The organism is Anaerovorax odorimutans (assembly GCF_024459955.1).
Lineage (GTDB): Bacteria > Bacillota > Clostridia > Peptostreptococcales > Anaerovoracaceae > Hominibacterium > Hominibacterium odorimutans_A.
On the sequence record NZ_JANFXK010000003.1, the window covers coordinates 115,154 to 172,824 of the forward strand.

Genomic DNA, 57,671 nt, shown 5'->3' on the forward strand with positions numbered 1-57,671 from the left:
GGAGTCCCTGCTGTGGACCTTTACTTTCAGCGGTTTGTGTTTCTTTTTCTCCTGTTCCAGCAATTTGGGCCAGTTCATTATACGGCTGCTGTGCGGCAGGCAAAAGGGCGGCACGTTTTCCGCGCCCGGCGCCGGGTACTTTTCACACAGCGCTTTGACCTTGCCTGTGATATCCGATGGGTGGTAGCAATCCATCTGAATGACGGTATCGGCGATATGAAAGAAAGCTCCCGAGCTCCCTGCGACCAGAATCGTGGAGATGCCCGCCTGCTGCCGGAGCTGGCCCGCTCTTTCGATAAAAGGCGTGATCGGCTCCTTGCTGCGGCTGATGACCTCCTGCATAAAAGTATCCCTCACCATAAAATTTGTAGCGGAGGTGTCTTCATCGATGAGAAACAAACGGCTGCCCGCCTCAATGCTCTCTGCTATGCCCGCAGCCTGCGAGGTGCTGCCGCTGGCATCCAGCGTGGAAAATCGATGGGTATCCCTGCCATTGGGAAGATCATTGATGAAGAGGGAAATATCCACATCTTTGATAAATCGTCCATCCTCAGAACGAAGTTTTACGGCTGTCTCATCGGTGATGACATACTCTCTGCCGTCACCTGCGATATGGTCGTACACCCCCTGCTCCAGCGCATTGAGCAGCGTGGATTTTCCGTGATATCCGCCGCCTGCGATCAACGTAATTCCACAGGGAATTCCCATCCCGCTCATACTCCCTCTGTGGGGAAGCTCCATCGTTACCCGCAGTGTATCAGGAGAGGAAAACGGTACGGATTCTTTCATCGGCCGGTCCGATATACCGCTTTCACGGGGCAGAACCGCTCCATCGGCGACAAACGCCGCCAAATTTCGCTTTTTCAACTCTCCGCGGATCGCATGCTGATCGTCCGCAAGGAAGATCACCTGTTCCAGCTTGTTCCCATCCATGTTTCGATAAAAAAGTGCCTTTTCAATGCTTTCGGGAATGAAGGAAAAAAGCATCTTTTCCAGTGCTCCCGCGTTGATGCGTCTTCCGTTTGCGGGAAACCCTCCATGAAACCTTACAATAAGATAATCGTCCGTGATCTGACAGGCCGTGCGTTCGAGGACCGTTTGTCCGCACCTGGATGAAGCCAGAAGGCCGCTCTTGCCCGAACCTCCCGCTTTAAAACTGAATCGTTCCAACTGCGCGGCCAGTCTGCGGGTCAGATAGTCCTGCAGCGCGATACGGGTATGTTTTTTCTCCGTATAAACTTTGGGAATACCGGTATCCTTAAACGGTATCTTTGCGCTCAATGCCGACGGCGGCGCAAAAGGATCTCCCTGGACCCGGTCCAGGGAGAGAATGTAATCATCAAACCGATAGCTGCCCCGCAGCTCTTTATATAAAGAATAGCTTTTGCCATTGACAGCCGCAAGCTGTCTTTGCAGATCCGATGCCTGTTTCATGATCCTGCCTGCTTTCTGTTTTATTTTATCGGTTATATTATATCAGACAGGGTTGCCTGAATCAATCCCGCATGGTCCAGTTGGGCCAGTTCTATGACCCGGTCCATACGCAGTTCCGCTGCCTGCGCGAAACGCTCGCCGTACTCATGATCGGCCAGATAGCAGTGGGCCGCATGGCGATATCTGATGTTCTCGGTAACGGAGGCCATATCCGCAGCCGTATTTTCAATCAGTATCTGTTTTTTATCTTCCGTCATCACACGCCACAGATTGCCGCCTGCCCGGAAACAGTCGTCCGTGGGGTCATCCTTTGGATCATACCGCCACATTGCTCCTTCAAGCTCCAGCGGCGGCTCTGCTGTTTCCGGCTGCGCTGTCCAGTATCCGCTGCTGTTGGGCGCATAGGCCGGCGCGCCGCCATAGTTGCCATCGGTACGCATAGCTCCGTCCCGGTGATAATCGCTCACATCCCCTTTTGCCTGATTGACCGGGATCAGATTATGATTCACTCCAAGACGATAGCGCTGTGCGTCGCCATAGGCAAAGAGACGTCCCTGCAAAAAACGGTCAGGACTGAAACCAATGCCGGGCACGACATGCGCAGGCGTAAACGCGGACTGTTCCACTTCCGCGAAATAGTTTTCCGGATTGCGGTTAAGTTCCAACACACCCACTTCAATCAGAGGATACTCCTTATGACGCCATATTTTCGTGATGTCAAAAGGATTCTCGTAATGGTTCTTCGCCTGCTCTTCCGTCATAATCTGCACATACATGGTCCACTTGGGATAATTGCCCCGTTCAATGGCCTCAAAGAGGTCTTTTCCGTGATATTCGCGATCCATGCCATTGATTTTCGCAGCTTCCTCGTTGCTGAGGTTTTTAATGCCCTGCTGGGTTTTAAAGTGGAATTTACACCATACCCGCTCATTTTTCTCATTATAAAAAGAATAGGTATGCTCTCCGAAAAAGTGCATGTTCCGGAAAGACGCGGGAATCCCGCGGTCGCTCATGACTACTGTAATCTGATGAAAACATTCCGGCAGAAGCGTCCAGAAATCCCAGTTATTCTGAGCCGAACGCCGCCCTGTGCGCGGATCGCGCTTTACCGCACGGTTCAGGTCCGAAAAGTTATGAACGTCACGGATAAAAAACGTAGGCGTATTATTGCCCACCAGATCCCAGTTGCCCTCTTCCGTGTAAAACTTTACGGCAACGCCGCGGATATCCCGCTCACAGTCGGCAGCTCCCCGTTCACCGGCTACAGTGGAGAAGCGAATGAAGACTTCCGTCTCTGCATTGGGTTGAAGGACCTTTGCTTTTGTATACTGCGAAATATCATGGGTAACCGTAAATTTTCCGTATGCTCCCCAGCCCTTGGCATGCATCCTGCGCTCAGGAATGACCTCACGGTTAAAATGGGCCATCTTTTCCATCAGCCAGACATCCTGCATCATCACGGGGCCCCGCGGACCGGCTGTGATGGCGTTTTCGTTATCGGCAACCGGAGCGCCGACTTCATTGGTTAGTTTTTTGTATTCTTTCATCGTTCTGATTCCTTCCTTCTTCAGCCTTCGACATCATACTGAAGATTCATCCTCCTGGATTCCTCCGTTTGTCCGTTCGTTCTGCCATCCATGGAATATAAGTGATAACGGCAGTCTCAATAACAGCAAAGAGGGGAAGCAATCTGAATTCCGGCAGCAAAATGGTTTGAATACCTGCTGCCTGTTTCCATTTGTCGCTATTGGGAACTCTTATCAATTAGTATAGGGACTTGCACCGTTTTTGTCAATACGTTTGCTGAATATTTGTACAATTCCGACCAATTTGTGCAGCACGCTTTCAGTTTACAACTTACCCTCTATCAGTTATACTATCATCAAGAGTTACCAGAGATACGGTGGACGGTTCGCTCCCTGCAAGGGGAGGTGATACGATGGTTACATATGATGCTTTGATTGCTTTTGGCACGTGGGCACTCGTTGTAGTCGGAGTTATCGCCTTGTTTTCGAACAAGCGTTAGAATTATTTCCAAAAAATAATTAACCGTCCCAGCATCCAACTTTGACGGTTAATTATTAACTATTCAATGGGAGCGACCGTTCATCGGTAACTCTTTTCTTATCTGTATTATATGCCATGCGTGGATCGAAGTCAATATAGCGGTGTTTTGATTCGAAAAAAATAAAAATCGCTGAAACCTTACGATTTCAGCGATTTTCCCTTGGTGCGGCTGATGGGACTTGAACCCATACGGTCGCCCACACGGCCCTCAACCGTGCGCGTCTGCCTATTCCGCCACAGCCGCATGTTGCTTATTCAGCTCACTTTTACAATAATAAAGGAAATTTGCTTTTTTGTCAATTGGAATTTTAAAAAAATACGGCCGAAAGCTTCCTCAGGGGCAGCTCCGGCCGAAAATTCGCTTATTCGTTTAAAGGGAGACTTCCGCGTCTGCCGCAGCTTTGCCGGACAGATAGGTCAGGAAGAAATAGCTCCCGTAAATAATGCATGTCACAATCAGGGCGAAACAGATATTGTAAAGCACGGCCGCGGCGCCCATCGGCGGCAGCAGCAGGTAAAACCCAATTGTAATGACTGCGCCATGTATCAACGCCAGTATAAGCGGAAAGCCAAAATACACACCGATCTGCTGCAGGACGGATCTTCGGATGACAGCAGATCGAACACCCAGCTGCTTTAAGGATTTATAACGTTTCCGATTATCCTCAGCCTCTCCCATCTGCTGCAGGGCCAGCACTACGCAGGCGCATATCATGAAGGTGATGCCGAGATAGATCGCCATATAGGAAAGCATTAAGTTGGTGGAGGTAATTTCGATTATGACCATGTTTTTCGTTGAAGAGAGATAGGATTGATCTCTGGCATTCAAAAAGTCATCCGTCAGCATACGTTCCGCCTGCTCCTTGTCGCCCCTGTAATTGATATTCAGGTGTATGATGAGCGGCGTCAGGCCCTTTAACACTGAATCGGGCACCACCACTGCATTGTCCCCGCTATTGACATTCTTGACTGTATATCCCATATCAAACAATTTGTCCGATGCGGCGGTGAGCGTTTTTCCATTGACCAGAATCCCAGTATCCTCCTGAGAAAGAAAATCTTCCAATTTTCCTTTTCGTTCCCGATCCGTGGCGGACAGCACGTATTTGCCCGCAGGCAGTTTGATGGGTTTGAGCCCCTGCATGGTCCTTGCTTTGTTGTAATCGGACAGAGCCACGGCCTCCACTTCCCCGCCCTTTATCTTCAGACCTTCCGAGTCATATACAGCCAGCTGCCCGACGCTGCCGATCCGGTTCAGACGGACGCCTTTGCTTTCCAGTTCCTGAGCAAAATCCAAATTTTTAGAATGCTCCGCACCCACGCTGCCACTCATCACCTTGCTGAGGGTGGCATCGTAGGGCGTCAATTTTTCCAGATCCTGAGACGTGCTTTTTCCCATTCCCAGGCCAACCGTCATGCTGCTGACAGACAGAAACAGCAGGACACAGATGATCGACAGGGAAAGATTGGTTGTTTTCAGCTTACTGGCGATCTGCGCGGCGGAAAACAAATTGATTCCGCTGTAGTAGCTTTTCTTATTCTTTTTAACGATCCCCATCAGGATTCCCGACAAAGCCCAGAAGAAAAAGAAGGTTCCGATGGCAATTCCTATAATTCCGATTGCCACCAGTTTCATCTTTATCGCATCGGGCCGCAGGATCAGCAGATATCCCGCAATCATCAATACAATTCCGCAGGCAGCGATCACAAGGTTTTTCCCCCTGGACCGCTCCTGAAAGGACTCGTTCTTTTTCTCCGCGTACAGCAGGTCGATCAGCTTATACTTCTTTAAAGTCCGGTTGTTCACTTTATACATGACCACAAACAGCAGACCGAAGAAGCAGACAGCTCCCACAGCCGATAGAGGCGAGAACACAAAATGATAGGAAGCTCCCTCCGCTCCCAGCAGCCGCATGGATATCAGAGCCAGACCCTGGGAAAGAAAGATTCCCGCTGCCAGGCCGATGGCCAAAGAAATTACGCCGATAAAGAAAGTTTCCTTCTGAATCAGTTTGGATATCATCTTTTGCTCGATACCCAGGGTAATATAAAGGCCCAGCTCCTTTTTTCGTTTGCGCATCAAAAACCGATTGGCGTAGCTGACCAGGAATCCCATGATCACGCAGATAAACAGCGATACGGCCAGAATCATGCCGGAGGCAAAGGTCAGATAGCTTCCGGTATCCTTTACATTCATCATGGAAAACTGCGCATTGATGGAATTAAAGGTATAGAACAGAGCAACGCCTAAGGTCAGAGTCAGAAAATAGATCATGTAGTTTTTCAGATTGTTTTTCACGTTTTTCAGCGCGATCTGGTGAAACATCTTCATGGTTTGGGAATTGTTTTTCTTAGATGACATGGCTGTTGTCACCTCCCAGTACGGAAACCACTTCTATGATTTTTCTGAAAAAATCCTTCCTGGAATCAGCGCCCCGAACCAGCTCATGGAACAGCTTTCCGTCCTTCATGAAGAGGATGCGTTTGCAGTGGCTGGCAGTGAAAGCATCATGGGTAACCATCAGAATCGTGGCGTTCCGCTTTTCATTCATATCGCCCAGGTTCTGCAAAAGCATCTTTGCCGATTTTGAATCCAGCGCCCCGGTGGGCTCATCGGCCAGTATCAGAGACGGTTCCTTGACCATCGCTCTGGCACAGGCGATTCTCTGTTTCTGTCCGCCCGACAGCTCATAAGGAAATTTGGTCAGAATCTCGCCGATTCCCAGCTCAGCGGCAATCCGCCCCACCGACTGCTCGATCGTTTCCGGCGATCTTCCGATCACGGCCAGCGCCAAAGCGATATTATCATAAGCCGTAAGAGTATCCAGCAGATTAAAGTCCTGGAAAATAAACCCCAGATGATTTCTTCTGAAATCGGAAAGCTGATTTTGTTTCAGTTTTGTAATATCTTTGTCCTCGATAAAGATATGTCCCGAAGTCACTGTATCGATGGTAGAGATGCAGTTTAAAAGCGTTGTCTTTCCGCTTCCGGACGGACCCATAATGCCGATATATTCTCCCCGCCGCACGTTGAGGTCGATATCGTCCACCGCTTTTGTGACATTCTTTTTATTATAATAATATTTTTGTACGTTCTTTGCGTTTAAAACATAATTCATCGTTACTTCCTCCCTGTTTCTTTTCTATAGCATAGCAGGAGGAAAACGCGGTTTCCACCGATTTACCTGACAGAAATCTTACACTTTCGTAATATCAGGCTTTTTGAAATCCGATCATCACCTGGGTCCCCTTTCCCCTGACTGATTGAATACGAAGTTCCATTTCCATCTTATCGCATAGTTTTTTGCACAGATAAAGACCCATTCCGGTGGATGCGCCGTATTCTCTGCCGTTTTCCCCTGTAAACCCCTTTTCAAAGACCCTTTCCAGATCCTGTTCCGGTATCCCTGCCCCATTATCGGCAATTACAAGCCAAATACGCTCCCCCTTTTCTTTCGCAGTAAAGCTGACCACAGCATCTTTCCTGCTTCTGTATTTTATAGAATTGGAGATAATCTGCCTGAGAATAAAGCCGCACCATTTGCTATCGGCAAGAATTTGATAATCCAGATTTTCTACCGCCGGACGTACATTTGCTTCCAGCATTTCTCTCGCATGATCGGACAGCTCCTTCAGCACCAGTTCTTTTAACGATACCGCACTGATCAGATAATCCTTTTCCACCCCTTCACTTCGGGCATAGTAGAGAACCTGCTGCACATATGCTTCTATTTTTTTCAGTTCTTCTTCAATGCTGGCGGTTTCCTGTCCGGGATGATTGGCAATAAGCAGCTGAGCCGCGGCGATGGGAAGCTTTATTTCGTGTACCCAGGTTTCAATATACTGCCGGTATTCCCGGTTGCTCCGAATCTGCCCGGCCATCTGATCGTTAAAATTGTTTCGCAGCTCTTCCAAAAGACTGTGCATAACCAGGCCGTCCCAAAAGCGGGGCTCAGGCGGGATTTCCAGTAAAGAGGTCATTTTCGAAAAGGCGTGTATCGTATCCCTCATTTCCCGGTAATAGCGGACACGCTTTGCGTAATCGTAAAGCATGTCCCCGCATCCGGTAAGAAAAAATGTGATTTCCGTTATACAGATTACAGGCAGCGATACGCCGGCAGCACCCATAAAAGCACCGGCCATGGCGTAAACGCACATAAAGAAAAAGATCCGTATTCCCTTTTCTTTCAGATAGGTTTTAATATTCATTTTTCCACTCAACCATATATCCCTGGCCCCGTCTGGTCGTCAGAAAACCTTTCAGTCCTATGGATTCCAACTTGCGGCGAAGCCTGTTGATATTCACCGTCAGGGTTCCGTCCTCCACGAACTCAGCCTGCTCCCACAGCGTCCGGATCAGCTCATCCCTGGAAACAATCTGCTCTCTTTGTGTGATAAGCTTTTTTAGAATCTCCAATTCATTCTTTGTCAGGTCGATTTCCTTCCCTGCATAAGAAGCTTTGCTTTTGAGCAGCTGCAGACAGACTCCCTCATAGTTGAGAACCGTCTGCTCATTTCCGTCTCCGCTCCGTTTCAGTACGGCGGCGATTCTGGCCAGCAGCACATGAAGATTGTAGGGTTTGGAAATAAAATCATCGGCTCCCGTGTTCAGGCTCATGACTTCGTCCAGATCGGAGTCCCTGCTGGTCACCATGATGACAGGAACCGGCGATACTTTGCGCAGTTCCCGGCAAATATAAAACCCGTCGTGAACAGGCAGATTGATGTCCAGCAAAACCAGATCAGGTGCTTCTGAAAGAATATCCTCCACCACATGGGTGAAATCATCCTCCTGGATGCAGGAATATCCGTTTTTAGTCAATGCGGCAGCCAGCTCCCGGCGGAGCTTTGGTTCGTCTTCTACAAGGAACAGTTTTTCCATTATTCTCAGACCTTTCTTATATTATTTTTCTATTTTAGTGCCTTTTTATACTTTAGTCAATTTAAGAAGCCGCATTCCAAAGCAAAAGCCCTGCTTTTCAGAAAAACAGGGCTTTTGCGCCAAACCAGATTACCGGTACCAGAAGCGAAGGCAGCATGTTCAGTGCTTTCAGATCTTTGATCTTGAGAATCGACAGGCCGGAGCTGGCGATGAGAATGCCTCCGATGATGGAAACCTCGGTAAGAAGGTCCCCTGACAGAGATGAGGCCACACAGGTCGCCAGAAGGTAAATGCCCCCCTGCCACAGAAACAATACTCCCGCAGCGATAGCAATGCCGATGCCGTAGGTGGATGCCAGGACCATGGAGGTCACGAAATCCAAAGTGGCATTGGTAAAGAGAAAGGTATGGTCTCCGTGGAGGGCGCTTTCGATGGGACCCAGAATGGAAAGGGTTCCGATGCAGAAGAGCATGATTCCGGTGGAAAGCCCCTGGGCCAGATTAGAACCGGAGGAAGCAAAGCGGTCCGTCAGATTCTGAAACCGTTTATCCAGATCCACAATATATCCGAAGAGACTGCCTGCTGCCAGACTCAGAATAAAGAGCACCGGGAACTTGCTGTTGGGCATGTTTTGAACGAGAGTATTGATGCCCAGCGCCACGGCCGCCAAACCCATAGCATTGAGCAAGGCGTCCTGATACTGCTGCTTGATGCCCTTTTTTATCACACTGCCTATAACACTTCCTGCCAGAATCGTGCAGGTGTTCACGATTGTACCGATCATATCCGTTTCCTCCGCAATTATTTCTGGAGAAAGTATAAACCCTCCAGCTGGTGGAGGGTCAAATTGTTTTTCTGTTTATTTTTTAAGGCATATTTTTTCGCACCGGTATCTGGATTTCTGTCACGAATTGAGAAATGTCGCCGGTCAGCCCCGAATCAATAATAGTGATCTCTACCGAATCGCCTGCGATCCAATAACCCTTGGCGTCGATATAATCGGCGAGCTTTTCATAATAAAAAGCCGATTTCTTATGGGTATCTGAAAAAGCTACTGTCACATAATCACCCTGCGGCAGAATATCCGCGCTGCCTTCCGCTTCATCTCCTTCTTCAAAGATGAGAAAAATGCCCGAAAAAACGTCAAACTTTCTGCGCAAGAGATTGTCTTGAGACACAGTGAGCCCTACCTTTCCCAGAAAAATGATCGGCCCCAGGCTATTTTGCTGCTCCAGCTCCCGGATAGGATGCTCCAGATCATCGTCCGCCGTAATTTCTTTGCGGAGCAGCGCTGCCTTTCGCTCCGGCAGATAAACCTCACGAATTTCTTCCAGGATGGACGATGCCGCATACTCAAGGGTGCTGATCCGCTGTTCCAGCTTTCGCCGGACCCGTTCCATCTGCCGTATTTTTTCCCCCGTGGCCTCTTCCTGCTCTCTTAGCAGCTCCATCATGCGATCCGTACTTTTATGCTCGAAAAAACGCATGATGTTTTTCAGCGGCGTATCCAGAGCCCGCAGATACAAAATCGTGTTCAGCCTTTCAAACTGCTGGGTGGAATAGTACCGGTATCCGGTGCGTTTGTCCACCTCAGAAGGCTGCAGCAATCCGATCTGATCGTAATAACGCAGTGTGCGGATATTGATGCGAAACAGTTTTGCCACCTGTCCGATGGAAAAAAGGTCTTTCATGAGTCACCGTCCTTTATATCTGATCGATCATATGCTGCAGCTTATTCTCCAACGCTTGTCTGCTGCCGGAATTGTCGATAACCATATCGGCCCGGCGCTTTTTCTCATCATCATCCAGCTGACTGCTGATTCTGGCTCTGACTTCTTCCGGCGTCGTCCCGTCTCTCCGGCAGACTCTTTGGATGCGTATCTCCTGATCTGCCGTCAGCACCCAGACCTGGCTGCATTTTTTTTCCAAACCTGTTTCAAAAAGCAGCGGCGCATCGATGACAATCGCTCTGCAGGCTGACTCTGCGCTTAATTTCCGAAGTCTGTCGTCAATGACCCGGATGATCGTTCCATGCATGATCCGATCCAGCTCCTGCCTCTTGGTTTTATCGGTAAAGACAATCGCAGCCAGACCCTTCCGGTCCAGACTGCCATCCTTTTTTATGATTCCCTCTCCAAAAACCACTTCAAGCTTTTTCAGCAGAGGCTCTCCCGGCTCTACCACCGCCCTCGCGATCTTATCGGCGTCAATAATGGCAAAACCCCTTTCCGCTAAAAATGCGGAAGCCGTAGATTTCCCCGTTCCAATACCTCCTGTCAGTCCAATTATCTCCATAGCTCGCTTTGCTCCTGTTTTTCTATTTCAAATCATACCAGCTGTCGCCCTGATTGAGATCCACCACCAGCTTTGCTTTCAGCTTAATGGCATTTTCCATGTTTTCTGCCAGCAAGCGCTCAATAATATCCTGCTCTTCCTTGCAGGTTTCGATAATCAGTTCGTCGTGGACCTGCAGAATCAGTCTGGATTTCAATCCCTGTTCCTTGAGCTGCCGATACACTTTAATCATCGCCAGCTTGATAATATCCGCTGCGCTGCCCTGGATCGGGCTGTTCATCGCCAGTCTTTCGCCCACCTGGCGGACCATGTAGTTGGAAGCGCCAATCTCATTGATATAACGCTTTCTCCCCATAATTGTGCTTACATAGCCCTGCTCCTTGCAAAACTGTACCTGTTGGTCCATGAAGACCTTAACGGCTGCGTGCTTTTCAAAGTAAGCCTTGATATAAGCGTCCGCGTCTTTCCTCGTTATGTGAAGCTCCGAGGAAAGCCCGAAGGCGCTCATGCCATAGATTACACCGAAATTGACCGCCTTAGCCCTGCTCCGTTCTTCAATGGTAATCTGTTCTTTGGGGACTCCAAGCACATTGGCTGCTGTCGTTCTGTGGATATCCTCGCCCTGGTTAAAGGCGTCAATCAGAGCCGGATCATCGGCCATATGAGCCAGAACCCGCAGCTCGATCTGCGAATAGTCCGCTCCTACCAGAGTATGGTTCTCATCCTCCGGTACAAAAGCCTTTCTCAGCTGCCGCCCAAAAGCCTGGCGGATAGGAATATTCTGCAGATTGGGTTCCGTACAGCTGATACGTCCGGTCGCTGTCACCGTCTGGTTGAAATGAGCATGAATTTTATTGTTTTCGTCGATCAGAGGAAGCAGCCCTTCGATGTAGGTGCTGTTGAGCTTAGTCAGGGTACGATACTCTAAAATCAGGGGAACGATCTCATGCTCATCAATGATCTTTTCCAGAGTTTCCGCACTGGTGGAATAACCCCGCTTCGTCTTTTTCCCCGCCGTAAGACCCAATTTGTCAAAGAGGATCGGGCCCAGCTGCGCGGGGGAATTGATATTAAAGGATTCCCCGGCCAGGTCATAGATTTTCTGAGTAATGGTCTCCACCTGAGCGGTGATCACCTCCCCCAGATCCGTCAGTTCTTTGCGGTCCACAGTGAAGCCATCCCGCTCCATAGCTGCCATGACCTCGATCAGAGGCAGTTCCACCTCATAAAGCACCTTCTGCAGATCTTCGCTTTCGATTTTCTGTTCCAGCACCGGCATCAGACTGAGAACCGTGGCGCACCATTGGAGTCCATAGGTGCTGTAGACTTCCGTAGGATCACTGAATAGATCCACCTGACTGTTGTTTTCAAAGAACTCTTTTTCATCCTCCAGGCTCTCATGAAAATATTCATAGGCCAGAGTCTTTAGGTTATAGTTGCTGCGCCCGGACTCCAACACATATTGACCGATTGCCGTATCAAAGCCGGAACAGCAGGAAGTCAAGCCATAATTCATCAGCATATAGTAATCATTTTTCAAATCGTGCCCGATAAAGCAGGGTTCCTTCTCATTGAAAAGCGCCATCACCGCCGTTAAGGTTTCTTCCTTTTCACAGTTGATATAGTAATATTGTCGATCGGTTGACATAATTCCAATACCGTAAATTTTCGGTCTGGCAACGTGATTGTAGTCGCCCAAAACTTTAACCGCTATTTTTTCGGTAAGATTTATATCCGCAATCTGCTGCGGCTCTCGAATTACAGTTTTTTCAACGTCCTCCGTGTCGATGATCGTTTGCTGCGCCGCGTTTTTAACAGCGTTTTTATCCAGTTTTTTCAGAAAGCTGTTGAATTCCAGCTTTGTGTAGATCTGGATCAGCTGGTCGTAATCCGGCTCTTCCATCAGGAATTCACTGAAATCGATCTCAATGGGCACATTGGTGTTGATCGTTGCCAGCCGTTTGCTCATGACTGCCAGCTGTACGTTGCCCTCAATTTTCTCTTTCAGCTTAGGACTGGTTATCTTGTCCGTATTGGCAATCAGCTCCTCTACGCTTCCGTACTCCAGGATAAGCTTCTGAGCCGTTTTTTCTCCCACTCCGGGAAGTCCCGGAATATTGTCGGACTGGTCTCCCATCAGGCCCTTAAAATCAATGAACTGGGTTGGGGTAAATCCATATTTGTCGATCATGGCCTGTCTGTCGTAAATCTCAAACTGAGAGATTCCCCGTTTGGTTATGATGACCTTGGTCTTATCCGTGGCCAGCTGCAGTTCGTCCTTATCACCGGTGATAATCAGCGGTTCCAGTCCCTGCTCCTCCGCTTCTCTGGCAACTGTCCCGATGATATCGTCTGCTTCGAACCCTTCCATTTCCAACAGTTTGATGTTCATGGCCCGGAGCACGTCTTTTAAAAGCGGCATCTGCATCACCAGTTCCGGCGGCATCTTTTTTCTTCCGGCCTTATATTCTTTGTATTCCTTATGGCGGAAGGTAGGAGCCTTCAGGTCAAAGGCAACGGTGATATAGCCCGGCTCGTAATCCTTTTCAATCTTTGTAAGCATATTGAGAAAGCCGTAGATTCCCTGCGTATAGATACCATCCTTGGTAATCATAGGGCGCTGCATTGCGTAATACGCCCGGTTTATCAAACTGTTTCCGTCAATAATGACAATGGTTTTTTCCATGTTGTGCTCCTTTTATCTTGTCTTTATTTGTCTGGTCTTGCTGTAAGAGCCGTAAACCTTCTTACTGCCTGCCTTTTTGTAGGCGCGGACCTTCACATAATAAGTCTTGCCAGAGGCCAGTTTTTTAAAAGTCGTGGAGGTGGTGGATTTCTTCTTGATGTTGGCCGTTTTCTTCCCCTTCTTAAAGGATTTGTTCTGTGCGACCACAACCTGGTAGCCGCTGGCCTTGGAATCCTTTTTCCACTTTACGGAAAGGGTTCTGTATTTCCTGGATTTCGTGGAAGTAATGGTTGATTTTTTCGGCTTTACAGTTATCGTAACCTTCTTTGACGCGGATTTGTAAGTGGCGCTGGGTGCGGCGGAAATGGTGACAGTAGTTTTTCCCGGCCCTTTTATCGTCACTTTGCCCGATGAGCTGACTTTGACCACGCCGGTATTGCCGGACCTGTAATAAAGCTGTCCGTTCCCCTTTTTCCTCTTAGCATTCAGCTTGAAGGCTTTATTTCCATAGGTTTTGGTATATTTGCTCTTTGCCGATATTGTCTGAGGAGCGCTGCCGGTTCCTGCAGCAAAGGCCTTTGCCAGCGCGTTGCCCAGTTCATATCTGTCCCGCCCGTCAGACAGCGGTGCTACGTTAGTCACATCGTACCAGCCGTCGCCGTCATTGATAAAGCTCTGGCCTTTGCTGAAATCAATGGACGAAGCGATATAATAGTCATAATCCGCCGTTTCGTTGGGCAGGAAATAGTACCGCCTTCCGTTTTCAGTAAAGGAAGAAGATACGACAATAGAAAAGGTACATCCCTTGGGCACGCCGATAGAAGTGCCCAGATCCAGCGTGTGGTATCCTGCGTAAGGCACGGAGAAGGATTTGCTCACCTTCCTGACGCCGCTGGCCGGATTGGTGGAGGAAGGATTGATATAAATGGATACGTTCACCGTAGAATTGGCCGCGCAGGTATAGGTACCGACAGCCTTAATGAGTTCATCTTTTCTCGCTGTGTAGCGGTTGGCTGCGGAAATTTTTCCGCCCATGGCAAACTCTCCGTCCCCGGCACCAACACCGTCGTACTGATAGGCGGAGCTGTATTCATGGGAAGTTCCTCCAACGCTGTAGGCACGCGGTTCCGCTTCGAAGAAGGTTGGATTGCACAAGCTGGAATCGTAATAGGAGAGGTAGAAATATCCGTTGTCTCCCCAATTGCTGCCCCAGCTGTTCCTCACAAGCCAGGCGCCGTTTCCTTTCCAGCCGCTGAAATAGATGTTGTCATCCCAGCCTACGATAGCCACCTCATGGTTGGCGAGGGCTTTTCCGCCGTAATAGTAGCCGTATTTACCGTCAGCGTTTTTCTGCAGATTCTTATTGGGCACATAGTAAGAAACGTCCACCGCTCCTTTATTTACCAGATAGTTCTTGATAACCCGTTTTGCCGTCGCGTTGTTATTGGCCGGTTCCGGCAGGAAGTCGGCGTTGCGGAGTCGGATATCCGATACAGTCCTGAGGCCGGAAGAAAGACTTGTGGAATTTCCCACTCTGCTGTTATCCGCCGCTCCGTACCATCTTGCCAGTGTAGCCGCGGAAAACCATCGGTTGCCCCCTTCGCTGAAAGGGCTTTTGCTCTGGGTAAGGATATGAGTGTCCTTCCCGGCGTAGGCGCTCTTGGTGGAAGTGTTGGCGCCCTTATAGGTAAACCAGGTCAGATGGTTTTCGGACAGATCGATATTGGTTCCGGCAAGACCCCGCATGATGAGTCCGGATTCCATGGACGCGAGGGTACCGTAGGTCCAGCAGTTATCGTTTGATGCCTGGTCCCGAATTGCCGGCATTTTATTCACCAGCGAAAAGCTGGGATCCGATACGGAAGCCGCCCTGGCCGCTTTTTTAACCGCTGCCTGTCCCGGGTCCAAAAGCGAAGCGTCCTTTGTTCTGTAACGCAGTTCGCCGTCCACATCTTCAAGGCCTCCGATCTTCTCCACCCCTGAAAGAGACACCTTGGAACTCCCCTCTGCGAAGACTGCCGAGGCACCTGTCGTGCCAAACAAAGTCATCAGCATAACAAGCGTGATACATACCGATAAAATTCTTCTTTTCATAGCTTCTCCAATCCATTGTTCAATTAGTCAATATTGTATTTATTATACCAAAGATCCGGCCGCTATGCAGTATATTTCTTCAAAGGGTTGTTTTCCTGAAAAAGGTCAGCAAAAAACCGGGGAGCAGAGAAAATATTTCCTCCGCAGCCCCGGATCACAATGGATGCTTATTTATTTTGTCATCAATTCACAAACCGCATTGGAGAACGCCACCGGGTCCTCCACAGGCAGCCCTTCGATCATCAGAGCCTGGTCATACAGCAGCTTTGTATAAGTTCCTACTGCGTCTTTGTCTTCCTTGTAGGTTTTATTCAGAGTCTCCAGGATCGGATGCTTGGCATTGATTTCCAGTACCCGTTCAGCCTGCACCTTCTGGTCAACCGGCATGGAATTGAGCACCTTTTCCATGTCTATGGAAAGGCCGCCCTTGGCAGTCAGGCAGACCGGATGGCTCTTGAGTCTCTGAGTCAGACGGACCTCTGTAACCTTGTCTCCCAGACATTCTTTCATGTAGGACAGCATATCTTTGCTTTCCTCAGCCTGCTTTTCCGCCGCTTCTTTTTCTTCCTTGCTCTCCTCGATTTCCAGATCATCGCTGGAAACGGATTTGAATTCCTTCTCATCGAAGGCCCGCAGCATCTGCAGAGCAAATTCGTCAATATCCTCCGTCAGGTAGAGGATTTCGTAATCCTTATCCTTTAAGAGTTCCGTCTGCGGCAGCTTGTCGATCTTCTCCGTGGTTTCGCCGCATGCGTAGTAGATGTATTTCTGTTCCGGCTTCATTCTGGAAACGTATTCAGGCAGCGTAACCAGCGCTTTTTCCTTGGAGGAATGGAACATAACCAGATCCTGCAGGACTTCTTTATGGGCGCCGAACTGATCGTAAATTCCGTATTTCAGCTGAAGGCCGAAATTCTTAAAGAATTCCACGTACTTGTCTCTGTCCGTATTGAGCATCGTCAGAAGTTCGTTCTTGATCTTCTTTTCCAGACGGGAAGCGATGGCTTTCAGCTGACGGTCATGCTGGAGCATTTCTCTGGAAATATTCAGAGACAGGTCCTGAGAGTCCACAAGTCCTCTGACAAAGCTGAAATAATCCGGGAGCAGATCCGCGCACTTGTCCATGATCAGCACGCCGGAGGAATAAAGCTGCAGGCCCTTTTCAAAATCCTTCGTATAGTAATTATACGGCGTCTGCGAGGGAATGAACAGCAGAGCGTTGTAGCTGGTCACGCCTTCCACGTTGGTATGGATCACCTTTGCCGGGTCCGTAAAATCGTAGAATTTTTCTTTATAGAAGTTATTGTAGTCTTCATCTTTCAGCTCGCTTTTATTCTTCTTCCACAGCGGAACCATGCTGTTGAGGGTTTCCATTTCCGAATAGGTTTCGTACTCGTCCTCGCTGCCCTCTTTCAGCTTTTGTTTTTCTACCATCATCTGAATCGGGTAGCGGATGTAATCGGAATAGCGGCTGATCAGGTTCTTGATCTTGTAAGTATCCAGGTATTCGCTGTATTTTTCATCATCGGTGTCCGCCTTCAGTTCGAGGGTGATCACCGTACCGTTGCTCTCTTTTTCGCATTCTTTGATCGTATATCCGTCCGCGCCGCTGGATTCCCACTGATAGGCAGTCTCTTCGCCGAAAGCTTTGCTGACAACAGTCACCTTCTCGCTGACCATGAAGGCGGAATAAAAGCCGACGCCGAACTGGCCGATAATGTCGATATCGTCCTTGCCTTCGGTTTCCTGTTTGAAGTCCAGTGAACCGCTCTTGGCGATGGTTCCCAGATTCTTTTCCAGTTCATCCTTGGTCATACCCATGCCGTTGTCGATGATCTTCAAGGTGCGGTCATCCTTGTTCGGCTCGATAGTGATAGAAAAATCTTCTCTGGAAAGTCCTGTATTGCCCTCTGTCAGGCTGCGGTAATATAGTTTGTCAATGGCATCGCTGGCATTGGAGATAAGCTCTCTCAGGAAAATTTCTTTATGGGTGTAGATGGAATTGATCATCAGATCCAAAAGTCTTTTCGATTCTGCTTTAAACTGTTTCTTTGCCATAATACATTCTCCTTTAAATTTAAAAATGTTAGCACTCATTTCTATCGAGTGCTAACATTACTATACATCAACTATTTTCCGAAATCAAGGGGGTCTTGCCCAAATTTTTTATTTTTTTCCTGCACGGCCTATTCCCACATATAATTGTCGATCAGCCGGGTCTTACCCAGTTTGACCGCCGCGGCGATGAGCGCCGGTTTTTCCAGAACCGCGGCCGGCTGCAGGTTCTCCCCGTCCACCAACTCAATGTAATCGATCTGGGCCAGCGGTTCCGACCGGATCATGCGCATCATTTCATTCTTAATTGTTTCCGGGTCCTTTTCTCCCTGATGAAGCAGGGTTTCTGCCCGGGCAAGGGCCTTATGAAGAATGACGGACGCCTTTCGTTCCTCTTCGGAAAGGTAAGTGTTCCGCGAGCTTTTTGCCAGACCGTCGGCCTCCCTCACCGTGGGACAGCCCACCACTTCCAGATCAAAATCCAGATCCCGCACCATTTTTTTGATAACTGCCAGCTGTTGGGCATCCTTTTGTCCAAAATAGGCCCGGTCCGGCGCCGCAATATGGAAAAGCTTGCTGACTACCGTACAGACACCGCGAAAATGTCCCGGCCGTCCGCTGCCGCAGAGGCCTTCTGTGATCGTGTCCATATCCACATAGGAGTAGAATCGCGGCGGATACATTTCCTCCGGCGATGGATGAAAGATCAGGTCCGCGCCTGCCTGCTCACAGCTCTTTTTATCTCTCTGAAAATCCCTGGGGTAGGTCTCCAGGTCTTCATTTTTTCCAAACTGCATGGGATTGACGAAGATGCTGACCACAGTCCTGTCATTTTCCGCCGCTGACCGCCGGATCAGACTTTCATGTCCTTCGTGGAGAAATCCCATGGTTGGAACAAGGCCTATGGAGAGACCCTGTTTCCGCCATTCTTTTACCCTGTTCCGTACTTCCTGTTTTGTCGTTACTGTTTCCATCGTCTTCCCCTAATACAGCTTTGTGATTACTTCATCGTCAATTTTAAAGGTATGTTCCTTGGCCGGGAAAGTGCCTGCCTGCACTTCTTTTATATAATCCTCAAAGGCTCCCTTGACAAGCTCTCCCGCATTGGCAAACTTTTTAACAAATTTGGGAGTGAAGTCGCTGAACAGTCCCAGCATATCCTGATAAACCAGCACCTGACCGTCGCATCCTGCTCCGGCGCCGATACCGATGGTAGGAATGGAAAGCTCCTGAGATATTTTTGCCGCCAGTTTTTCCGGTACGCATTCCAGGACCACGGCAAAGGCTCCCGCCTTCTCTACGGCTCTGGCTTCATCCAGCAGTTTTTGCGCTGCTTCCTGGCTCTTTCCCTGTACTTTGAAACCGCCGAAGGCATTGATCGACTGCGGAGTAAGACCGATGTGCGCGACTACCGGGATGGAAGCGTTTACGATGGCCCGGATCTGTTCTGTCACTTCAAGCCCGCCTTCCAGCTTGACCGCCTGTGCATGGCCTTCCTTGATGAGACGCCCGGCGTTGACTACTGCGTCGTAGACAGAAGTCTGATAGGACATAAACGGCATATCAGCCACCACCAGCGCATTCTTCGCGCCCCGGCAGACAGCCGCCGTATGGTGGATCATATCCTCCATGGTCACTGACAGCGTATCTTCATATCCCAGGCACACCATGCCCACGGAGTCTCCCACCAGAATCGAGTTGACTCCGGCTTCGTCCATCAGCTTGGCAAAGGAATAATCGTAGGCGGTCAGCATGGTCAGTTTTGTCTTTTCTTCTTTTGCTTTCTTAAACGTAACAGTTGTGTTCTTCATTGGTCTTTTTCCTCCAGTATCGTTTTTAGTTTTGAATAATCTCTTGTCGGATTCTTTGTCTGTGCGATTGAAAGCAATCGCATGGATAAAAGCCTGTAAATCTCTTTGTCTTCGCCATTGAGCTGCGCAAGGTGGGCGGCAACGGTTTGGCAGTCACAGCGCTCCGCAGGTCCGGTCAGGGCTTTTGCCGTTCCCTTTTCACAGATATTTTTCACATTTCCCAGCATCAGCGGAGTCAGCATGGTAAATGCCGCTTCCTCGGAAAACCCGCAGTCCGCAAGGGCGTCTACTGCCATCTGCGCCAGTCCCACCGCCAGATTGCTGGCAGCTGAGGCTGCCATATGATATTTTTTCTTGCAGGAAGGGTCAATGACTGCCGTGGGATTGCCTTTATCATTCAGCATGGAGCTGACAGCCGCCACCGCCCTTTCATCGCCGTCCAGTGTGAAAAAAGCGCCGGTCAGATCGGCATCCTTGCTGCTGATGGCCAGCATGGGATGAGCCGCGCAGGCAAAAGCGCCCCGCTCCCCGGCTCCGCTGAACGTCTGAGATGAAAGAGAACCGCTCACATGGCAGAATATCTTTCCTCCCAGCCGCACCTTCTTTTGGTCCTCTAATTTTTTAATCGCTTCCCATATCTGTCCGATCACGCTGTCAGGAGTCGTCACAAAGATCATATCACTTTCTTTTACAACGTCTTCTAAGTTTAAAAAAACGGCCGATTTGGTATAATCAGCCGCCTGTCTTGAATGCTTCGGAGTTTTACTGTAAAAGCCGCAGATTTCTGTCTGCCGGCCCGCAAGATACCGGGAAAGGCTGCACCCAGCTTTTCCGGCTCCGATAAATCCTGTTTTCATGCTACCACCTCCTCATAAGGGTGTGATATCATCTTTCAAGTCCCATTCGCGCAATGGATATAGGCTTCGATTAAAATTTATTTAATTGTAGTTGGTACGTTTTCTGTCTGCCGGCGATACTCCGTTCCCGGTAAATTGGGGTAACGGGTATCAGGCAATTGCCTGCACTGCAATGATAAGGGCGATGACGACTCCCATGATCGCCTCGCCGCCTAAAAGTCCCGAAGCGATCACCAGGCCGGTTCCCTCTTTCTCGACTTTTGGCAAAGCTTTTGTCACGATCAGCCGCAGAACACCGCCGATCAGCGCCGTGGCGGACATGTAAAACGGAAGATATACGCCAAGTCCCAGGGTCATAACCGGGAAATTTATAAAATAAAGGATGACGGCAATCACCAGGCCGATCACAAAGGCCGGTACATGGGAAATCCCTCCCACCATGGCCGCTACCGCGCCTGCCTGGGCTGCCGGAAATTCCTGACTGCCGAATACTTCCGGTCCGTAAGCCTTGACGATGACCATCAGTACGCCTACGGAAACAACCGTGCCGATGATACCGCCGATACATTCTCCGATCCACTGGGCCTTGGGGTCCGTACCGAGAATGTATCCGGCTTTGAAATCGTTCATCACATCGCCTACCAGTCCGCAGGCTACGGCTACAATCGCCGCTACGAAAAAGGCCTCCGTCCCGCCCACTGACGAAACTGCTTTTGCCGCTAAAAGAACGATAATGCCGAATATCTCCATGGGGTTGATCCCCGATTGTCCTACGCACTGGGCCGACATGGCCGTAGCCACCCAGACACCCAAAATCGTTACTATGGAAGCGACAACTCCCATATCCAAAAGAATTGTGAATAAGAAGGCCAGAACCACCATGACGATAGGTGCCCACCTCATGGGGACGATGGCATCTCCGGCACTGTCTTTTTTAAACATGCCGCCGAAAATCTCTTTGGCCTTGGGCAGAATTCCTTTGACAATGATGCCGATCCCCGTACCGACCATCATGCCAATGCCAAGGGACGATTTAATCGTAAGGGCCTGAGCGTTATCCCAAAAGCCCAGCTCCGTTCCGCCTAAAAGCACTCCGAAATCGCCGATTACAGCTCCCAAAAACCAGACTCCGATAAACACCGGTCCTAAAAGATAGCCCACGGATATGAGCATGGGCGATATCCATATGCCACAGGTGGAACCGTAAAGCGCCATCTTTTTGCTCAGCAGCACTGCCGGTATTTTCTGCATCCAGTCTCTTATAAATGTAAAAATTGCCGCTGCTCCCATGGACACGAACAGCGTGATGGCTTTTTTGCCCCCGCGGTCACCGACCTTCAGAGTCTCTGCCGCGGCCTCTCCCATGGGATAAGGCAGTTTTTTCGTTTCAACGAAGTATTTGCGAATCAACGCTGTGAAGATCAGCCCCAGGGCCACTCCTCCAAAGGTGAGCAGCAAAAGCTTTAATGTACTGACCTGCGCCTGCGGATCCAAGATGAATATGCCCGGAAGCGTAAAGGCCAGACCGCCGGCGACCATCGCGCCCGCTGACATAATGGTATGGGTAACATTGATCTCTCTGAGATTGGTGTTGCCCAAAGCTTTTAATCCAAACATGGATACCAGCGCCACAAAGATAATCGGCCAGGGCAGTGAGCTGAGTTTCAGTGCTACGAACATAGAACTTGTGGTGATGATGACCGCTCCGATTGCTCCAATCGCCACACCCCTCACCGTCAGCTGATTTTTCATGATCCGTCTCCTTCTTGTATGTGAATTTTTAAGTCCTGCCGCCTGTCTCAAAAACAAAAGAATCCCGACATGCCGTCGAGATTATAATTCACACCCTATCTGCGATAGGGGGGTGCCCTGTTTCCGCCTCTGCCTTCCGCTCAATGGCGGCTTGACATCCGCTGACAAAAACTCCGGACTCCCGATGTCAATACGTAGGTTGAATTATAGTATCTCAACGAACACTTCAGGATTTATTACTATTGTATGCTTTTTCAGGTTAAATAAACATCAATGGCATTGCCAAATCCAGGTACGTTGTCTAAGATATAGCACTTTTTATTCCCTTTCTGGGATTGCCTTTATTATAGCAAATACCGCTCTGCTCTTCAAGGTCAATCGGATAATTGTAAGGAATAAGATTTAACGTAATTTATTATACGAGCATGTCTGTCCGATTGCAAGAGCTTTTCGAATTTTTTCTATATGGGGCTTTTCATAGATCTTGCCTTCGAAGACTAAAAAACCTTTTTACCATCCAAACAGCTTGGTATATTCTGATTTTGCGTTTGCAATATGGTATATATACACCGTATCTCCTACCTGCCGATATATTGCTACATACTTTTTACAAATCACCATCCGAAAGCCTTGATCATTCAGCCAGCTATCCGGCGTGAGGGAGCCGGATTCAGGGAACTCTTCAAGTCTTTCAATGGTATCCAATATGTTGTCCACAACTTGCAAGGCCGTTTCGGGATTAAATTCTAAGCAGTAGAAATCTTCAATCCGTTTTAACTCTTCCCACGCCGTAGGCAAAAGCTCAACTTTATACTTCATCGACCCTCCTCCGCAATTCCTTTCTTGCGTCGGAAACGCTTATGGTCGCTGCTCCGCTTATTCTTTCCTGTTCTGCCTGCAACACTTTTTCCCGCAGCTTTAATAGCTGTTCTCTTTGTTCGAAAGCGTCTATGCTCATTAGAACCATATCACCCTCCCCATTTTTCGTAATATAAATCGGCTCTTTACTTTCATGGGCCAAAGAAGAAATCTTGCTGTATTCATTCCGCAATGCGGTTGATGGTTTTATAATCATGTTTTATCCTCCTGCATATTTTCTATCATAATTATATCATTATCACTATATCAATGCTACTTATTTTTGCAGGATGCTATATCTTTTTACATTTTGTAAGGACCTGAGGAGTTTGATTTTCTGATAAATGCGTGCTGCGTTATAAAAAGTCTTCTTAAAGAGTTATTTTATAACTTTTTTCAACGCTTTCATGGCTTTTCAGAGGGCAAGGTCATGAAATTTTAGCACATCGCCGCAGTCAACGTCCGCAACGCTGTATTTTTGTTATAAAATCATCAAAAATTTGAGTTTTTATAACAGTATGAAGGATCTCCATTTTTTATATGAAAAAACCTCCCTGCCCGATAAGCTTTCTATCAGACAAAGAGGTGACCTGCACATTATCATTCAAAACCGTATGAACGCCACCGTTCATACGGCTTTAAATACTTTTCATTTTTCAAAGGTCCAAATGCATTGAAATTCTAAGTTTTTTAGTCTTCCAAATCAACGGTGCAGTTGTGGTAAACTTTCTGCACGTCGTCGTTGTCTTCCAGCATTTCGATCATCTTTTTCAGGTTTTTGATGTCGTGTTCCTCGGTCGGCGTCGCTTCCACGGAAGGCAGATACTCGACATCTGCGTCTACGAATTCATATCCCGCCGCTTTTAAGGCCTCACTGACATCGTTGAAATCATTGGGAGCAGTCAGAATTTCATAGCAGTCGTCGTATGTAACCATATCGTCCATACCTGCTTCCAGCGCCGCTTCCATGAGAGAATCTTCATCAATTTCGTCAGTCTTTTCAATCACGATCACGCCTTTTTGTTCAAACATGTAAGAAACGCATCCGGGCGCGCCCAGATTACCGCCGTGCTTATCGAAAGCATGCTTCATAGCTGCGGTCGTTCTGTTCTTATTATCTGTCAGAACATCTACGATCACAGCCACGCCTGCGGCGCCGTATCCTTCAAATCTGCCGTTTTCATAAGTTTCACCGGCCAGCTCGCCGGTGCCCTTCTTGATGGCTCTTTTGATATTATCATTAGGCATATTAATGCTTTTTGCTTTATCAATTGCATGCTTCAGCGCAACGTTGTAGTCCGGGTCACCGCCGTTCTTTGCCGCTACTGTAATCGCCCTTGCGTATTTCGTAAAAACCGCAGCGCGCTTTGAATCCTGTTTTTCTTTTCTTCCTGCAATTGTACCGTGTCTTCCCATCAAGACACCTCCTTCGTATATTATTAACTCATATAGTATACCTTAGAATCGTCCATTTTTCAATAGTCTTTTCCCAACTGACGCTCTGCCGCCGCCGGAATATACGGGTTCGTTTCCTTTCCGGTTACAAAGATGCCCGCATTGTTTTTATGCGGGCATACTGTTTTTCTCTAGTCCACGGCTTCCTTCAACTCTGTGAGTTCTTTGCCGGAATCTTCTTTTTCTGGTTTTTGCATGTTTTTATATGCGGTTGCCATCATCAGCTTGATTCGATTCAGCTGATTTACGTCGCTGGCGCCCGGGTCATAGTCAATGGCCGCAATGTTCGCCAGCGGATTGCGCTTGCGCATTGCTTTCATCATGCCCTTTCCGGTCACATGATTCGGCAGGCAGGCAAACGGCTGCATGCATACAATGTTTTCCACACCGCTGTCAATCAAGTCTACCATTTCCCCGGTCAGCAGCCAGCCTTCGCCGCACTGGTTACCCAGAGAAATGATTTCGCTGGCTTTGGTAGCAATGTCTTCGATATGCATCGGTTCATCAAAGCGTTTGCTGGCACGCAGCGCTTCTCTGGCGGGTTTGCGGAAAAACTCGATCGCCCGGATAGCAACGCTGTTGAAAAGCATCGCCTTATAGGTGCCGGCCAGGTGTTCAAAGTTAAATTTTTTGCTGTACATGCCGTAAAGGAAAAAGTCAATCAGATCCAGCACGACCGCTTCGCCGCCTTCCCGCTCAATGGTACCGACGATATCATTGTTGGCATTGGGATGATATTTAACCAGAATTTCCCCTACCACTCCCACCTTCGGTTTTTTGATATCCAACAGAGGCAAAGCATCAAAATCTTTAACAATCTCTTTGACAAAGACTTTAAATTTGCGCATGCTTCCGGTATAGATGTTTCTTCTGGCCAATCTGGACCACTTTTCAAATAAAGCATTGGCTGCTCCCGGCTCTTTTTCATATGGCCTGGTCGCGTACAGCACGCGCATGAACACGTCTCCGTAAACCATCGCCATCAGAATCCGCTTTACCAGCCCTGCGCTCAGCTTAAAACCGGGATTGGTCTCCAAACCTGCCATATTGACTGAAACCACCGGGATCTGTTCCATACCCAAGTCCTTTAAGGCTTTTCTCAGCAGCGCCACATAATTGCTGGCTCTGCATCCGCCTCCGGTCTGACTCATGAATACTGCCGTTCTGTTGAGATCTACCTTCCCTGATTTCAGGTAAGATATGATCTGTCCCAGAGTCACGATTGTCGGATAGCAGGCATCGTTATTGATGTATTTCAAACCTTCATCCACTGCGTTTTTATCTACTGTCGGAAGCAGCACTGCGTTATACCCTGCCTTTTTGAGAGCCGTCTCCATGAACTGGAAATGTATCGGCGACATCTCGGGTACCAGCAGCGTGTAATTCTTACGCATTTCCTTAGTAAAATATTCGCGCTTATATGGCTCACGGTTATCTATATGCTGAATCTTATTCTTGTCACGTTCTTCCATGGCCGCTTTCAGGGAACGAATTCGGATTCTGGCAGCTCCCAGATTGGAACCTTCGTCGATCTTCAGCACCGTATACAGCTTATTGTTTTTCTTGGTGATTTCTTCCACCTGGTCGGTCGTCACCGCATCCAGCCCGCATCCGAAGGAATTGAGCTGTACCAGCTCCACATCGTCGGTAGTTCCCACAAAGGTCGCGGCCCTATAGAGGCGGGAATGGTACATCCATTGATCCAGCACCCGGATCGGTCGGTTCAGCTTACCCAGATGGGCGATGGAATCCTCCGTCACCACTACCATGTCAAAGGAGCTGATGATCTGGTCGATACCGTGATTGATCTCAGGGTCCAGGTGATACGGACGTCCCGCAAGAACGACAGCCTTTTTCTTATGGTCTCTGGCGTATTTGAGTGAATACTCGCCTTTTTTCTTCAAGTCGTCGCGAAAACGTTTATCCTCCTGGCGACCACGCTTTACAGCGTATTCTACATGAGTTCTGGTCACGCCGCTGCGCCGGAGCACCTTGTACATTTCCCTCGCCAAAAACTCATCATTGTCGTAAGGGATAAACGGATGGGAGAAGGTCACGTCATTCGCTTCAAAAATATCATCCATATTGTTACCGATCACCTCAGGATAAGTGGCAACAATCGGGCAGTTATAGTGGTTCGGCGCTGTCGGATCTTCGATTCGCTCGTAATTGATGCTGGGATAAAAGATCCATTTTACACCCTGGTCCACCAGCCATTTAATGTGTCCGTGAACCAGCTTGGCCGGATAGCAGGCCGTGTCGGAAGAGATCGTCTCCATGCCGCCCTCATACAGTTCCTTGCTCGACGGCGGCGACAGCTGCACCCGGAATCCCAATTCCGTAAAGAATACAAACCAGAAAGGATAATTCTCATACATATTGAGTACCCTTGGAATACCAATGGTGCCTCTGGTGGAATCTTCTTCCGTCAGGGGCGTATAGTTGAACAGCCTTTTAAATTTGTATTTGTACAGATTTGGCAGCTGATTTTCTTCGTTGGTCTTACCCTCGCCCTTTTCACAGCGGTTTCCGGTAATAAACCGACTGCCGTCATTGAACTTGTTAATCGTCAGAAGACAATTATTTTCGCATCCCTTGCAGCGGGTATGGCTATTTTCTACCGTAAAGGAATCCATTTCGTCCGGCTTTAAAATCGAGGATTCCGTATCCTCAACATAGTTTTCCCTGGCAATGATAGCTGCGCCGTAAGCCCCCATGATTCCCGAGATATCCGGACGCACTACATCCTTACCAATGATCTTTTCGATACTGCGAAGCACAGCATCGCTGAGGAAGGTTCCTCCCTGTACCACGATCTTCTGCCCCGCTTCTTCGGGGTTACGCAGTTTAATAACCTTGTACAGGGCGTTTTTTATGACACTGTAAGAAAGGCCTGCGGAAATATCGCCAATGGTAGCGCCTTCTTTCTGCGCCTGTTTCACCTTAGAATTCATGAACACGGTGCAGCGGGTTCCCAGATCCACCGGCGCCTCGGCAAAGAGCGCTTCCCGCGCAAAGGTCTGCACGTCCATATTCACCGACTTGGCGTAAGTCTCAATGAAAGAACCGCAGCCTGAAGAACATGCTTCATTGAGCATGATATTGTAAATGGCGTTGTCCTTGATCTTCATGCACTTCATGTCCTGACCGCCGATATCGAGAATAAACTCCACGCCCGGAAGGAATTCCTCCGCGCCCTTATAATGAGCCATGGTCTCGATCTCACCCAGATCCGCCTTGAAAGCTGCCTTAATCAACCCTTCTCCATAGCCGGTCACCGTGGAATTTGCAAGGAACGCGTCCTTTGGCATCATTGCGTACAGCTCTTTGAGCATCATCATAACCGCTTCGATCGGCTTTCCTTCATTGTTCTTGTAGAACGAATAGAGCAGATTCTTTTCGTTATCAATGAGAGCCGCCTTGGTGGTGGTGGAGCCGGCGTCAATCCCCAGGAACAGCTTGCCCCTGGCCTTTTTGATATCTTTTCGTTTAATCGTATCCTTGCGGTGACGGTTTACAAATTCTTCATATTCACTGTGATTTCTGAACAGAGGCTCTACGTGGCGGGTGTCGGACAGCTCCGACTGGTCGGCGTTATTTATCCGTTCCACCACCTCTGTCAGTTGGGTCTCGTCATATTTTTCCGCTATCATAGCCGCGCCGATGGCAACGAAATACTTGGACTCCTCCGGGAAAACCACATCTTCATCAGAAAGACTCAGCGTCTTGATAAAACGGGTACGCAGCTCGGAAAGGAATGAAAGAGGGCCACCCAAAAATGCGACTTTTCCCTTGATCGTCCTGCCGCATGCCAGTCCGCTGATGGTTTGGTTAACCACAGCCTGAAAAATAGAAGCCGAAAGATCCTCAATGCTGGCCCCTTCATTGATCAGCGGCTGGATGTCCGTTTTGGCGAACACTCCGCAGCGGGCCGCGATCGGGTAAATCATATTGTGACTCTTTGCCGCTTCATTGAGACCTGCGGCGTCCGTATTCAGAAGCACCGCCATCTGGTCGATAAACGCGCCCGTACCTCCCGCGCAGGTTCCGTTCATTCTCTGTTCAATCGTCTGTCCGTAGAAGGTGATCTTGGCGTCCTCGCCGCCCAGCTCGATTGCTACGTCGGTCTGGGGAATCAGAGTTTCCACCGCCCGGCTGCAAGTTACGACCTCCTGTTCAAATGGAATATGTAAAAGCTGTGACAGGGAGAGTCCTCCCGAACCGGTTATAACCGCCCTGACCTTCGCCTGCGGATATTTGCCGTGCATATCCCGCATCAGGTCCGCAACCGTTTCGAACACATTGGACATGTGCCTCTCATAGCGGCTGTATATGATCGTTCCGCCTTCGTCCAGCAGAACTAATTTTACAGTTGTTGATCCTACGTCTATACCTAATCTCATAATTACCTCATTACACATGGAACTATCACAGGATATTCTTGATATTCTTGCTGCAAAGCTTACTGCGGCAGGTTTTCAGAGAAACGGTCCTGCGTTAAAACAATGCGTTTATTATAGCATAAAATCCTGCGGAAGTCCCTATATTTTAGCCAAAAACTACTTATATATATACCCTTAATCCATTAAACGAAACAATTTCAAACTGATTAAAGCCTATTATAGCACAGGCTTTTTTATTTATGTTATACTAATTTTTGAGAATAAATAAAGGAGTTTTGTATGAAAAGCACGATACGAAAAAGTACTTATCAGGCCATTTACCGGCTGCTGGACCGGGTCAGTCCTCTTGAGTCGGACTGCGGAAAGTTGTGCGGGGCCGCCTGCTGTACCTGTGGAGGCGACAGCGACGACGACGATTTCCAGCTGGGTATCTATTTGCTGCCCGGAGAAGAAAAGCTGTTTTCTCAAAAAGAGGAATGGCTTAAATGGTCTGCAGAAAGGGCTGAGGATTTTGATTTTCCCGATTCATGGTTTGGAAAAATTCATTTCATCCGCTGCAAAACGCCGCCTGTATGCCCCAGAGAACACAGACCGCTGCAATGCCGCTTTTTCCCCCTTGCTCCCCATTTAACCGAAGAAGGAGAACTGCGTCTCATTTTATGCACGACCCCGCTTCCCTATTCCTGCCCTTTAATCGACCGGCAGATGAAGCTGACTCCATCTTTTATTCAGGCTACTTATACGGTCTGGACGCATCTGATTCGGGATCCTCTGATCTACGATTTAGTGCTGATGGATTCAGAAGACCGGGAAGCAGAAGGCGTCCCGGTCAAAATTGTGCGATAGGTCCGGAGTCGATTATTTCGTTCCCAGCCTGGATATGTCTTTTTTGAAAATATAGCGCATTGCGATGATACTGAACAGGATCCCCATAACCTCTGCGATGGGGAACGCGAACCAAACCATTTTCAGCCCTCCGAACCTTGCCAGGAACCACGCCAGCGGCAGAATCCCGATCATCTGACGGATCAGAGAAGCCCAAAGGCTCATCATGCCATGACCGGTGGCCTGGAAAAAGGACGATGCCAGGATACCGAACGATGCCGGTATAAAGCACAGGCTGATAGTCCTCAGCGCCGGAATACCGATTTCGTACATTCCCTGGGAAGCATTGAAAAGGCTTAGGAACTGACGCGGGAAAAGCTGGAATAAAATCAGCCCTACCGTCATGATGATGAAAGCCACCATGAAAGCTACTTTAAAGGCTTTTGTCAGACGTTCCTTGTCTCTGGCACCGTAGTTATATCCCATTACCGGCAGCGCGCCCTGATTCAGCCCGAATACCGGCATAAAAATGAAAGACTGCAGTCTCCCATAAACGCCGTTTACCGCAACCGCTGTCTCCGACAAACCTGCCAGAATGGCATTGAGTCCGAACTGCAGGATGGAAAGCATGGCCTGCATGAGAATGGCCGGAAGTCCCACGGAATAGATATCGCGGATGATATACTTTTCCATCTTAAAGCCCCGAACCTTAACAGTCACCTGATGATCTTTTTTGAACAGCAGGATCTGCCCCAGAATCATGGAGAACAGCTGCCCAATAATTGTAGCTACTGCCGCCCCGGTAACTCCCATTTCAGGGAATGGTCCGATGCCAAAGATTAAAATCGGGTCCAGCACAATATTTGTCACAGCCCCTACAATGCTGCAAAGCATCGGAAACAGCATGTTTCCCGTCGCCTGCAGGATCTTTTCCGTAGTCACCTGAACCAAAACAAATACCGAACCAATGGTGATGATCCGCATGTACGCGATACCGTTTTCAACGATATATGGCGTATCGGACAGAAAGTTCATGTATATGTTGGAAAAAATAATTCCGATTAAAGCAAATCCTATCCAATTGAAAAAAGACAGCCTGTAACCGTGGCTGGCGGCCATATTGGCTTCTTCAAAACGCTTCGCGCCAAGCCTTCTGGAAATGAGGGAATTGATTCCCACTCCGGTTCCAACGCCCACTGCGATAAGCAGCATTTGCACAGGGAAAATATAAGTGACAGCAGACAGCGCCTGCTCGCTGATCATGGACACAAAAATACTATCGACAATGTTGTACAGCGCCTGAATCAGCATGGATAAAATGGCCGGCCAGGACATAGTCGCAATTAATTTTCCGATAGGCATGGTGCCCATCTTGTTTTCCTGAATCTGTTCGCCCATAAAAGAAAATACCTCCTTACTCACAAAGAGATATTATATTACGGTTTGAAACAAAATTCAACAAAGTTTATCCACTTATTTGAAACTTATGGACCACCTTTCTCTCACGGACAAGCAGCCCCGGTAGCAAATCCCGATTTTTACCGAAATTTACGCATTTTTCAACGCTCCCGCAACCTTCAAGACGTCCTTGCGCATAAAACTGTCATTTTCTCGCTTTTTTCGTAAGATCTTGGATATTTACTTCGCATACAGACGGGGGAACCGGGATCATACGATATTCACCAGTCAACCGACGTAGCCTGCCGGTTACAGATTCCTGAAAACTCCAAAGATGAGCAGAAGAGCGACCATGATCCAGCAGCCGGTCTGCTGCCATCGGCGCATCGTCAAATCCCCATAGCGGATGTACCGCACACATAAGTATGCCAGCAGATATGCCAGAAATGGCAGACAGATAAAAACGGCAGGATTCCAGGAAAAAGCCCTTGAAAAATCAAAGCGCAAAATAGCCAGACACATGCGCGATACTCCGCACCCAGGGCATTTAAGGCCGGTAATCTGGTTAAACACGCAGGGCAGCCACCATCCCCAATGAGTCGCGCCATAAGCAAATACAAGGCCTGCGCCGGTCAGACTTCCCAGGATCAGCAGCACCTTCCCTGCACGCTTTTTCTGAATATCCATCATTTTAATAGATCGGATGGATCTTATTCATTTCGTTCTGTGAGAGAGCCAGCACGATGATATTGAATCCGAAGAGTTCAAGGATCAGATACAGCACATTGCTGTCACGTCCAGTGACAATACCCCTCTCCGATTTGATCGTATCCAGCTTTTCGCCCATCTTGTAAGCCCAATAGATTCCATAGATATTGCAGGTAATCAGGCTCAGCAGGAAACATGCCACACCTGACATATCGGCGGCGTATTCCGCCTTTTCACGATTGACCTCGTCGGTCAGCACCACAAACCAATAGATCGAATAGATTCCACAGGTGACTATGGATAATACAATAGATAATGCTATGTTTCTGTTCATTATGAATTCCTACCCCTTCTTTTATTTACTAGTCTTATCATACGTTTTCAATTATAGGTTGATGCCTTTTCTTATGCAAGAGGATTTAAACATTGTTAATAATAATGTCATAATTTGCGAGCTGTGTCGAGCAAATTTCACGTATTCTGTACCTTGCGGCGAAGCCGGCTCAATCAGTCAGAATCGTATAATTTGCGAGCTGTGTCGAGCCAAATGCACATTTGTTCAACAACCGCTTCATTTCGGCTTTGTTGTTGATGTATTTCCAAGGTTTGCGGACTGTGTTCCTGTTCAAAACTGAATTTTCATCGAAATTCTGTGCTGCCGGGTGCTACATCCTTGAAAAAACGTCAACAAAAACCTGATTTTTCGCTGCGTGTTGATAAAAATCGAAATTTACCTTTTAAGCATGTTTTCAGATGAGCCGATCCTTGCAGCGCAGCGGACTGTGCTGCAAGATATATAAAAATGCGGACCCTTTACGAAAGGTCCGCATTTTACCGGTGCCCGTGTGGCACAGAATCACATTTTTACATTGCTCCGTGGAAGGTCCGCTTGATTACTTCTTCCTGCTGCTCTCTGCTGAGCCGCACGAAGTTTACGGCGTAGCCGGATACACGAATTGTCAGGGACGGATACTGTTCCGGATGCTCCATAGCCTGTTTCAGGAGTTCTTTGCGCATAACGTTTACGTTGAGATGGTGCGCTCCCTGGCAGAAGTAACCGTCCAGCAGGGAAACCAGATTGTATTCCTGCTGCCCTGCGTCCTTGCCCAGCGCTTCCGGGATGATGGAGAAGGTATTGGACACCCCGTCCTGACAGACAGTACGATACGGAATCTTCGCCACCGTATTCAGCGAAGCCACAGCACCGTTCACGTCTCTTCCATGCATCGGATTGGCTCCCGGCGCCAACGGTTCTCCATATTTTCTGCCGTCCGGGGTATTGCCCGTTTTCTTTCCATACATAACGTTGGAAGTGATCGTCAGCGCTGACAGTGTGTGTCTCGCGTCTCTGTACATCGGATGCTTTTTCAGTTCCGCGGAAAAATGCTTGACAATCTCCACTGCGATGTCATCGACCGCATCGTCATCGTTTCCATATTTCGGGAAGTCACCTTCCACTTCAAAGTCCACGGCCACGCCCTGCTCATTTCGAATCGGGCGAACCTTTGCGAATTTGATAGCGGAAAGCGAGTCGGCGGCACAGGAAAGTCCGGCGATACCGAAAGCAGTCAGTCTTTCCACATGGGTATCATGCAGCGCCATCTGGCTGGCTTCATAAGCGTACTTATCGTGCATATAGTGGATCACGTTCATCGTATCCACATAAAGCTCGGCCACATAGGAAAGAACCTTCTTATAGCTGAGCATTACCTCGTTGAAATCCAGCACATCGTCGAATTCCAAAGGCTTGATCTTGGGAATGACCACATCTCCTGTCAGCTCGTCCAGTCCGCCGTTGATGGCATAGAGAAGCGATTTAACCACATTGGCTCTGGCCCCGAAGAACTGCATCTGCTTACCTACGCTCATGGCGGAAACGCAGCAGGATATGGCATAGTCATCGCCGTAAACAGGGCGCATTACATCATCGTTTTCATACTGAATGGAATCCGTCTCAATACTCATCTTGGTACAGTAGCGCTTAAAATTCTCCGGCAGATTCTGGCTCCAGAGAACGGTCAGATTCGGTTCCGGTGCTGTGCCCAGATTTTTTAATGTATGTAAGAAACGGAAGGAATTCTTCGTTACCAATGTGGTGCCTTTTACGCTCATACCGCCGATGGCTTCGGTCACCCATGTCGGATCGCCGCCAAACAGCTCATTGTATTCCGGCGTTCTCAGGTGTCTCACCAGACGCAGCTTGATAACGAACTGATCGATCAGCTCCTGAGCTTCTTTTTCCGTCAGAGTTCCCCGTTCCAGATCCCGCTGGATATAGATATCGAGGAAAGTAGAAGTTCTTCCCAGGGAAGTGGCGGCTCCGTTATTTTCCTTAACTCCTGCCAGGTATCCCAGATACAGGAACTGGACTGCTTCGCGGGCATTTCCCGCAGGCTGGCTGAGGTCGATGCCGTATGACGCGGCCATGGCCTTGACTTCCTTGAGAGCCCGAACCTGCTCGTGCAGCTCTTCCCGGATACGGATCAGCTCGTCGGTCATCGGGCCGTCAGCCATCTGGATATCCTGCTCTTTTTGTTCGATCAGATAGTCAATACCGTAGAGCGCGATCCGTCTGTAATCGCCGATGATTCTTCCTCTTCCGTAAGCGTCGGGAAGCCCTGTGAGAAGGCCGTTATGCCTGGCCACTTTCGTACGCTCCGGATAAGCATCGAAAACCCCCTCATTGTGAGTCTTGCGGAATTCGTGGAAACGACGCTTGATCTCCGGATTCATTTCATAACCGTACTGCTGGAGAGCGGATTCCGCCATACGGATACCACCGTAGAGATTAACCATGCGTTTGAGGGGAGCATCGGTCTGAAGGCCTACAATCACTTCGTTATCCTTATCAATGTATCCCGGTTTAAAGTTATCAATACCGGAAACAACGTCTGTTTCTACATCATAAATACCATTTTCAATCTCTTCCAGGAGCAGTTCCTTGCACCTGCCCCAGACCTTCTCCGTTCTCTCTGTGGTTCCCTCCAGAAAACTGTCGTCTCCGCTGTAAGGCGTCACGTTCTTCTGAATGAAGTTTCTCACATCAATCACGTGTCTCCAGTTTCCGCTGTTAAATCCTTCCCATTCTTTTCTCATCTTATTTTTACCTCCATGCAATCGACCAAAATAGAAAAAGCCGCACCATCCGGGCTCTTTCTCAGCCCAGACGGTCGGCTTTGGTTCACGATCATACTCCATGTGGTTTCTTCCACTTCCGTCAGTCATATGACTTTTTGAATATACTATATCTTGGGGTCTGTTGTCAAGAAATTTTGTATGGAGATTTTTAAAATCTGCTCAGGGTCTGCATACTTTGCAGGGGTCATATCCCTGTGCGACCGCCTCAGATCTGGAGATGGCGATTTTACTTCTGCTCAGATAGCGGCAGCTGCCTCTGTGGAATTTTGATCCGGTCTTTGTAATGTATACCGTTTTGCCGGAGCTGCTCTGTTTTTTGGCCTTTGGGGTAGCTGTCCTGACTTTACTGTAAGCGCTGTATACCGTTTTACCGCCCTTCTTTTTATAGGCGCGCATTTTATATTTTACTTTTTTGCCGGTTTTTAGATTTTTATTCGTCCAGGATTTCGTACCAGCCTTCTTTATGGTTTTCACGACCGTATACTTTTTCTTCTCGTTGTTGTACTTATAAATTTTATATCCGGACGCGCCGCTGACCTTTTTCCAGCTGAGCTTTACCTTTGTGGCTCCCGTCGCCTTTGCTTTTAAATCCGGCTTAGCCAGTTCGCTGGCCGCAGGTACGGCTTTTGTTTTGACTGTGCTTAAAGCAGAGGTGTTTTTCCAGGCCGCATTGGTTGGTCCCCCGGTCTGCGCACTTGCCGGCACAGCAAAGCCCATGGTCAATACTACTGTAAGTGTAATAATTGCTGCAATTGTTTTTCGTTTGATACTTTTCATAATTACTTTCCTCCCTAACGGAGAACAGTATACCAGATATCTCTGTATTTTAAAAGAAAGATTCTAATTACTATCGTTTGTGAACAGATGCGCAGTAAAACCTCATCCCTCCAAAATCCAGGCAAGCGCATCTTCTTCGGGCATCGGCTTTGCGAAAAGAAATCCCTGAATAAGGTCGATGCCGCACTGGCAGACAAAGCGTTCCTGCGCCTCGGTCTCTACGCCTTCCGCCAGTACTTGCAGGCCCATTTCATGGAAAATCCCCGTCATGCTTTTTACCATCATTGCCGACTGCCTGTTGTCCATGGATGCCCAGATAAGACTCTTGTCCAGTTTTACCGTATCCAGAGGCGTCGTCATAACAGAGACAAAATTCGAATAGCCCGTACCAAAATCATCCAGCTCCAAAAGAACGCCCCGCCGCTGCATACGGTCTGCAAATTCTTCAACAATTTTTGTATTTTCAGCCAGAATACTTTCTGTAATCTCGATCTTAATTTTGGGGAATGGCGTTTTATTGCGCGCTATGATTTCTTCTACCCGATCCGCCAGATCCATCTGTGAAAACATATGCCCGGAAAAATTCACGTGAACACCTTCAAACTCCGGCACTTTCTCTGTCACCCGATTGATGAACAGGCAGGCCTTTTCCAGCACCTGATAGGTCATCTCCACGATGTTTCCCGTATCTTCGGCAATGGGAATGAATTCATTGGGGTAAAGCGGTCCCAGCGGCGAATCGGGGATACGGAGCAGGGATTCGGCCGCTACATATTTTCCGGTATGATTGGAGATGATCGGCTGATAAAAGAGGGAAAAACTGTTTTCTTCCAGATTTTTCTCCAGTATACGAACAATCTCCGTACGCCGGCGCACTGCATCCAGCATTTCCTGCCCACAATAATATACATTTGTGTTCTTGCTTTTCTTTGCCTGGACCACGGCATACTCAATACCATTAATTAAATCCTCCACCGTTTCCGCGCTCTCAGGGTAACGTACAATACCAATAACCGCCGGTATCAGGCAGCTGTTTTCATCTATGGTCCAGCTTTCCTGCATGCGCTTTTTCAGTGTCGCTACGGTGCCGCGTATACTGTCTTCACTGGCGTCGCGGAAGATCAGGGCAAACTCATCGCCTCCGTATCGGTACAAGCCGCGGGGTTTTGCGGTTTTTTCAAGAAATTTTCCGATCTCCCGAAGAAAGCGGTCTCCCGTATGCTGCCCATATGTATCATTGATTCGACGGAATTTTCTCAGCGACAGCACAATAATCGTGAAATTACGCGATTTCTTCGTCTGAAGCTCCAGCATTTTAAGCATCTCCTGCCGGTTTGGCAGTCCGGTCAGATAGTCAGTGGAATTCTGCTTGTTCTGCAGGTACAGATAAATGATCAAAAGGGCGCAGGTCGCCGCTGATCCCGAAAGAATTACTTCCGGATAAAGCTGCTGAACGATAATCACCAGAACGGCGATCACCGGAAAAGCGGTCAGAATTTTTCGAATGACCGGGTCCACCTGCGCTCTCCTGACAAAGGCGACGCAAATAGCGGCCAGACAGTAAATATAAAAGATCAGATAGGTGGTCATAATCAGTGGGCCCTGGGAGTAGTTTCCCGCGGCGTTAATCAAAAAGAGTTTTTTGCAAAAGGGATTTATCAATACCACAAATAAATAGAGCACCCCCGGAATGGAACTCCATTTCATAATCCGCAGAGCGTTTCCCTGGGATTCAAAGACCGTAGCGATGGTATAAAAAAAATAGGCCATCCCCATCAGCGGCGTAGCGATAAAGTAGATCGTAGTCACCAGCCAGGTCAGGAAATTCACCGAATAATTCGGATAGGTCAGCATCACCGTGGATAGGATATTGAAACCAATCGCACAGAAAGTCGCCAGAAAACAAAAATAAAACAGTCGGTTTTTCAGAGAAGGAACCAGATTGCTCTTTCGCGAATAAAACCAGATGATAAACAGATATACGAGAGAGATACATTCGGCTGCGATATTCCAGTGCATTTTAAACCTCTTTTAACATGGATTTATATAGCGACAGGCCAGTTTTTTATGTATTATCCGGCCGGTTGTACAAAGACTGCTAGAGTAAATATTCTTCCCTAGCATTTTATCATATCAGCCCTTGCTTTTCAACGGATTCGATGGCATATGCGGATTTCGCGCAACAAGATAATAGAACAGATCGGATTTGGTGTTTGAAGAGATCCGTAGATTTTAAAAGTTTTGGGCAGCCCGTAAGCCGGGTTCTGTATTTGGCAATCATCTATCTCGACGTACTGTCGCCAGCACGCTCCAGCGACCTACCTCTCGGGCAGGGACGGGCAGCCCCCTCTTATGCCCTGTTTGGTCTTGCTCCGGATGGGGTTTACACGGGAGGTATGTTACCATATCTCCCGGTGAGCTCTTACCTCACCATTTCACCCTTACCACGGCATTACCCGTTTCGGCGGTGTGTTTCTGTTGCACTTTCCCTATAGTTACCTACGCCAGACGTTATCTGGCATCCTCGCCCTATGGAGCCCGGACTTTCCTCATACACCCCTGACGGTGCACGCAACTGCCTGGACTACCCAAAACTTTGTTTATTATATCATTTTCAAGGGACCTGTGTCCACATTTGTTTTTATGAGTTTATGATCCGGCTACGGAAAACCGCTCCTTCCTCAGATCATTTCAAAGGGGTCGATATCCACATCCGACTCCAGAACTTCGATCTGGCCTGCGGTTTTTCCCATCAGTTTGTCGGCAAAATTACCGGCAAAGGATTTTTCCGTACCATAGTGTCCCGCATCGATCACGGCCATTCCCAGTGCCTTGGCCTTCTGGGCATCATGGTATTTTAAATCCCCTGTGATGAACAATTGACATCCGTTGGCCGCGGCCAGATCCATTAAATCCGCTCCTGCCCCCGTACAGATTCCCACTGTTTTGATCGCAGAATCCGGCTTGCCTACCGCACGGAACTGCTCCGGATCCATCTCCAGCTTTTCCGAAAGAAGGTCCAGCATGGATACCAGCGACATTTCCTCTTCCAGCTGACCCACTCGGCCGATCATATCCAGATCGGACCCGCTGCTGAAACCACTGGTGTCTTTCAGTCCAATGAGATCCGCCAGGAAGTCATTATTTCCCCCTGCCAGTTTGTCAAAAGGTGTATGGCAGGAATAGACGGAAATTCCCATATTCAAAAGCTTTACAATGTATGAACCGGTCATATCCCGGTAGTCTACTGATTTGAGACTTCCGAATATGAGAGGGTGATGCGTCACGATCAAATCCACATCCTCTTCCTCCGCTTCCTCGATCACTGCGTCGGTAATCTCCAGCGTCGTCAGCACCCGATGAATCTCCACGGGCCCCGCAGCCAGCTGCACGCCGCTGTTATCCCAGCTTTCCTGCGTATCCGGGTTCGCGATTTCTTCGATGACCGCTACAACGTCTTCCAATTTCATTGCCATTTAAACACCTCCTAAAAGCACCGTTAAATACTTAATTCTGTTTTCTGTAAACCGAACTTTTTCTTCGTCTACGTTCTTACTTTTGCCCAATCCACTGAGAATTTTTCTCTCAGCGGAAAGCTTGTTTTTGATATGCGCTTCGGTCAGCTCCCCTGCGGACAGTATCCAGGGAGGAACCTCGTATTGAATATCGTCGGGACCGCAGCCTTCCATTACCCGGGAAACAGGCGCGATATTTCCCATGCTGCATATACGTTCCGGCCTTGCGGTTATAATTTCGCAGATATATTTTCCTTCCCGAACCAGTGCCTCATGGACAATGGGGAATCCGTTGTTCACCAGCCACCACCGCAGCCGCCCCTGCCCGCTCCGGGGCTGGAAGATATATTTGTGAAAGCTCTGCGATTTTTCCGGGTCCGCTTCCAGGATTTCCGTCATCAGGATGCCGCCCATTCCGGCCAGAACCACTGCATCCACCTCACCGTTCTCCAAAACCTGTATTCCGTTTCCAAGACGCAGGTCAAATACAGCGTCCGGATGAAGCGTCGCGGCGTTGATTTCGGCTTTCTTGAGCGATCCGGCGCTCACATCGGACATGATTACCCTGGGGCTGATTCCATTTTCCCATAAATAAATTGGCAAAAAACCATGGTCGGTACCAATATCGGCCATGGTTTCGTTTTTTTCGATTTGGTCTGCAAGCACTTGCAGTCTGTCTGTCAGTTTTATCATTTTACTCCAGATAGTCCTTTAACTTTTTGCTTCTGCTCGGATGGCGCAGCTTGCGTAACGCTTTTGCTTCGATCTGCCGGATTCTCTCCCTGGTGACATCAAAACGCTTGCCCACCTCTTCCAGAGTACGGGCACGTCCGTCCTCCAAGCCGAAACGAAGCTTCAGCACCTTTTGCTCTCTTTCGGTCAAAGTATCCAGTACCTCTACCAGCTGTTCTTTCAGCATGGAGAAAGCTGCCGCTTCTGCCGGAGCAGGTACGTCCTCATCAGGGATAAAGTCGCCCAGATGGCTGTCCTCTTCTTCGCCGATCGGAGTCTCCAAAGATACCGGTTCCTGTGCGATTTTGAGGATTTCCCGCACCTTTTCCTCGGAAATGCCCATTTCTTCGGCGATTTCCTCCGGAGTAGCTTCTCTGCCCTTCTCCTGAATCAGCTGCCGGGATACCCGGATCAGCTTATTGATGGTTTCTACCATGTGTACCGGAATACGAATGGTCCTGGCCTGATCGGCAATGGATCTTGTGATCGCCTGACGAATCCACCATGTAGCATAGGTACTGAATTTATAGCCCTTCTTCCAGTCGAACTTATCCACTGCTTTTATCAGTCCCAGATTCCCTTCCTGAATCAAGTCCAGAAAAAGCATTCCTCTGCCCACATATTTTTTCGCAATGCTGACAACAAGACGCAAGTTGGCCTCGCACAATTTCTGTTTTGCCGCCTCGTCGCCCGCTTCCATTCTCTTTGCCAGATCAATCTCTTCCTGAGCGGTCAAAAGAGGAACCTTACCGATTTCTTTCAGATACATTCTGACCGGATCGTCCACAGCGATGCCCTTCGGAATCGTTGCCTCCAGATCGATCTCCTTGGTATTACCGCTTTCTGCGATGACCGCCTCTACGTCCGGGTCCTCGACTTCTTCCCCTTCCAGCTCACTCAGCTCAATATCATCCGGTTCGACCTCCGAGACCACGGCAATTCCCTTTAAAATCAGCTGTTCGTACATATCGTCCATGTCTTCTTTATCCAGCTCGATATTCCCCAAGTGATCGGAAATCTCCGTGTATGTTAATGAACCTTTTCCCTTTGCCTTGGCAACTAGCTCATCGATCAGCTGCTGTTTGCTCTTTACCTGTTCCTGCTGCACTTCCTGCTGCGCTTCTTTTTTTGCCATATGCCTATCTTACCCCCTACCGTTTTTCATCATCTTCTGGATATCCATCAGTTCCTGTGTCAACTCCCTGATTGTTTCTTTATTTTCTTCTTCGTCTGCCATAGAAAGCCGCATAATGAGCTCCTGCTCCTTCTGCGTCAGCTCCTTCATACGGATTGTTTCGATACAATCGGCAAAAATCTTCTCTTCTTTATGTGCCAGCCGCACATTCTCTAAAATATTCTTTAAGACTTCCGCATTGTCCGCATCTAACCCGTCTGCCAGCTTTCGAACATCGATCTCTTCATTTTCCACGTAAAGCTCCTTGATCCCTTTATAAAGACTCTGCCCGCGGGCAGTTGTAAAAGCAACGTCCTCATAAGGCAGCAGCTTTGGATAGTAAGCGCTGTTTCTCAGGATCAGCTTAATTATATTTTTTTCCAGCATGGTGATATCTTCCGGCGCTGCATCGGCGCCCTTACTGCGGGCAGTAGCCCTTTCAGGTGCCTGTTTTTCACTAGTATTGCCAGTTATTTCAAGTCTTATAGCACCTTCCGATATTTTTGTCTCCTCTGCCAGTTTTTTTATGTAAATATCAGCCTCCACAGGACTCAGCGTCCCGAGAACACCGGCCGCCTTTTTCAGAAAATCCACCCGTCCTTCCGTTGAATCAAGATCATATTCCTTGCGAAGAAGGCTGAATTTATAATCCGCATAGGGCAAAGCCTGATTGACCAGCTCCAGAAATGCCTTTTTCCCGTTCTTCTTCACGAACTCGTCCGGATCTTTTCCGTCGGAAACGTGGAGAACCTTTACTCTGCAGTTTTCTTTATATAAAATGTCAAGTCCTCGCAGCGCAGCCTTGATTCCGGCCTGATCCGCGTCATAAGAAAGAACCACGTTATCCGTATATCGTTTGAGCATCTTCGCCTGATTTTCCGTGAGGGCTGTTCCCAGAGAAGCGGAAACGTTCCGCACTCCGCTCTGGTACAGGGATATCACGTCCATGTATCCCTCAACCAGAATCGCGCAGTCCTCCTTGCTGATCTCCTGCCTGGTTATGTTCAAACCGTAGAGATTGTTTTTTTTCAGAAATACGGAAGACTCCTGAGAGTTGAGATATTTTGGACTGCCGTCACCTATGATCCGACCGCCGAAGCCGATTACTTTGCCGCTTGTGTTCATGATGGGAAACATCACGCGATTCCTGTACTTATCATAATATTTACCCTTAGACTGGGAAATCAATCCCAATTCCATGAGCTTTTCTTTTTTATATCCGAGACCGGTCAGGTACCGATACAGACTGTCCCATTCTCCGTCGGCATAGCCGATACCGAATTTATTGAGGGTATCCGGCGTGATGCCCCTGTTTTTCATGTAAGTATATCCCGGATTGGCGCTTTGCCTGAGCGCTTTGAAAAAGAACTTGGCCGCCTCCCGGTTAATCTGATAGGATTCTTCCTTATTCTCGTTTTTATGGAATCCTCTTTGTATGGTAATGCCGTATTCCTCGGCCAGCTTTTCAATGGCCGGTATGAATTCCAGCTGATAATACCGTTCAACAAATCCGATGACATCGCCTGTTGCTCCGCAGCCAAAGCAGGTATAGATCTGTTTTGTTTCAGATACAACAAAAGAAGGTGTTTTCTCATTGTGGAACGGACACACGCCTTTATAATTGCTCCCCGCCTTTTTCAGGGGGACTACACGCCCGATAACATCGACAATATTACACCTGCTTTTTATTTCGTCAACTGTATTATTTCCTGCACCCACTTTTGCTCCTCATAAAAAATATTAATTAACATAATCTTTTTCGACAAAAGTATGCAGCTTCCTTTTTTTCTGTCAAAATTTTTTTGATTTATTTCCACCCCTTGGGCACGAACAAATCCGTATAGAGATTCATGGCATAGCGATCTGTCATTCCGGCAATATGATCCTTTGTCATTTCAGCAAGGCCGAACTCGGGAATCATCTCCTGCAGATCCGATGGCAATTGCTTCGGATTGTCCAGATAGTAACGATAGAGGGATTCAAGGATGTTCTTTACTTTTTCCAAATCCTCATCCTTTTTTACTCGATTGTTATGATAAACATTCTCAAACATGAAATCCCGCAGAAGATTCATATGTTTCATGCAGCTTTCACTCATGGAAATATGATCCTGTCCAAAGCTGGTATTGATTAAATCCTTTACCAGGGTATCGATCCGCGCTCGATGCGTCTCCCCCAGCACCCGGATACAATCTTTTGGCAGATCCGCGGCAGTGATGACTCCGCTGCGCAGAGCATCGTCAATATCGTGATTGATATACGCCACCCGGTCGCTGATCTTCACGATTTGTCCCTCCAGGGTATAGGGAACGCCGGAGCCGGTATGGTTGAGGATGCCGTCCCGTACTTCCCGGGTCAGATTCATGCCCCTGCGCACGCCGTTGCTTTCCAGCACGTCCACCACTCTCAGGCTCTGTACGTTATGCCGGAATCCTCCTTCGTACAGCTCGTTGAGAACCTTTTCCCCATTGTGGCCGAAAGGCGTATGTCCCAGATCATGACCCATGGCGATCGCTTCCGTCAGATCCTCATTGAGTCCCAGACTTCTGGCGATAGTTCTGGCGATCTGCGAGACTTCGATGGTATGAGTCAGTCTCGTTCGAAAATGATCGCCTTCGGGAGCTAAAAAAACCTGAGTTTTATGCATCAGTCTGCGGAAAGACTTGGAATGGATGATCCGGTCCTTGTCTCTCTGATAGTCCGTTCTGATTGCGCATTTTTCCTCAGGAATCCTGCGTCCCCTTGTTTCCGCTACTTTGGCGGCAAAAGGGGACAATATTTCATATTCACGTTTTTCAATCGCTTCTCTTGTAATCATCTGATCTCCCTATATAAAGAACTGAATGACCCAAACGGAAAGACCTCCTAAAATCATGGTGATCGGCAAAGTCACTACCCAGGCGATAAAGATATTCTGCGCGATCCCCCATTTTACGGCGGAGATTCTCTTTGCGCTTCCCACACCCATTACAGCGGTGGTGATGACCTGTGTCGTACTGATGGGAGCACCCATAAAGGACATACTTTCAATTACGATCGCCGATGCCGTCTGAGCCGCAAATCCGCTGGCCGGCTGCAGCTTGGTAACGCCGCCGCCCATTGTCTTCATGATCTTCCATCCTCCTAAAGACGTACCGAGCGCCATCATGCAAGCACATGCGAACTTAACCCAAATCGGCACACCGGAACCCGGGTCGAGCATACCTCCGGTTATCAACGAAAGTGTGATGATACCCATTGTCTTCTGTGCGTCATTATTGCCGTGGGAGAAGGATACCAGAGCCGCGGAAAAGACCTGCAACTTTGAAAACACACGGTTTGCTTTCGACTGAGACCAACTGGTAAAGAGCCGGAATATCAATTTCATAAAACCGAATCCGATGAGCAGTCCGATAAACGGTGACGTAAAGAGCGGGATAATGACCTTCTGCACGACACCGCCCCACAGCACATGCTCGGTCCCCATGGTAAACACGATGGTAGAGCCGATCAGGGAGCCGATCAGCGCATGGGAAGAGCTGCTGGGAATTCCCTTCCACCAGGTAAACAGATTCCATAAAATAGCGCCGATCAGCGCGCCTAAAATCACATATTGCTCCAGCGCCACGTCCACCAGACCGGTGGAAATGGTCATAGCTACCTTTTCACTGACCATAGCTCCCACCAGATTCATAGCCGCCGCCAGCATGATCGCTTTCTTAGGTGTAAGAGCTCTTGTGTATACCGAAGTCGCAATGGCATTTGCCGTATCGTGGAATCCGTTGATGAATTCAAAGACCAATGCACATAAAATAACGCAGGCTAAGATTCCGCTAAGCATATTTCATTACCACTCCTTCAACTATGTTCGCCACATTCTCACATGAGTCGAGGCTCGTCTCCAGCTGTTCATAAAGATGCTTCCATTTTATCAGTTCAATGGGATTGACTTCTTTCCGAAACAGCTCGGTCAGTGCTTTTCTGTATAGGAGGTCTCCCTCGTTTTCAATGCGGTTCACTTCGATGATCTGTTCGTGAACCACGCTGTTTTTCTTTACTTCCGACAGGTGCTTGAAGAGAACTTCCAGTTCCCGGATCGCCTGCATTATGTAGGATGCCATTGTCAGACATTCAGGCTTGAGCTTTTTGACGTCGAAAACGATAAAGCGGTTGGCTACTTCCTCCAGGGAATCGACGATATCATCCATCTCTTTTGTGATATCGTATATGTCTTCCCGGTCAAAGGGCGTTATGAAGGAAGCGTTGAGAGCCGTGAGGATCTTATGGGCCTGCATGTCGCACTCCGTTTCCAGAACCTTGATCCCGGCAACCTTATCCGCGACATCTTCATAATTGGAAACCAAATCCACAAACGATTCTCCGACTTTTACGATCTTGCTTGCAAAGTCCATTAGTAACTGAAAAAATTCATCTTCTTTTTTCTTGACACCGATCATCTATCATTCCTCTTTTCTCTTTCGTAAATAAGTCTATGGATTTATAATAACACCGCTTCAGCATCAAAGTAAATTAAAAACTGAATCTTTTTCTTAAAATTTTTTCCAATTCCGGGGAGACATTTCCGAAATGTCCCAATACAGTCTCCCGAACCAATTCACCGGTGAATAAAAGGCTTTCGGCAATGTTATCCGCCAGGATTTCCTGCTCTTTTTCGCTCATCGCTTCGAATCTGTCGGCAGCCTGAGTGAACTCCGTCATTTTATGCCTCCTCTCTGCCGTCCTCCGTCCCTGTGGGCGTAATCCATGATCTCCAGGAACTCCCGGTTGCCGAAGTCTATGCCCGGCACCAGCAACGAAGGCGTAAAGCAAAGGCGCTCGCAGTCTTCCTTGGGCAGCAGCCGATCGAGCACCATCCTGCCGATTTTCGTATAAGGATAAACGTCTTCCGGCCAGATAAGCGTTGTAGACAGGAAATCAAAGCCGCAGTTTTCCGCCTCAGCGCTGTTCATCATCTGAATTTCCAGTTCATAGACCGGAAAATCCCCTTCCTGGATTGCGAGAGCCAGGTCTCGAAGACAGCAGTCCGGGGAAAATCCGGCCAGAAACTCCGCCTCCTGAGCTGAAATTCCCATGCGTTTCTCATTCTCATCCTCCTCAAACAGCGGATTCCACCGATAGCGAACATACCATTCCTCACCGTCGCCGCTGACCCATTTGTAGGTATTGACGCTGTAGCCTTCCATATAGCGGTAGGATTTTACGGTTCCCCGGTTGGAGTACAGCCACATGATCAGGTTGACCGCCTCCGGATTCTCAGCGAAAAAACCCCAAAAGTCCGTTTCTTCACCGCTTTCCTGCTGTCCCGGCGCCAGTTTGCTAATCATCGAAGGGAATTTAGCCGGATCATTGATATAATAAACCGGCATATTGCTGCATATCAGATCATAATTGCCTTCTTCTGTCGCAAATCGAACAGCCAGACCTCTCGTATCCCTTGGCGAATCGCTTGAACCCGCTTCTCCCATCATCCGCGAGAAACGTACGGCCACCGGCGTTTCTGTTTCCGGGTCCTGCAGAAAAGCAGCCTCTGTATAATCGGAAAGAGGCATATATGGGCGAAAGGTTCCGCCTGCCGCTATGCCTTTTTGATGGATCAGCCTCGGCCTTGCGGTCCGGCTGTTGAGTTCGCTTATTTTTTCCAGTAATAAAAAATCTGTCATCATATACCACCTCAAAGTAATATATGCGACAGACTCTCTTTTGGTTTCTGTAAAGGCCGGGCAGTTTCCTGCTCAGACGCCGGTATGTCCGAAACCGCCGCCGCCCCGCTCGGTCTCTTCCAGCTCGCCGGTCAGTTTCCAAACTACCTTTTCGTATCTGGCAACGACCATCTGCGCGATCCGTTCTCCGTCATTGATTATAAAGGGATCCTTACCCCAGTTGATGAGCGCGACCTTAATCTCGCCACGGTAGTCGCTGTCAATGGTGCCGACCCCATTAACAAGGCCGATCCCCCGTTTGATAGCCAGTCCGCTTCTTGCCCGCACCTGAGCTTCAAAGCCCTGGGGCAGCTCTATATAAAGTCCGGTCGGTACCAAAACCCGTTCCCCCGGCTCCAGAGTAATGGGACTTTTCAGGCTGGCTCTCAAATCCATGCCGGCCGCCCCTTCCGTCTCATAGGACGGAAGGTATCCCCGTTCACTTCGAATTTTTATTTCCATGCTCTATGCCTCCATAATTGACTTCAGATCAAAATCTTTATTGGTCACCGCGGCCCCGCAATAAGCGCTCATATCGCAGATCCGCTCCGCTGTCCGCCGTATGTCGTCCATGGTTACCCGGTTAAAGCCTTCTATTACTTCTTCCGGTGTATGGATTTTTCCGCAGATCACCATATTCTTACCTATGGAAAACATCCGTCCGGTCACATTTTCCTGACCGAAAATATAGCTGCTCTTCATCTGTTCTTTTGCTGTGGCCAGCTCTTCTTCCGTAACGCCGCTGCGCTTTAAAGTTTCCAGCTCTTCTTTAATGCCTTCAATCGCGTCTCTGATCTTATCATGGGCAACGCCTGCGTAAATATTAAAATAGCCGCTGTTGCTGAAAGAACTCGACACCGAATAGACCGAATAAGCCAGCCCCTTTTCCTCTCTGATGTTCTGAAAGAGTCTGGAACTCATGCTGCCACCCATAATGTTGCTCAAAAGACCCATGGCATAGTACTCTTCATCCTCCAGTGCGACGCCCCTGACAGCTAGACTGATATGGCTCTGCTCAATGTCTTTCGTTTTTACCTTATATCCCGGGCAATAGGGCTCCAGGGTATACGCTTTCGGCTGTTTTTCGGCTTTCAAAACTTTCAGCTTATCCTGGAACATTTCACAGATGGCGTTTTCATCAAAATTTCCCGCAATGGCGATAACGATACTGTCTCTGGTATATTCCTTTGTCATGTAATCCACTAAAACGCTTCGGTCGATATTATCAAGAGAAGCCGGCGTGCCGATTATGGAGTTTCCCAGCGGGTTTCCCTTGAACACCAGCTCACAGACCGTGTCATGGGCGTCATCGTCCGGCGTATCCTGAATCATCTTGATCTCTTCGCAGATGACGCTTTTTTCCTTTTGCATCTCTTTTTCATCCATCCTGGAATTGAGCAGCATGTCCAGCAGAATCTCCGCGGCCTTATCCAGATTGCTGGAAAGGGTCTTGATATAATAGCAGGTAGCTTCCTTACCCGTAAACGCATTGAACTGTCCGCCAATACGGTCCACATCGGCGGCGATCTCCTTCGCCGTCCTGTTTTCCGTGCCTTTGAACATCATGTGCTCAATGTAATGGGATACACCTGCGATCTTTGACGGCTCATCCACGGAACCGGCCCTTACCCATGCTCCCAGCGCCACAGACTGCAGATGCGGAATCTGTTCCATAATAACGGTGGTACCGCAGTCAAGTTTCTTCGTTCGAATCATTCTAATAACACCCTATTTCTTTCTCTTTATTTTCTCTATAATCTCTTTTCTGTACAGATAACCCGCAATAATCAGCGCAATAAGGATCATTGACACAGTGCCCGCGGTCTTTCCGAATTTCAGCTCAAAGAAATAACTAATGAAAAGAACTCCCGCAAAAAGGAGGAGCACCAGCATAAAAATAGCAAGGCTGGCTCTTTTAGCCACGCCTTGTTGTCTTTCCGCATCGCTTTCCTGCGCTGTCTGCTCCTTATGCTGTTTTGATTTCAGCGGTTCTTTTTCTTTCATAATCATCCGTACCTTTTCTTCAGTTAACCTTTATTGTAGCACAAAACCCTGATAGTGTCACGAATTCCTGTTTAATATGGATAAGATACGAATAAAGATGTTGATGATATCCATATACAGGTCCGTAGCACTGTCGATCGCGTTATTTACGGTTCTCCTGTAAGCATTGGCTTTCGCCCAGTCATATCCGATATATCCGGAAAACAGAAGGACTACGATGTAATCCATAACAGCGAAATCCCTGTGAAAAATCAGCATGGCTCCCAATTCGACCACAATGACAGCGATTAACGTAAAAAACAGCATTCTTCCCATTCCCAGAAAGATTTTGGGAAAGATCGTTCCGGCTGCCATCATTACCAGAGTGATGGTTCCGGTGATGACAACCGCGTTAAATACAAGCTCTGTGCCGTAATAAGGCAGTATCACGCTCAGCATGGCTCCCAGCGGCACTACGATAAAATTGTATCCGATAAAACTGATAAGCCCGCTGTCGCTGCGCGTAAGGAATGCCCCGATAAGAACGCAGACAATGTAGCCGATCACCAGCGCCAGATAATTGATGCCTGCGAAAAAGTCCTGAAACAGGCTGACCATCACGGCATTTACCGCAAACCCATATAAAAGCGTCGCTCCGATAATCAGATTGTATGCCCGGCGGCCGATCTCTTCCTGCCCCGGAGACAGCGTGAACCTGAGATTTTTATTTACCAGTGTTTTCTGTGACATAGTTTACCCCTTTCCGATTTTGCTATTTATTATACCACATGCCAATAAGTTTTCATCCCCTATGTAACACAAATTTCAAAATGCTCATATACTATCCAAGAATGACTTAATGTGATATGAAGGAGGTAACTATATGAGTTGTTTCGGCAATCGACCGGCGCCGGACCTCTACGAGAATTGCTGCAATGCAGGCAATCTTTGCAAGTTTAACGGAAAGCTCGACGATGTGGTCAGCACTCCGATTTATGCCCAAAGTGTTTATGATGCTGTGCTGTTCAACCTTCAGGGTATGAAGACTGTGCAGGGGCAGATGTTCACTCCGAACATCCCTTGCGGGCACACCATCAGCAGAGTTGTAGATATTCGCTGCAAGAGGTTTTTTAATCCGTGTAATGTAGATGATCCCAGGAACCTGAACCTGGATGTTGACACCAGCATTTCCGGCGCGACATTTTTACAGGATAGTCAGGGAAATCCGCTGGAGGTGGTAGGCCCCGACGGAACCCTTTCGGAAAAAATACTTTACGCCGATACCAAAGAATGTGATGACAAGTGTATGGGAACACCGATTTTCGGTACTCAGAACGTAAGCATCACAGGAAACGTTTTAGTTTACATCGACCTGCTGCTGTGCGACAGGTGCAATAACGAAAGCGTCTTTACCGTATGTGCGGAAGTCAATGTGGCTACATCTTCCCACCCTCTGATTTTAACCAATTTCTTTGAAATCTGTATGCCGAGTACGGTAGATACGGCTTTTCTGCCGAGATTTACGGAATTCAGTAATGTGGCCTGTGAGACGCGTCTTGCTACCAATAACTGCGGAAGAGACCTGACGGTAGGACCGGAAGGAGAGGTCTGCGGAAACCTGATCATAGCTTTATGTGTCAGCTGTGAGAAAAAGGTAACAGTGCCAGTTCAGCTGTGCCTTCTGTCCACCGGATTCGCGGAGATTCCGGCACAGACCAATCCGATCTGTACGACCTTCCCGACTCTGTTCCCCAACAGAATCAGCCCGCAGGATACTGCGGAAAACTGCGGTGATCCCTGTGATCCGTGCTGTGATCCATGCGACCCTTGCAAACCACCGGCCAATCCGGCCTGCGGCTGCGACAGCAACGGCACGCCAATCGCAAACGATTGCGGCTGTAATGAATGCGCGCCGCCCAAACCGGACCCCTGCTGCGATCCTTGCGATCCATGCAAACCGCAGCCGCGCCACAGAAGGTAGGCAGATTCTGAACGCTTGATTTTATTTATGTAAAAGGCCCGGTCCCGCAGGTTTGCGGGACCGGGCCTTGATTGTATAAAAGAATAGCAGCGGATCTGCGACCAAATGCTGATTTCCCTGACAGGTTCCGGTAACTTTTCCCGATTTTTTCGAAAAGTTACGCATTTTCCAATGATCCGGCGGCCTTCAGAACGGCCGAAAGCACAAATTGTCATTTTTCACGGCCTCGGGCCCCCGCAAACCCACAACTTTGCGTAACTTTGCATAATTTTTTTGGAAAGTTACCGCAGTTCGCAGGGCTGTTTAGGCTCGCTCAAACTGATACTGCATGAATCCAACTAATATCGTATGTGCTACTCACAAGAGAAGGGAAACTCCAGAGGAGGCAATTGTGGCTGCATCGGAGGAGACTGGGGCTGTCCCCTTTCCCCCAATATCAATAGATGTCCGCGTCAAACCGCAAAAGATGCTCCTCATGCTACGAACCCATTCCCTTCCGGGCTGCCTGTAGTCATAAGGAGCATCTCCTATTGTTTTCAGTTGTCATTAACATTTCAATCACCTGTAGCTCAAAGCCGTGTCACTTTGCGATTCCCATATAACGGTCATCGTAATCCTCAGTTTTGCAGGCTTTTTCTTCTTCGTACTCCATCCTTTCATCTTCTGACATATCAGCGCCTTTGTAATCGATGGATTCCGGATCTTCTTCCTCTTTCACAGGTTTGATGTATTCGGGAAAATACAGTTCGTTTTCCGCGATCTCTTTCTTAGTCATTGTATCACTCCTTTCGATTTTCTTTTGTCTTGTCCTTATTATATACCCAAAGAATCCGAAGCTCAAGCGTTATTTTTTTAATTATCAAAAGATTCAGAAAAAATCAAACGAAAGGTATCTTTCTTCTTATTTATCCAGAGTGCCCTCCCAGAATACCCCTTGGGCTTGCAAATTGTCCTTTGCTTTCATCGATCATGAAAGTCTGCGTACTGGTGGATTTATTCAAGCCCTCCACTTTCAGATCCAGCCCATTTTCCGTAATTTTACACGTTTTGAGCTTTCCGAGGACATCTTCTTTAATGTCTTCTTCCATTTCCCAAAAGGCTTTATCCGCAAACCTCTGGTAAACATCAATCGGATTTTCTTTTCCCAGGATCACCAGATGGATTCCCTCACGGACATTCTCCATAGTTAAAAGATAATCGGCCCAATGTTCATTAATATAGTAAAGCAGGAGCTGCTGTTGTGCACGGATCACCCCTGCCTCCCCTCCCTCTAAAAGCTTTAGCGAATATAGCTGAGGGGCTTTATCCTTTAAAAAGGTTATTGTTTCGGGAAATCTCAATACGGATTCCCTATACTCAGAAATCAACTGTCTCTGTTTTTCTAAAATTATTGAATATTTCTCAAGGATGTATCTTTGCTGCGCATCAAAACTTTCAATGATCCTTTGTATCGACCGGACTTTGTAATTTTCCTTTATTCTCGGTTCTCTGCGGAGAAAAGTTTCGATCAGTTCCTGCTTGCTGCTTATGAAAAACTGACTCTCGCCAGGATCTCCCTGCCTTCCTGCCCGGCCCCGCAATTGGTCATCGATCCGTCTGCTTCGATTAATGCCGGCTCCCAAAACAAAAAGCCCTCCTGCATTTTTTACAAAGTCCTGATCCGGCTTATTTTCCTTTCCCAAGACAATATCAACTCCCCGTCCGGCCATATTGGTGGATATTGTAATCCGGTAAGGATCTGCCGCATGGGCAATCAGCTCAGCCTCCTTCTCATGCTGTTTGGCGTTCAGTACAAAAGGCTTCAAGCTCTTCTCTTTAAGGGAATCGGCAAGGACCTGGGACTCTCCGATACTCTGTGTTCCAATCAAAATCGGCTGTCCTTTTTCGTGGAGCTTCATGATTTTGCGTATCATAGCCCGTTTCCACTCTGTTCCTGACGGGTAGACCCGGTCTTCATGGTCGATCCGCCGACAAGGACAATGGGGCGGGATTCTGCAGACGTTCAATCCATACATGGATCGAATCTCCTTCCGGGCGCTCCATCCTGTACCGGTCATTCCGCAGAGTTCTCGATATTGAAGTAGAAAAAACTGCATGGGTATCATATTGAGAATCATCATCTCATCTCCGCCGTCCACGCCCTCTTTTACAGCAATCGCCTGGTGCAGATAACCTGCGAACTTGCGGTCTTTTGCGATTCTGCCGGTGTTTTCGTCTATAATATAGATACAGCCATCTTTTACAAGATACTCCCTGTCTCTTTTATAGAAAAGCTCTGCTTCCAAAAGTGTATGCAATATAGCCAGATATTCCGCATTTTCAGGAAGAAACAGATTCTCAATCCCCAGCAAATGTTCCGCATGTAAAACACCTCTCTCAGTTAACCAAACCTGTCGGTCTTCCGCTTTTACTTCGATGTCTTCTTCCAGTAAAGCTTTTTTCACCTCCCATATGCTCTTATAATCGCAGTCATGCTCTCGTTCCTTCCCTGCGATTACCAAGGGATTCCTGGCTTCATCAATAAGGATCGAATCCGCCTCATCGACAATTGCCGTATCGAATTCGTGCTCATAAAGCTGCCCTTTCTCCTCTGCCATAAAATTTCTCAGGAAATCAAACCCGGCTTCTTTTGCCGTAATGTAAAGAACATTTTTCCGGTATGCTTCTTTTCGATCGGCAAACTCTGAATTTTGCAGAATGCAGGCACAAGTCAGCCCGCAGAAGGCGAAAATCCTTTGATTGTTTTCAAAATCACGTTGTGTCAGATAATCGTTATAAACCAGAATATGTACATGCCTTCCATTCAATGCGAGTGAAGCCGCAGACACTGCCGCCGCCAAGGTTTTCCCCTCCCCGGTAGGCAGTTCCGCGATTTCTCCCCGTTCCATCGAATATGCGGCAGCGATCTGTGATTCAAACAAGCGGACCGATTTACAACGAAAGATAATCTCACTGAGAATACTATAAACCTCCGGATCTTTTGCGGCATGGATCGAACGAAGCCGCGCTCTCAGCTCTCTGTCCGCAGCGCCGCTCCAATCGTAAGCTTTAACCTTTTCTACGAATTCTTTATATGGCAAAACAGGCCGTCTTTTCAACGACATTTTTTTAATCATAATAATTGCTCCTTTTCACGCTTTGATTTTATTGTTCAACATGAAAAAGAGATCATTCAATTTTACAAATGGTCAGTTTCTGAGATAAAGACTTCAATGTGATGGCCGGTAAGGATAAAAGACTCAGTATTATTGTATCCTCACAGGAAAAATGAAAGAATGCGGCAGGAAGAAGCACCATTACAAGAAATGCAACAGCAGAAAGGATATATAAAATTGTAAGCATGTTATCTTTCATTTTCTACCTTTGCCTTATGGTTATGGCGTCTCTGCGGATTCTGCAAAGATGGGCAGCTTCATTTATTGATACATTTACAATATACCACAAAATAAAGATCTTGTCAGTTCAGCTTTTGCCGCTCTTTTCAGTTCTATTTTGCGCTCAATGCCTGCTCCATTTAAAAAAACATTTATTTTGCATGGATTCTATTCCAAAGTAAATGTTCTTACTGTGCTTGACTTTAATAAAGTTAAATGTTATTTTTAACATAATTAAAGAAAGGAGTTGTCTATGGGTATCGAATATATTCCTGCATGGATGAGTGAGCTCGAGGAAGAAGATCTGACTTTTATTAAAAATTTTATTCTGGCCTCCGGTTCCTTGAAAGATATTGCCAAACAGTATGGCGTCACCTATCCTACTGTAAGGCTGCGGCTGGACCGGCTGATCCGGAAAATCCAGTTGGGGGATGAGCAGGAAACCGATCCCTATGTTGCTCTGATTAAGCGGCTGGCCGTGGATGATAAGATTGATTTTGATACGGCAAAGCTGCTGACGCGTGAATTCAATAAAAGAAAAGGAAGGAAGTGAACACGATGAATAACGTTTTGCTCTTGCTGCTTCTGATTTTCCTGCTTATCGTGGGCGGCGTTTTTTTAGTTTTGCAAATTTATCTCAGCCGGCGGGCAAAAGCAGGTTACGGTCTGATTTTGCCGATAGCAGGCCTTTGCATTGCGATGCTGGTAACTTGGAATTATTTAGGCGTTGGCCAATGGTCGTCCGGTGATGAAGTGGGGTTTGAGAATGATAAAATCAGCGCTTTTATAAGTTTCCTCGATGATGAAGATGGACATGTCATAGCTTTCAGCAATCTAATGGTCAAAGATCTGTCCAACGGTGGTACAACAGAGTACCTCCTGGAATTTGACCAGGACGGCCAGCTGATTGGAAGCCCGGAAGCAATGCAGTACAAAGAGGAAATCATGTCCCTCCCTCCTACTAAGCTAACCGGTTCTTCCATATCTTTTGATCAACTGATGGAATTGGAAAACAAGCAAGAGGCCTATACTTTTACACTGTACTCGTTGGCTCTGATTGCATTGTACCTCATTCCAGTTGTTTATCTATTGGTATATCTGCGTATTCGCCTAAAACGGAAACATCGTTCGCAATCGGTAGAAAAAATGGCAATCAAGGATTTGTCATAACCTTGAAATGGCGGCTGTTCCCTGTGCGGTAACGGCCCTGAGATACTGGACAAATTGTGGTTTAGCCAGTAACATCATCTATAAACTGCAAGCTTATATGCTTCGATAAGTCCACACGGGTTAAGTGAAAAGCGAGATGCAACCGCGAATATGTAAGAGCAACTTTGCGGACAACCGAGCAACAAATAGCGATCTTTCGTACACGAGGGCGACAAAATTGTCCATAGGGGTCCCGATTTTTTTCGGGCAAGTGTCATGTTTCGGTTTCTTTTTCGCTGATTTTCCGTGTTCTTGCGCTTCGTTGCGACTTGGTTTACAATGGGGATGGAGAATAGCGCGCACGAAAGCAAGGCCCGCATTTCCTACGCTTACTCAGGTAGATGTAAACGCGACCAGTGGTTCTATCCTGACGTGCCCTGCCGGACGCGGCTATTTTATCAATTCCGGTCTCAGTATGATTTGGTCGTCGGGGATTCGTTTCAATCCAAACACGGACAGCAATTCGTTCCCGTACAAAAGAGCAAAAATATCCAGGGGAGCTTTGAACTGCCATCTGTTCCGACCATAGGAATTGATATGGTTCATCATTCTAGTGACGGCGACCTGGTCATATGGGGCAAAGGACGTGCCTTTTGGCACGACGTAACGAATGAATTCATGGTTTCGTTCACAAGCGGCTTTTTGGTCCGAGCGACGCGGATCACAAAAGAAGACGCGAGTCAGTCGTTCACCCGTTCGCGGGTCCCGTTCTATGCTTTGGGGGTCGCTGAACTCCGAACCCCGGTCCGTAAGGATCACGGGAAAGAGGCGCTTAAAGGTTTCGGGGCCGACCTGGCGCAGGAGCCGGTGAAAATAGTGCGTAACGGAAGCCGCGTTGTTGCGCGGGCGCAGATGCATGAGCTGCAGGTCACAGGTGACGAACAAAAGAGTGAGCAGAACCGGGCCGCCTTTTGTTCCTTCCACGGAATCCATCTGGACGACCGGGGTGTCGGGACGCGCTTTCATGAAGGCAAGATAGTCCGTATACAAGCGGCCTTCCCTGCATTGACGGTCCACAAGATTGACCGAACCGGGCCTTTTGCGGTTCGGTTTTCGCTGTACTTTGCGCCGCAGGTCCAGATTGCAGGTGGAAAACAAGCCCAGCTCCAGATAACGGTACAGGGTCTTTTCGGACAGATTCAGGTTCGCTTTTTGCTGATGGCAAATGTTGGCGATGGAATGCCCCTTCCGGAGCAGGGGTGAAACCAGGGAATCCACGTAGGCCAGCTCTTCTTCGTTCAGGGAAATCCCAACCCGGCTCTCGGTGAGCCGTTCTTCATATTCCTTTTGTGCCGCTTTGGCATCGTACCGCTTGTGGCTGAGCGGACAATTTCTACGCTTACAGCCGTTACAGACGTGAGGGTCCTTTCGGAGCATGGGGCAGGTTTCTTCTTCGAAGCGTTCGCATTGTCGCGCGCAAATGCCGCAAATCAGACATCGTCGTGATCCCCGGGTACACGTGGTGAGGTGGCAGGTTCCCTTGATGTCACAGTTCTGGCGGTGGACACAAACGTTGCGCGGGTCGACATGCTCCCTGTAACTGGTAAACACTCGATGGCGTTTGACTTCCCTGGATATGGTGGATTTGTTCTTGTTCAATTGGCCACCGATTTCCGTGAAGGTGCGGCCTTCTTTTAAGCCGGCCTGGATTTGGATTCGATCTTCTAAGGTTAAATGGGTGTTCATAATGGTTCTCCTTTCCGATCGGCGGGGCACGAGTCCATTTTACATCAAATGGGGCAATGCCGCACCGGAAAAGAAGAACGATCGGACGCTTTAATCGCTTTCAACAGCGATACGAGGGGAAAAAATCCGCATGCGCGGATTTTCAGTCATGGTTATGCTGTTATGGACGGAAGCGGTGGCCCCTCGGTTCTCCACGATGCTCCACAGAAGTTGTAACCGCAACTCTGCCGATTGGGCACTCCGGCTCTCTTTGGTAGTTGTTAACGCAACCCGATTGTTGCCTTTAGGTTTTCACTTAACACTGATAAATAAAATTGCATAGGTAAAAGCATATTTATTCTGTTTTCGCCTATGCAACACCTAAATCATTGTCTGCCTGTGTGGGCATTTTTACAAATATATACGCACCAGAGTATATATGGTAAAATAATACAATTCATTATTAAATGAGCCTATGAGGGACGTTCTTCATCATTTTTTATATTTAAAAACAACTACTTGTTACTATTAAACCAGTGTTGGGGGGCCGAAAACGCCCAGCGGGTACCGATTTAAAAACAACTACTTGTTACTATTAAACGGAGGTGGTCGGTATGTTAAAGGTCACCTCTATCTATTTAAAAACAACTACTTGTTACTATTAAACGAAAATTCCAGCTGCTTTGCTGGAAGACTATGTCGATTTAAAAACAACTACTTGTTACTATTAAACACGCGGTTGGTGAGACGGTGGACTACACGCTGGAGCATTTAAAAACAACTACTTGTTACTATTAAACATCAAAATTGATATGGACAGTATCCAGGTGCGGCAATTTAAAAA

The 57,671-nt window shown here is 48.0% G+C and carries 46 protein-coding genes, 1 tRNA gene, 2 other RNA genes, 1 CRISPR repeat array and 1 riboswitch (2 of these 51 running past the window's edge); of the genes, 4 read left to right on the forward strand and 45 right to left on the reverse strand.

Going from position 1 to position 57,671, the window contains the following annotated elements; translation table 11 throughout:
• The 22 genes from NE619_RS04150 to NE619_RS04255 form a co-directional block, all read right to left on the reverse strand.
• Positions 1-1,434 carry the 5' portion of an ABC-ATPase domain-containing protein gene (locus NE619_RS04150; RefSeq protein ID WP_256131106.1) on the reverse strand. The gene continues 267 nt to the left of window position 1, outside the view, so 1,434 of the gene's 1,701 nt are visible here — the first part of the coding sequence; it begins with the start codon at positions 1,432-1,434; its stop codon lies off the left edge, out of view.
• Between the two features lie 32 nt (positions 1,435-1,466).
• Positions 1,467-2,981 (reverse strand): catalase, encoded by a 1,515-nt coding sequence (locus tag NE619_RS04155; RefSeq protein ID WP_256131107.1) that lies wholly within the window; start codon positions 2,979-2,981, stop codon positions 1,467-1,469.
• A gap of 681 nt (positions 2,982-3,662) precedes the next feature.
• Positions 3,663-3,745, reverse strand: a tRNA-Leu gene (locus tag NE619_RS04160).
• Positions 3,746-3,871: 126 nt separating this feature from the next.
• Positions 3,872-5,863 carry an FtsX-like permease family protein gene (locus tag NE619_RS04165; protein WP_256131108.1) on the reverse strand — a complete coding sequence of 664 codons (1,992 nt, stop codon included), beginning with the start codon at positions 5,861-5,863 and terminating at the stop codon, positions 3,872-3,874.
• Entirely contained in the window at positions 5,853-6,620 is a 768-nt protein-coding gene (locus tag NE619_RS04170) for an ABC transporter ATP-binding protein (RefSeq protein WP_256131109.1), read from the reverse strand. The genes NE619_RS04165 and NE619_RS04170 overlap by 11 nt, the downstream gene beginning before the upstream one ends.
• A gap of 94 nt (positions 6,621-6,714) precedes the next feature.
• On the reverse strand, positions 6,715-7,710 hold the full coding sequence (locus NE619_RS04175; protein WP_256131110.1) for a sensor histidine kinase: 996 nt from the start codon (positions 7,708-7,710) through the stop codon (positions 6,715-6,717).
• Positions 7,700-8,383 carry a response regulator transcription factor gene (locus NE619_RS04180; protein WP_256131111.1) on the reverse strand — a complete coding sequence of 228 codons (684 nt, stop codon included), beginning with the start codon at positions 8,381-8,383 and terminating at the stop codon, positions 7,700-7,702. The genes NE619_RS04175 and NE619_RS04180 overlap by 11 nt, the downstream gene beginning before the upstream one ends.
• A 97-nt stretch (positions 8,384-8,480) precedes the next feature.
• Complete coding sequence (locus tag NE619_RS04185) at positions 8,481-9,167, reverse strand: DUF554 domain-containing protein (RefSeq protein ID WP_256131112.1); 687 nt, start codon at positions 9,165-9,167, stop codon at positions 8,481-8,483.
• An 82-nt stretch (positions 9,168-9,249) separates the two neighbouring features.
• On the reverse strand, positions 9,250-10,074 hold the full coding sequence (locus tag NE619_RS04190; RefSeq protein ID WP_256131113.1) for a MerR family transcriptional regulator: 825 nt from the start codon (positions 10,072-10,074) through the stop codon (positions 9,250-9,252).
• A gap of 13 nt (positions 10,075-10,087) precedes the next feature.
• Positions 10,088-10,678 carry a dephospho-CoA kinase gene (gene coaE, locus NE619_RS04195; RefSeq protein ID WP_256131114.1) on the reverse strand — a complete coding sequence of 197 codons (591 nt, stop codon included), beginning with the start codon at positions 10,676-10,678 and terminating at the stop codon, positions 10,088-10,090.
• A 22-nt stretch (positions 10,679-10,700) separates the two neighbouring features.
• Complete coding sequence (gene polA, locus NE619_RS04200; RefSeq protein WP_256131115.1) at positions 10,701-13,364, reverse strand: DNA polymerase I; 2,664 nt, start codon at positions 13,362-13,364, stop codon at positions 10,701-10,703.
• 12 nt (positions 13,365-13,376) lie between these two features.
• Positions 13,377-15,458 (reverse strand): lectin like domain-containing protein, encoded by a 2,082-nt coding sequence (locus NE619_RS04205; protein ID WP_256131116.1) that lies wholly within the window; start codon positions 15,456-15,458, stop codon positions 13,377-13,379.
• A 171-nt stretch (positions 15,459-15,629) separates the two neighbouring features.
• Positions 15,630-17,516: a molecular chaperone HtpG gene (gene htpG / locus NE619_RS04210; protein ID WP_256131117.1), complete on the reverse strand. Its 1,887-nt coding sequence runs from the start codon at positions 17,514-17,516 to the stop codon at positions 15,630-15,632.
• A 128-nt stretch (positions 17,517-17,644) separates the two neighbouring features.
• Entirely contained in the window at positions 17,645-18,487 is an 843-nt protein-coding gene (panC, locus tag NE619_RS04215; protein ID WP_256131118.1) for a pantoate--beta-alanine ligase, read from the reverse strand.
• Between the two features lie 9 nt (positions 18,488-18,496).
• Complete coding sequence (gene panB / locus NE619_RS04220) at positions 18,497-19,324, reverse strand: 3-methyl-2-oxobutanoate hydroxymethyltransferase (protein WP_256131119.1); 828 nt, start codon at positions 19,322-19,324, stop codon at positions 18,497-18,499.
• Positions 19,321-20,181 (reverse strand): Rossmann-like and DUF2520 domain-containing protein, encoded by an 861-nt coding sequence (locus NE619_RS04225; protein WP_256131120.1) that lies wholly within the window; start codon positions 20,179-20,181, stop codon positions 19,321-19,323. The genes panB and NE619_RS04225 overlap by 4 nt, the downstream gene beginning before the upstream one ends.
• Before the next feature lie 150 nt (positions 20,182-20,331).
• Complete coding sequence (locus tag NE619_RS04230) at positions 20,332-21,933, reverse strand: OPT/YSL family transporter (RefSeq protein WP_256131121.1); 1,602 nt, start codon at positions 21,931-21,933, stop codon at positions 20,332-20,334.
• Positions 21,934-21,990: 57 nt separating this feature from the next.
• Positions 21,991-22,169: non-coding RNA, 6S RNA (gene ssrS, locus NE619_RS04235), on the reverse strand.
• 274 nt (positions 22,170-22,443) lie between these two features.
• The gene (locus tag NE619_RS04240; RefSeq protein ID WP_256131122.1) at positions 22,444-22,752 is read right to left on the reverse strand and encodes a type II toxin-antitoxin system RelE/ParE family toxin; all 309 of its coding nucleotides are present in this window, start codon (positions 22,750-22,752) and stop codon (positions 22,444-22,446) included.
• Positions 22,742-23,008 (reverse strand): type II toxin-antitoxin system Phd/YefM family antitoxin, encoded by a 267-nt coding sequence (locus NE619_RS04245; RefSeq protein WP_256131123.1) that lies wholly within the window; start codon positions 23,006-23,008, stop codon positions 22,742-22,744. The genes NE619_RS04240 and NE619_RS04245 overlap by 11 nt, the downstream gene beginning before the upstream one ends.
• Before the next feature lie 473 nt (positions 23,009-23,481).
• Positions 23,482-24,207 (reverse strand): YebC/PmpR family DNA-binding transcriptional regulator, encoded by a 726-nt coding sequence (locus tag NE619_RS04250; RefSeq protein WP_256131124.1) that lies wholly within the window; start codon positions 24,205-24,207, stop codon positions 23,482-23,484.
• Positions 24,208-24,377: 170 nt separating this feature from the next.
• On the reverse strand, positions 24,378-28,649 hold the full coding sequence (locus NE619_RS04255; RefSeq protein WP_256131125.1) for a 2-hydroxyacyl-CoA dehydratase: 4,272 nt from the start codon (positions 28,647-28,649) through the stop codon (positions 24,378-24,380).
• 279 nt (positions 28,650-28,928) lie between these two features.
• Between NE619_RS04255 and NE619_RS04260 the strand changes: the two genes are divergently transcribed.
• Positions 28,929-29,495 (forward strand): hypothetical protein, encoded by a 567-nt coding sequence (locus tag NE619_RS04260; RefSeq protein WP_256131126.1) that lies wholly within the window; start codon positions 28,929-28,931, stop codon positions 29,493-29,495.
• 12 nt (positions 29,496-29,507) lie between these two features.
• Here NE619_RS04260 and NE619_RS04265 read toward each other — a convergent pair whose 3' ends face one another.
• The 20 genes from NE619_RS04265 to NE619_RS04360 all read right to left on the reverse strand — a co-directional run bounded on the left by NE619_RS04265 (position 29,508) and on the right by NE619_RS04360 (position 49,348).
• Positions 29,508-30,872 carry an MATE family efflux transporter gene (locus NE619_RS04265; protein ID WP_256131127.1) on the reverse strand — a complete coding sequence of 455 codons (1,365 nt, stop codon included), beginning with the start codon at positions 30,870-30,872 and terminating at the stop codon, positions 29,508-29,510.
• A gap of 309 nt (positions 30,873-31,181) precedes the next feature.
• Positions 31,182-31,562 carry a DUF2752 domain-containing protein gene (locus NE619_RS04270; protein WP_256131128.1) on the reverse strand — a complete coding sequence of 127 codons (381 nt, stop codon included), beginning with the start codon at positions 31,560-31,562 and terminating at the stop codon, positions 31,182-31,184.
• 1 nt (position 31,563) lies between these two features.
• On the reverse strand, positions 31,564-31,914 hold the full coding sequence (locus NE619_RS04275) for a DUF4234 domain-containing protein (protein ID WP_256131129.1): 351 nt from the start codon (positions 31,912-31,914) through the stop codon (positions 31,564-31,566).
• Positions 31,915-32,444: 530 nt separating this feature from the next.
• Complete coding sequence (gene pflB, locus NE619_RS04280; protein WP_256131130.1) at positions 32,445-34,676, reverse strand: formate C-acetyltransferase; 2,232 nt, start codon at positions 34,674-34,676, stop codon at positions 32,445-32,447.
• A 57-nt stretch (positions 34,677-34,733) separates the two neighbouring features.
• Positions 34,734-34,815, reverse strand: a riboswitch (ZMP/ZTP riboswitch).
• Positions 34,816-34,877: 62 nt separating this feature from the next.
• Positions 34,878-35,495, reverse strand: a complete 618-nt coding sequence (locus NE619_RS04285) for a hypothetical protein (RefSeq protein WP_256131131.1) — start codon at positions 35,493-35,495, stop codon at positions 34,878-34,880.
• A 102-nt stretch (positions 35,496-35,597) separates the two neighbouring features.
• Entirely contained in the window at positions 35,598-37,514 is a 1,917-nt protein-coding gene (locus NE619_RS04290) for an EAL domain-containing protein (protein WP_256131132.1), read from the reverse strand.
• A gap of 219 nt (positions 37,515-37,733) precedes the next feature.
• An RNA gene (gene rnpB / locus NE619_RS04295) (RNase P RNA component class A) lies at positions 37,734-38,086 on the reverse strand.
• Between the two features lie 90 nt (positions 38,087-38,176).
• The gene (locus NE619_RS04300) at positions 38,177-38,971 is read right to left on the reverse strand and encodes a Nif3-like dinuclear metal center hexameric protein (protein ID WP_256131133.1); all 795 of its coding nucleotides are present in this window, start codon (positions 38,969-38,971) and stop codon (positions 38,177-38,179) included.
• Positions 38,972-39,703, reverse strand: a complete 732-nt coding sequence (locus NE619_RS04305; RefSeq protein ID WP_256131134.1) for a tRNA (adenine(22)-N(1))-methyltransferase — start codon at positions 39,701-39,703, stop codon at positions 38,972-38,974.
• A 1-nt stretch (position 39,704) separates the two neighbouring features.
• Positions 39,705-40,877, reverse strand: coding sequence for an RNA polymerase sigma factor RpoD (gene rpoD, locus NE619_RS04310; protein ID WP_256131135.1), 1,173 nt, complete (start codon positions 40,875-40,877; stop codon positions 39,705-39,707).
• Positions 40,878-40,886: 9 nt separating this feature from the next.
• A complete protein-coding gene (gene dnaG / locus NE619_RS04315; protein ID WP_256131136.1) occupies positions 40,887-42,635 on the reverse strand; it encodes a DNA primase in 1,749 nt (582 codons plus the stop codon).
• An 88-nt stretch (positions 42,636-42,723) separates the two neighbouring features.
• Positions 42,724-43,734, reverse strand: a complete 1,011-nt coding sequence (locus tag NE619_RS04320; RefSeq protein ID WP_256131137.1) for a deoxyguanosinetriphosphate triphosphohydrolase — start codon at positions 43,732-43,734, stop codon at positions 42,724-42,726.
• Between the two features lie 9 nt (positions 43,735-43,743).
• Complete coding sequence (locus NE619_RS04325) at positions 43,744-44,736, reverse strand: inorganic phosphate transporter (RefSeq protein WP_256131138.1); 993 nt, start codon at positions 44,734-44,736, stop codon at positions 43,744-43,746.
• A complete protein-coding gene (locus tag NE619_RS04330) occupies positions 44,729-45,352 on the reverse strand; it encodes a DUF47 domain-containing protein (RefSeq protein WP_256131139.1) in 624 nt (207 codons plus the stop codon). Before NE619_RS04330 ends, NE619_RS04325 begins: the two co-directional genes overlap by 8 nt.
• A gap of 73 nt (positions 45,353-45,425) precedes the next feature.
• A complete protein-coding gene (locus NE619_RS04335) occupies positions 45,426-45,614 on the reverse strand; it encodes a catalase-related domain-containing protein (protein WP_256131140.1) in 189 nt (62 codons plus the stop codon).
• Positions 45,611-46,576, reverse strand: coding sequence for a catalase (locus NE619_RS04340; RefSeq protein WP_256131141.1), 966 nt, complete (start codon positions 46,574-46,576; stop codon positions 45,611-45,613). Before NE619_RS04340 ends, NE619_RS04335 begins: the two co-directional genes overlap by 4 nt.
• 72 nt (positions 46,577-46,648) lie before the next feature.
• Positions 46,649-47,077 carry a dUTP diphosphatase gene (gene dut / locus NE619_RS04345; protein WP_256131142.1) on the reverse strand — a complete coding sequence of 143 codons (429 nt, stop codon included), beginning with the start codon at positions 47,075-47,077 and terminating at the stop codon, positions 46,649-46,651.
• A 3-nt stretch (positions 47,078-47,080) separates the two neighbouring features.
• Positions 47,081-48,331 carry a M16 family metallopeptidase gene (locus tag NE619_RS04350; protein WP_256131143.1) on the reverse strand — a complete coding sequence of 417 codons (1,251 nt, stop codon included), beginning with the start codon at positions 48,329-48,331 and terminating at the stop codon, positions 47,081-47,083.
• A 12-nt stretch (positions 48,332-48,343) separates the two neighbouring features.
• Positions 48,344-48,625, reverse strand: a complete 282-nt coding sequence (locus NE619_RS04355) for a hypothetical protein (protein ID WP_256131144.1) — start codon at positions 48,623-48,625, stop codon at positions 48,344-48,346.
• A gap of 51 nt (positions 48,626-48,676) precedes the next feature.
• Positions 48,677-49,348: a Bax inhibitor-1 family protein gene (locus NE619_RS04360; RefSeq protein ID WP_256131145.1), complete on the reverse strand. Its 672-nt coding sequence runs from the start codon at positions 49,346-49,348 to the stop codon at positions 48,677-48,679.
• Between the two features lie 133 nt (positions 49,349-49,481).
• Here NE619_RS04360 and NE619_RS04365 point away from each other — a divergent pair, with 133 nt between their 5' ends.
• Entirely contained in the window at positions 49,482-50,579 is a 1,098-nt protein-coding gene (locus NE619_RS04365; protein WP_256131146.1) for a hypothetical protein, read from the forward strand.
• 580 nt (positions 50,580-51,159) lie between these two features.
• Here the strand turns inward: NE619_RS04365 and NE619_RS04370 are convergent.
• Entirely contained in the window at positions 51,160-51,354 is a 195-nt protein-coding gene (locus tag NE619_RS04370) for a hypothetical protein (RefSeq protein ID WP_256131147.1), read from the reverse strand.
• A 130-nt stretch (positions 51,355-51,484) separates the two neighbouring features.
• On the reverse strand, positions 51,485-53,695 hold the full coding sequence (locus NE619_RS04375; RefSeq protein ID WP_256131148.1) for a DEAD/DEAH box helicase: 2,211 nt from the start codon (positions 53,693-53,695) through the stop codon (positions 51,485-51,487).
• Between the two features lie 511 nt (positions 53,696-54,206).
• Here NE619_RS04375 and NE619_RS04380 point away from each other — a divergent pair.
• Entirely contained in the window at positions 54,207-54,506 is a 300-nt protein-coding gene (locus NE619_RS04380; RefSeq protein WP_256131149.1) for a DUF2089 family protein, read from the forward strand.
• Positions 54,507-54,511: 5 nt separating this feature from the next.
• Positions 54,512-55,123 (forward strand): hypothetical protein, encoded by a 612-nt coding sequence (locus NE619_RS04385; RefSeq protein WP_256131150.1) that lies wholly within the window; start codon positions 54,512-54,514, stop codon positions 55,121-55,123.
• 429 nt (positions 55,124-55,552) lie between these two features.
• On the opposite strand, the gene NE619_RS04390 is transcribed toward NE619_RS04385, so the two are convergent.
• Positions 55,553-56,848 (reverse strand): IS30 family transposase, encoded by a 1,296-nt coding sequence (locus NE619_RS04390; protein WP_256131151.1) that lies wholly within the window; start codon positions 56,846-56,848, stop codon positions 55,553-55,555.
• 482 nt (positions 56,849-57,330) lie between these two features.
• A CRISPR array of direct repeats spans positions 57,331-57,671; the repeat unit is 31 nt; unit sequence ATTTAAAAACAACTACTTGTTACTATTAAAC (it continues 22 nt past the right edge of the window).

Coding starts and splice junctions, on each gene's coding strand:
- NE619_RS04155 (WP_256131107.1), bottom strand. CDS start 2,981: ATGAAAGAATACAAAAAACTAACCAATGAAGTCGGCGCTCCGGTTGCC.
- NE619_RS04165 (WP_256131108.1), bottom strand. CDS start 5,863: ATGTCATCTAAGAAAAACAATTCCCAAACCATGAAGATGTTTCACCAG.
- NE619_RS04170 (WP_256131109.1), bottom strand. CDS start 6,620: ATGAATTATGTTTTAAACGCAAAGAACGTACAAAAATATTATTATAAT.
- NE619_RS04175 (WP_256131110.1), bottom strand. CDS start 7,710: ATGAATATTAAAACCTATCTGAAAGAAAAGGGAATACGGATCTTTTTC.
- NE619_RS04180 (WP_256131111.1), bottom strand. CDS start 8,383: ATGGAAAAACTGTTCCTTGTAGAAGACGAACCAAAGCTCCGCCGGGAG.
- NE619_RS04185 (WP_256131112.1), bottom strand. CDS start 9,167: ATGATCGGTACAATCGTGAACACCTGCACGATTCTGGCAGGAAGTGTT.
- NE619_RS04190 (WP_256131113.1), bottom strand. CDS start 10,074: ATGAAAGACCTTTTTTCCATCGGACAGGTGGCAAAACTGTTTCGCATC.
- coaE (WP_256131114.1), bottom strand. CDS start 10,678: ATGGAGATAATTGGACTGACAGGAGGTATTGGAACGGGGAAATCTACG.
- polA (WP_256131115.1), bottom strand. CDS start 13,364: ATGGAAAAAACCATTGTCATTATTGACGGAAACAGTTTGATAAACCGG.
- NE619_RS04205 (WP_256131116.1), bottom strand. CDS start 15,458: ATGAAAAGAAGAATTTTATCGGTATGTATCACGCTTGTTATGCTGATG.
- htpG (WP_256131117.1), bottom strand. CDS start 17,516: ATGGCAAAGAAACAGTTTAAAGCAGAATCGAAAAGACTTTTGGATCTG.
- panC (WP_256131118.1), bottom strand. CDS start 18,487: ATGGAAACAGTAACGACAAAACAGGAAGTACGGAACAGGGTAAAAGAA.
- panB (WP_256131119.1), bottom strand. CDS start 19,324: ATGAAGAACACAACTGTTACGTTTAAGAAAGCAAAAGAAGAAAAGACA.
- NE619_RS04225 (WP_256131120.1), bottom strand. CDS start 20,181: ATGAAAACAGGATTTATCGGAGCCGGAAAAGCTGGGTGCAGCCTTTCC.
- NE619_RS04230 (WP_256131121.1), bottom strand. CDS start 21,933: ATGAAAAATCAGCTGACGGTGAGGGGTGTGGCGATTGGAGCAATCGGA.
- NE619_RS04240 (WP_256131122.1), bottom strand. CDS start 22,752: ATGAAGTATAAAGTTGAGCTTTTGCCTACGGCGTGGGAAGAGTTAAAA.
- NE619_RS04245 (WP_256131123.1), bottom strand. CDS start 23,008: ATGATTATAAAACCATCAACCGCATTGCGGAATGAATACAGCAAGATT.
- NE619_RS04250 (WP_256131124.1), bottom strand. CDS start 24,207: ATGGGAAGACACGGTACAATTGCAGGAAGAAAAGAAAAACAGGATTCA.
- NE619_RS04255 (WP_256131125.1), bottom strand. CDS start 28,649: ATGAGATTAGGTATAGACGTAGGATCAACAACTGTAAAATTAGTTCTG.
- NE619_RS04260 (WP_256131126.1), top strand. CDS start 28,929: ATGAAAAGCACGATACGAAAAAGTACTTATCAGGCCATTTACCGGCTG.
- NE619_RS04265 (WP_256131127.1), bottom strand. CDS start 30,872: ATGGGCGAACAGATTCAGGAAAACAAGATGGGCACCATGCCTATCGGA.
- NE619_RS04270 (WP_256131128.1), bottom strand. CDS start 31,562: ATGATGGATATTCAGAAAAAGCGTGCAGGGAAGGTGCTGCTGATCCTG.
- NE619_RS04275 (WP_256131129.1), bottom strand. CDS start 31,914: ATGAACAGAAACATAGCATTATCTATTGTATTATCCATAGTCACCTGT.
- pflB (WP_256131130.1), bottom strand. CDS start 34,676: ATGAGAAAAGAATGGGAAGGATTTAACAGCGGAAACTGGAGACACGTG.
- NE619_RS04285 (WP_256131131.1), bottom strand. CDS start 35,495: ATGAAAAGTATCAAACGAAAAACAATTGCAGCAATTATTACACTTACA.
- NE619_RS04290 (WP_256131132.1), bottom strand. CDS start 37,514: ATGCACTGGAATATCGCAGCCGAATGTATCTCTCTCGTATATCTGTTT.
- NE619_RS04300 (WP_256131133.1), bottom strand. CDS start 38,971: ATGGCAATGAAATTGGAAGACGTTGTAGCGGTCATCGAAGAAATCGCG.
- NE619_RS04305 (WP_256131134.1), bottom strand. CDS start 39,703: ATGATAAAACTGACAGACAGACTGCAAGTGCTTGCAGACCAAATCGAA.
- rpoD (WP_256131135.1), bottom strand. CDS start 40,877: ATGGCAAAAAAAGAAGCGCAGCAGGAAGTGCAGCAGGAACAGGTAAAG.
- NE619_RS04320 (WP_256131137.1), bottom strand. CDS start 43,734: ATGATTACAAGAGAAGCGATTGAAAAACGTGAATATGAAATATTGTCC.
- NE619_RS04325 (WP_256131138.1), bottom strand. CDS start 44,736: ATGCTTAGCGGAATCTTAGCCTGCGTTATTTTATGTGCATTGGTCTTT.
- NE619_RS04330 (WP_256131139.1), bottom strand. CDS start 45,352: ATGATCGGTGTCAAGAAAAAAGAAGATGAATTTTTTCAGTTACTAATG.
- NE619_RS04335 (WP_256131140.1), bottom strand. CDS start 45,614: ATGACGGAGTTCACTCAGGCTGCCGACAGATTCGAAGCGATGAGCGAA.
- NE619_RS04340 (WP_256131141.1), bottom strand. CDS start 46,576: ATGACAGATTTTTTATTACTGGAAAAAATAAGCGAACTCAACAGCCGG.
- dut (WP_256131142.1), bottom strand. CDS start 47,077: ATGGAAATAAAAATTCGAAGTGAACGGGGATACCTTCCGTCCTATGAG.
- NE619_RS04350 (WP_256131143.1), bottom strand. CDS start 48,331: ATGATTCGAACGAAGAAACTTGACTGCGGTACCACCGTTATTATGGAA.
- NE619_RS04355 (WP_256131144.1), bottom strand. CDS start 48,625: ATGATTATGAAAGAAAAAGAACCGCTGAAATCAAAACAGCATAAGGAG.
- NE619_RS04360 (WP_256131145.1), bottom strand. CDS start 49,348: ATGTCACAGAAAACACTGGTAAATAAAAATCTCAGGTTCACGCTGTCT.
- NE619_RS04365 (WP_256131146.1), top strand. CDS start 49,482: ATGAGTTGTTTCGGCAATCGACCGGCGCCGGACCTCTACGAGAATTGC.
- NE619_RS04370 (WP_256131147.1), bottom strand. CDS start 51,354: ATGACTAAGAAAGAGATCGCGGAAAACGAACTGTATTTTCCCGAATAC.
- NE619_RS04375 (WP_256131148.1), bottom strand. CDS start 53,695: ATGATTAAAAAAATGTCGTTGAAAAGACGGCCTGTTTTGCCATATAAA.
- NE619_RS04380 (WP_256131149.1), top strand. CDS start 54,207: ATGGGTATCGAATATATTCCTGCATGGATGAGTGAGCTCGAGGAAGAA.
- NE619_RS04385 (WP_256131150.1), top strand. CDS start 54,512: ATGAATAACGTTTTGCTCTTGCTGCTTCTGATTTTCCTGCTTATCGTG.
- NE619_RS04390 (WP_256131151.1), bottom strand. CDS start 56,848: ATGAACACCCATTTAACCTTAGAAGATCGAATCCAAATCCAGGCCGGC.